Below are 57,671 nucleotides of genomic sequence, written 5' to 3'. Positions count from 1 at the left end.
TTGGTGGTAGAGAAAATATCAGTACCCCTTTTTCTCATGTCTATTTTAATAATGAAAAAGCAGGTTACTTGGCTACTAAATACCTGACTAAATTAGGTAAAAAGAGAATTTATTATCTAGGTCCAATACATGAACTTGAAAAACCTATTACCAGTATCCAAGAACTCCTTTCTCTAGAAGAAGAACCTAATAAAGGATTTTATGTTTCACTTAAACGACTAGAAGGTTATAAAAAGGCCTTATCTGAAGAAAATATTCCTTTTGATTTAGAATTAGTTAGCTTATGTGGCTATACTTGGCAAGATGGGTATGAGGCAGCTAGAGCTATTATTACTAAAATGTTAGATGTAGATGCTATTATTGCTGTTAATGATATGGTTGCTACAGGTATGCTTAAATTTTTAAAAGAACAAGGGATTCGTATACCTGAAGACTTATCTATTATTGGATATGATAACCGAAGCATAGCTGAAATCTCTGAGCCACCTTTAACAACCATTGATCAAAACGCCTATGAATTGGGCCGCGAGTGTGTGCTAAGTGCTATGAAACAGCTTCAAGAACATAAGATAGAAAGTAGATCCTTAGATATCAATTTAGTTATTAGACATTCTACAGCTGCTACTAATTTATAGCCCACTTTATATGTCTGTAATATACGATCAAAAACCCCGTCTCATCAGGCTTTGATGCCTTTTGAAGACGGGGTTAATCATTCTATGATATATCCACTTTAATTCTTTTTGTTTTTATAACAGAATCATATTAATATCATGAAATTGGGAGGAGCTTAATAATGCGTTTCTCCCCACCTTCTATGCGTAGTAATAATGTGTCCTCTATTAAACCTATCTCTTTTTTAGCGAGTACATCATATGCAATATAGCTTCCCAATAGGTTTGCTGCACTTAGAGGAATAGCCACACTTACTTGTTCATTTTTTTTATTTAAGCAACTTAAATAAGTCCCCATCTCATCTCTACTTCTTGTAAGCAGTAACTCTTCTGTATCATATAAAATATGAGTGAGTACTAACTGCTCCTTTTCTTTTAGTATTTCCTGTTTCACTTTCTTTGGCATTACTAAAAGCTTATTAACTACATTAATCATCTCCATTAATAGCCCCCCAATCTAGTTTAGTTTCTGTTTGTTTTAAAATTAAGTATTTAACATATATTAATACAAAATTTTAATCAAGTAAATACATTTTTTATGTATTGTGTAGATGAGGTTTTTTTTATTACTTTAAACAGAGATTTTACTTAATAATTTTGCTTTCATCACATCATATTCTTCTTCAGAAATAGCGTTCTTTTCTTTTAAAGTACCTAACTGAACTAATTCTTCTGTTACAGACATAAAGTTTCCTTTGCTTCCTGTACCGTTTTCCTTTTTACCATGTCTTATACTACTTACTAATGAAGCAATGGCATATGGAATACCATAGATCATTGCTATAATTCCCCAACCTATGGCTGCTTCATAGTCCTCAATATTATTGCTGAACCCCACTAAACACAAGAAGCTAAAACTAAAAACTACGATAGCTATGATAGACATTACTTTTACTGTTCTCATTTCCTACCTCCATTTATGTATATATTATATATTATACCATCCCGAGTTTAAATATTCAAAATTTTTTAAATTAATAATTATGCAACCTTCATTTGTTTTTAGTTAAGGCTATATTAGACATTTGTGTTGTTATTGTTTAAAATCCTCTAATTCTGGTATAAATTGATTAAAATAAACCATCCGAATTGTAGCAAGTAGATTTGTGCAGTTCAGATGGTTTATTTTTAACTTATTAGTTTACAGCATTAATATTTGTACAAAAGCTCAATTGTGTCTAGTTTTTAGACATAACAGCTTTTTTGTCTATATACAAACAAAAAAACATAAATTAAGATAGAGACAAGTATGAAGGAAGTGAGATAAGATTCGCCAACTAAAGATAGCAAAGACAACATTAAGATGTATATGTAGGATGGGTAATATTGTTCTTTTGATTTATGAAACAATAAAAACATTAGGTTATTTTACAAAACATAGGTTTCAAACAGAAATTTTAGAATACCCCCTAAGGTAAATGATTTGGCATTTAGAAATAATGGCTTGTTAAATCTATGATGATACAGAATACAGTAAAAATCATAAGGAGAGATGATATATGAACAAAAAAATAGCAAAGATAGGTGTAGCTTCATTATTAGCAGCTGGAGCAGGAATGACAGTAATCGCAAAGAATAAAAAAGAAAAACAAGTAGCCAACGAAAGACAAGAAGCCAAAGAAAAAAGAGCCAAAGAGCTTGCAGAATATCGTAATACAGAGGTTGGTAAGAATATAAAGAATAGCAAAGGAATTTATTATTCTAAAGGTAACTATGAAGCATTTGCTCGACCAGAGAAACCTGCCGGAGTAGATGACAAATCTGCTTATATTGTAGGTAGTGGACTTGGTGCATTAGCGGCAGCTTGCTTTCTTGTAAGAGATGGGCAAATGAAAGGTGAAAATATTCACATTTTAGAGGCTATGGACATTGCAGGGGGTGCTTGTGATGGTATCAACGATCCAATGAGAGGGTATGTAATGCGTGGTGGTAGAGAAATGGAAGACCATTTCGAATGTTTATGGGATTTATTCCGAAGCATTCCATCTATTGAGACACCAGGCGTGTCTGTACTTGATGAATATTATTGGTTAAATAAACATGATCCAAATTACTCACTATGCCGTGCAACACACAAGAGGGGTGAAGATGCCCATACTGATGGGAAATTCAATTTAAGCCAAAAAGGCTGCATGCAAATTATGAAATTATTCTTCACAAAAGATGAAGATCTTTACGATAAGACCATCGAAGATGTATTTGATGAAGAAGTCTTTGATTCTACCTTCTGGTTATATTGGAGAACAATGTTTGCTTTTGAAAATTGGCATAGTGCACTTGAGATGAAACTTTACTTCCAGAGATTTATCCATCATATTGGCGGCTTACCTGATTTCTCTGCATTAAAATTCACAAAATACAATCAATATGAGTCTTTGATCCTACCAATGCAAAAATATTTAGAAGCAGCAGGTGTGAAGTTCCAATTCAATACTGAAGTAACGAATGTATTATTTGATTTTGTTGGTGATAAGAAAATTGCCAAAAAGATTCAATGTAAGGTTAACGGGGAAGAACAATCAATTATCCTTACAGAAAATGATCTTGTATTTGTAACCAATGGAAGTTGTACAGAAGGAACAATCTATGGGGATCAAAACCATGCACCAGTTGGCAATGCAGAAGTTCGTACAAGTGGCTGTTGGAGTTTATGGAAAAACATTGCAGCCCAAGATGAGGCTTTTGGACATCCAGAAAAATTCTGCTCTGATATTGAAAAAACCAACTGGGAATCTGCAACAGTTACAACTTCTGATGATAGAATCATATCTTATATTGAAAAAATATGTAAGAGAGATCCAAGAAGTGGACGTGTTGTTACTGGTGGTATCGTGAGTTGTCAAGATTCTAGCTGGTTACTGAGCTGGACAATCAATAGACAAGGACAATTTAAAGAACAGGAGAAAGATGAAATTTGTGTATGGGTATACAGCTTATTTACAGATGTTCCAGGGGACTACATTAAGAAACCAATGAAAGAATGTACTGGTAAAGAAATTACAGCAGAATGGTTATACCATATGGGTGTTCCAGTAGATGAGATTGATGACCTTGCTGAAAATCATGCAATCTGTGTACCAACAATGATGCCATATATTACAGCATTCTTTATGCCAAGAACAAAAGGGGACAGACCAGATGTTATTCCAGACGGTTGTGTAAACTTTGCATTCTTAGGTCAGTTTGCTGAAACACCAAGAGATACTATTTTTACAACGGAGTATTCTGTTCGTACTGCCATGGAAGCTGTTTACGGTTTACTTGGGGTTGACCGTGGCGTTCCAGAAGTTTGGGGTAGCGTATACGATATTAGAGAGCTGCTTGATAGTAGCGTAAAATTAATGGATGGTAAGTCTCCTCTTGAAATTGAACTTCCAGGACCACTTAATGCATTAAAGAGACCATTGCTTAAGAAACTAAAAGGAACTGTGATTGAGAAAGTTTTAAAAGATCACGGCATAATCAGAGACGGAATGATATAAAAATAGGATTAGTATCAAATAGAAATCATCATAGAGAGCTGAAAAATGCTCTCTATTTTTATGTGTCTACCGTGAGGTGAAGTCTGAAGGAAGCCGGAGGAAGACTTCTAGTCTGACGTACAGAAATCACATTAGGAATAATAAAGACAAAAAAGGGATTGTCATAAAATCAATCTATTCTACAAAATATAATTCATACTCAATGCATTATATTTTGTATTTCCTGTGATTTTTACGACAACCCCTTTTTTATATATCATGCAAAATTATTTTTGATCAATCTTAAGTAGTGTTTGAAGTAGTACATTAGCCCCTTTTAAGCATGCCTCAACTGGGGTGAATTCTTTTTCACAATGACTATGCCCTTTTACACTAGGTACAAAAATCATAGTAGTTGGAATAACATCTGCAATAAATTGAGCATCATGACCTGGTCCACTATACATTCTCATAGCTGAGTAGCCATACTCCTGAACACTTTTTTCTACAAAGTCTACATACTCAGGATAATAAGCAACTGTTTTACGAGACCATGCCTCTTCGTAGCTTACTTCACATTTTTCTATCACCTCAGGAATAGCCTTAATAATAGCTAATACCTGTTTAATGACTTCAGGGTCTTGATGTCTTGCATCTAAGGTAAACTTCACTTCATCTGGGATAATGGTATGGATATTAGGATGAGCAGAGATCTTACCTGTTGTATAAACAAGCTTACTATCTAATTGAACTAATTCATCATGTAAGTATTGAATAGTCTTGGTGGCTGCATATAAGGCATCTTTTCTATATTTCATCGGTGTTGTTCCTGCATGATCTGCTTGACCGATAAAGGTAAATTCATAGTTAATCATACCGCAAACCCCTTCAACAACTCCTATATCTTTTTTCTCTGCTTCTAGTACAGGCCCTTGTTCAATATGCAGCTCCACCAAAGCCATATTTTCTTCTGGCTTCATCCTATTTGCTTCTTCTCCTAAGTAACCACTGGCTTCTAAGGCTTCTTTAAAGGTAGTTCCCTCTTTATCTTTAGAAGCCAGCATCTTATCCTTATCAAATTTACCAGTAATAACCCCTGAAGACATCATAGCTGGTTCGAATCTTGCCCCTTCTTCATTGGTCCATACCACTACAGTAATAGGATGACGATGAGGAATCTTTTCTGTCACAATGGTTTCAGCTACTTCTAAAGCTGTTAAAACACCTAAGATACCATCATAATTTCCACCTTGTTTAACAGAATCCATGTGTGACCCAGACATAATAGCTGGAAGTCCTTCCTCCCCTTTAAGTGTGGCATAAATATTGGCCATATCATCTGTTTTAATAGTCATTCCAAGCGCCTTACATCTCTTACAAAATTCCTCTCTAGCTTCAAGAGCTGCTGGTGATAAAGAAAACCTAGTAATGCCTCCCTTACCTGTATCTCCAAATTTACTAAAAGTCACTATTTTATCCTCTAATCTCTCTTTGCTACATGTCTTCATAACCTTTCCTCCTCATCTTGATCATCTTCTATTGCTACATACTATTTCTTAACAACTCGTTTTCCTGTCTCAATAGCATTTACTGGACACACCACCTTACAAAGATGACATCCTACACATTTGCTTGCTATTAATATAGGTTTACCACTACCTGGTTCTTGCTCAAGTGCTTGATGCCCACCATCATAGCAAGACAAATAACACCTGCCACAGCCAACACATTTGCTTTTATTAAACTTGGGATAACATATACTATCCCTATCTAGCTCATCACCTGGCACAATATGTTCTATGGCTTTTCCTACTATCTTACTAATAGAATGATACCCTTCATTTATTAAATAAAATTTCATCCCCTCTATAAGATCTTCAATTATTCTATAACCATATTGCATAACCGCTGTTGTTACCTGTAAGTTTTCACAGCCTAAAGCTAAAAACTCGGCTGCATCTTTCCAGGTTTCAATGCCTCCCATACCACTTATAGGCGTCTTCCTTAAACCTTCATGACTTTTCATCTCATAGATAAAACGCAGGGCAATGGGTTTCACGGCTTTTCCAGAATAACCACCCACACTTGTTTTACCTCGTACCTCTGGCCCTGAACAAAAGCTTTCTAAATCTACATTCATAATGCTCTTAATTGTATTAATAGCTGCAATCCCTGTTGCCCCTGCCTCCATAGCTGCTAAAGCTGGTATTTCCATATGACCAAGGTTTGGTGTCATCTTGGCTAAAATAGGTAAATGGGTTCCTTTTCTAGTCGCTTTTGTATAAGTAGCTACTAACTCAGGATTTTGGCCTACATCGGATCCAAGACCATCTGTGGCCATATGAGGGCAAGAAAAGTTACATTCAATAATATCAGCTCCAGCTTCAGTAACGACCCTTGCTAAGTAGGTCCATTCCTCTTCATTGGTTCCCATAATAGAAGCAACAATGACCTTAGTTGGATAGTTCTTTTTTAATTCCTTCAAAAAAGTTAAGTTCTCTTCTAAGGTATGGTCTGAGATTTGTTCAATATTTTTAAAGCCTACAAAAGGCACTGATTCCTTAGTTAGTGCATCAAAGCGAGGCGAAACCTCTTTAGGTACAAACTGACCTATCGTTTTAAAAGCTACACCTGCCCACCCCATTTCAAAAGCCTTAGCTACCATCTCATAGTTACTACCTACTACAGATGAAGATAAGAAAAACGGATTTTCACAAGGTACACCACAAAAGGTTATAGATAAATCTACTTCTTTTTCAGGTGTTTTAGGATAGGTAGCTGCCTTTATCATGATGTCATCTATTGGAACAGTTTTACTCATTTTAGACTTAACGCAAGCTTCTAAACACGCTTTGTTATCACAGCTTTCACAAGCCATCTCTAAGGTGAGCTTTTCAGCCGCTCCTGACGTATTTTCAAAACGAAGGGAACGAATGATTTTGTCTACCTCCACCCCATGTGGGCAAGCCTTTGTGCAGGCCGCTTCGTTGCATAGTAAACAACCACTCACTTCTTCCTTAAGTGAAATCTCTCTATATAATGGATTCATCGCTTTCCCTCCTTGTATTTATTTTCTAGGTTCTCTTTTTACAAACTCTCCAAAACCTGGTGTGCCTACAAAATCTCCATTGTCATAAACTAACTTGCCACGTACATAGGTTTGAACCGGATACCCATGTATCTTTTTTCCTTCCCAAATGGTATGGTCATAATCTGAATGCATGTTGCTTACAGAAATGGTTACATCTTTATAAGGATCATAAATAACAATGTCTGCATCTTTTCCTACTGCTAAGGAACCCTTTTGTTTGCATCCAAAAAGTTTAGCTGGATTTGTAGAACACAACTCTACTGCCCTATTGAAAGTAATCTTACCTTCATTAGCTGCTGATAGCATATAAGGATAAAGATTTTCAACACCTGCACAACCATTGGGGATTTTAGTAAAGTCATCTTTTCCCCAATCCTTCTCATAGCTTTGGAAAGGGCAATGATCAGTTGCTACTGTATCAATAGCACCCTGTCTAATCGCCTTCCATAGTGCTTCTTTGCTTTCTTCCCCTTTCATGGGTGGTGAACAAACGAAGTTTCTACCATCTTCTCTTTTATAAACATCACAGGTGAACTCTAGATACTGTGGGCAGGTTTCGATATAAATATCATGGCCCTCTCTTTTGGCAGCTACTGCAGCTTCTAATCCTTCTTTGTCTGCCATATGCACTAGATATAAGGACGCTTCTACTGATTTTGCCCAGTGAACTGCTCTTTTGTCTGCTTCTGCTTCCACAAATTCTGGTCTACTCATATAGTGATACCAAGCTGAAGTCTTACCTTCCTTTAAAAGCTGAGCTGTATATAGGTCTATTAAATCTGGATTTTCTGCATGAATGTTGGTCATGGCACCTACTTCTTTTGCTTTTAATAAAACCTTGACTAAGGTGCCATCATCTACCATCATGCCTTCCTTTTTGTATACTAAAAAACATTTAAAACTCGTAATCCCGTAATTGACAGCTGCTTCAAATTCATCTAAAATCGCCCCATCATTTAAGTCGGTAATACAGCAGTGAAAAGCATAATCTACGCAAGCTTCTACATCACATATAGCTTTTCTAGCTTCTACTGTTTCAATAATGCCAAAACCTTTTCTTTGCATTGGATAATCAAATACAGTGGTAACCCCTCCACAAGCTGCTGCCCTTGTTCCTGCTAAGTAACTGTCTGCTGAAACTGTTCCCCCAAAAGGCATAGCTAAATGGGTGTGTGCATCAATAGCGCCAGGTAATACCAGCTTGCCAGCAGCATCTACTACCTTTTCAGCTACTACAGGAAGATTCATTCCAACACATACTATTTTCCCATCGTTTACTGCAATATCTCCAACAAAGGTTTCAGCAGCTGTTATAATTGTTCCATTTTTAATTAATAAGTCCATTTTTCTTCCTCCTCCACTTTTAATAGAAATTTGTCGGTGGCTTTACTAGGCCATTTGGGCGGAACTGAGAGAGGGTGACTATCCTACGTGGATCCGCTCCGCATTTTCAGTAGGCACTAAGCTCACTTTTTTGGATGAACGCCCGCAAACTCGGTTCCCTCAAACACGTGGGCTAAGTACCATCCAAAACGTTCGCTAAGTGCCTACTGAAAATACTCCGAAGTCACCCCGCTAGGACAGCCACCCTCTCTCAGTTCTACCAACAATAACGCGTAAAGCTACTATCCTGCAGTGTTTCCAAGAAAAAAGATAAATTACTATCGTTACGCCTTCTTTCCGGCTGCCTCAATGCCTATTGCTTATGAGGTCAATAATGCTTGTAAGAAATGAGAGGAGAGGGCTATCTGGAAGGGTGACTTGGGAAAGTTTTTTAGAGGCACTTGGCGAGTGTTTTTGATGGTTTTTAGTGCGAGTGTTTGACCAGCGGGAGTTTTCGCACGTTCATCAAAATAAGCTAGCCTAGTGCCTCTAAAAACTTGAACCGGAACACTGGAAGATAGCCCTCTCCTCTCATTTCCGCCCAGTAGCATTTCTCATAAACACCAAGGCAACTTTCTATTTATTTAATTTGTATACAAGTACTAGCCCTGAACGTTGATAGATTTGAGCAATTTCAAGTAAGTTCATACCACCAGCATTAGCTGCTGTTAAGTTAGATACCCAAGTTACACCAAAGTCTACTTGCCCTGTGTAAACAGCTGTGGTTTCCCCAATATCTCCACCACCAGGTACAATGGTCACATTTAAGCCAGCTTCTGTATAGTATCCTTTATCTAAAGCTACATAGTATCCCATGAATTGTGCTTGTGGTAACCATTTAAGTTGGATGGCTACATCTGTTTTTTCAAGAGGTGCAAATTTGCCATCTGCTGATGCCGTAACTGCTTCCCAATAAGAAGTATCTCTAATATCATCTAAGGTTAATTTTTGAAGTGCATCTGCTGCTGTACTATCACTTAATTGAATATATTTTTTAGCTAACTCAAGAGTTTGAGCCATAGCTTCTTCATTCATCTCTCCATAATTCGTTACTGTCTCACCTTTTGTATTGGTTTGAACCAGTTTTTTAACTTCTGTAGCCATGTAAGCTTGATGTTCTGCGGAAACGGAAGAACCGTATTTATAAACAATTTCTGCTGCTTCTTCTGGATGTTCCGCAGCATATTCCCAACCTCTTAAAGAAGCATAGATAAACGCTTTAACTGTATTAGGATTTTTCTCTGCAAAATCTTTCGTGCAGAATAAGTTATCTTCGAGCATTGCTACGCCTTCATCATTCATATCGATGGTTTTAACAGTATCCCCATATTTATAAGCACCGTCATAGTCATTTTTAACTAAGCCTAATTCGTTATAGGTCATAGCTGAGGCAAGTAAAATAGAATCATCATCAAAACCATCCATATCAAAAGCTTGGCTTAAATAAGTAATAGGCTGACCATATTTAGCTAGAAGTGCTTGAATTTCATATTCGTTTCCAAGTCCCCAGTTGCCAACCTTACCTTGGCTAGCAGCATCCTTAATAATCTCTTCTGCTGATTGATCTGCATTATAATAAGGACCACTTGCTGCTGGACTAGCAGCCTCACCACTTGGGCTTTCTGTAGCAGTAGCTCCACTCGCTACTGGAGAAGGACTAGCCTCACCATCTGTCTTACTACTACAACCTACACTAGCTACTATAAGAGCTCCACTTACCATTATTACTGTGATTAATTTTGACCATTTTTTATTCATACTGTTATCCTCCCTTTTAATCTCTAAATTTTTATTATTCAAACCATCTTACTTCTATATATAAGCTTAAGGTCATTATCTTCGTCCCTTAAGCAGGATATTTTCGGCTACCATTAAGATGCCGTAAAGTATAATCGCCATCAAACATGCCACTACAATATACGCCCAAGCTGTAGCATACTGGGCAAGTACGATACTTTCTCTAATCTGCCTACCAACCCCAATAATGTATTCTGCAAAGTACTCACTCACCAATGCACTAATAATACAACCTGGAACACTAATTCTTAGAGCTGTAAAAACATAAGGTATACTATTAGGTATTCTGAGCTTTAGAAAAATAGTTTTCTTACTAGCTGCATAAGAAGTCATTAAATCCTCTGAAAAAGGTTTTAACTCAGTAAATCCCCGATAGGCATTAATGCTCATTGCCACGGTGCAAGTAATCATCACCACCAGCATCTTAGCAAACATACTTCTAATATTCGGATCTTTACTAAAATCCTTTGTTAGATTAGTCAAAATAGGTGCAATGGCAATGATAGGAATAGCATTAAAAGCTGATATAATGGTAAGTCCACCCATACCCCATTTAGGAAATAAAGTAGCAATAATAGCAATGAGATAACCTAATAATGAACCTAGTATTAAACCACCTAAAGCTACCATAGCTGTTGCCTGTACATTGAGCCAAATGCTTCCCATGTTATCAATAATGATACTGATAATACGAGTAGGTAGAGGAAGCGTGAAGGTATCTGCACCTATAAGCTTATGCAGCAGCTGTGTCTGCCAAAGAATAATGATAAATATTCCAAATAATAAAGGATATAAAACCGATGTTAATTTTTCTTTACTCATATGCCCCCTCCTTTACCTCTTTTTAGGTCTACCTGGTGCTACTAATCGTTCAATAAGTCCCATTAAGTAGTAACTGGAAATCCCGATAATAGCGCTGAAAAATACAATCTGCCAAAAAACATAAATACTCATGGCATGCTTTAGTGATTGTGAAAGCATACATCCAAGTCCACCACCGCCTTGCAGGGTGTCTACTAAGATAGATGCTGTAATTGCCATAGGTGCTGAGATTTTTAGTCCTGTAAAGAAATATGGAATACAAGAAGGAATCATCAGCTTCTTGTAAATTTCATACTTGCTAGCCGCTAAGGCATACATCAATTCATGCTTTTCTCTCTCCACAGACTTAAAGCCTGCTAAAGTATTCGTACATACTGGATAAAAAGTTAAAATAGCTGCAATAATAATTCGACTTTTATTGATATCTTTTGTCACAGCCAATACAATGGGTGCCATTCCTAAAATAGGAATCATTTGAATCAGCATCAAATAAGGAAAAGCTACCTTTTCTACTACCCCTGATAAATTCATTAGGAGTGCTAAAACAAATCCGCAAGCTGCCCCAATTAAAAAACCTACACCCGCTCTTAGTAAAGTTTCACCAGCACTAGTCATCACTAGCTGAAAAGCTGTTTGACTGCTGCTCACTAACTTGCTGCTAAAGACAGATTCGATGATTTGATAAATGTGAGGAAGCACATTTTCAGGGGTTCTCTTAGTTTGCTCGATAATAGTAGCGCCTATCTCCCATATACCAATAAGGCCTAAAAGCCATACGAAGACTACGGCTTGTTTTGATAAAAGTACTTTTTTAATAGCTTTCATGCCTATACCCCCTCAAAACTATTTCTTACCTTAGCCACGAGTTTAGTAAATTCTGCTGTATCCTTAATAGAAAGATCTCTCGGCCTTTCTAAATTAATATCTACTACAGCTGATACCCTACCTGGATGAGGTGATAAAACAACAACCCTGTCTGAAAGGAAAACAGCTTCCTGAATGTTATGAGTAACGAAAATAATCGTTTTGTTAGTTTTACGCCATATTCTTAAAAGGTCTTGATGAAGCTTTTCTCTAGTGAACTCGTCAAGTGCTGAAAACGGTTCATCCATAAGTAGAATTTCTGGTCTAATCGCTAAAGCTCTTGCAATTCCTACTCTTTGCTGCATACCCCCACTAAGTTCATGAGGATAATGTTTACCAAATTCATTAAGGCCAACTAAATCTAACATTTTAGTAACTCTAGCTGTTCTATCTTTCTTAGGCATTCCTAGAAGTTCCATAGGCATACATACATTTCTTCTTACGGTACGCCAGTCATATAAAACAGGGTTTTGAAAAACAATACCATATTTCTTTTGGAGTCTAATACTTCTAGGCGTTTCTCCTCTAACGGTTATGCTTCCTTCTGTAGGCTGCAATAAATCAGCAATGATACGGAGCAAGGTGGTTTTCCCACACCCTGAAGGACCTAATAAAGAAATAAACTCACCTTGATTAATCTCTAGATTGATATTACTTAATGCTGTAACAGGCTCTCCTCCATTTTTATCCTCAAATCTTACTGATAAGTTTTCTATTTTAATCTCAGTTTTAACTTCTCTTGGTTTGGAATAGTCTCTCTCTTCAAATTCAGTATCTAATTCTTTTAATGCACTCATTTGACTCCCTCCTTATTCATAAAATGATTGAAAATAAAAAGCGGCGCAAAACAATAACATGTTTTGCGCCTTTGCAAAGAAAATATAATATTTATTTAAAGTTTTAATCTCTTCTTATTGATTAGAAACTAAGCAATCTCTTTATCATCGTTTCTACTTATATAGCTTATAGTAAATCTGCTTTAGATCCTCTACATCTACTACTTTAATAGTATTTGAAGGACTACCACTAGCCATTGCATCATTTGCCATTTTTTCGATGTGTATTTCAAAATCTGCTTTTGAAATACCATATCCTTCAAGACTAGGAATTTCACATCTACTACAAAGCTCTGCTAATGCTTCTAAAAATTTACCACTTGCTATTTCATCAGTCATCGTATCATCAGCTACACCAATGATTCTTCCTAACGTTCCAAAGCGTTCATAAGCACCATCCACCACATAACTCAGGCATTCTCCTATCAGCATTGCATTAGAAATTCCATGTGGTACATGGAAAAGTGCACCAATTGGTCTACTCATACCATGTACTAGGGTAACAGATGCATTATTAATACATACTCCAGCTTCAAAGGCCGCAATAGCCATTTCTTCTCTTGCTTTAGCATGATTACCATCATTATATGCAATAGGTAAGTATTCAAATATACGTTTCACAGCAGATAGTGCATATAAATCCGTTAGCGTATTACTTTTTCTTGAAGTATAAGCTTCTACTGCATGAGTTAAAGCATCCATTCCCGTTGCTGCTGTAATATGCCTTGGTGATGAATAAGTTAAACTAGGGTCAATTACTGCTAGCTGAGGTAAAAGTGCATTGCCTTTTAGAAGCATCTTAATATTTTTCTTAGTGTCTGTGATAATGGTAAACTTAGTCGTTTCTGACCCTGTACCCGCTGTTGTTGGAATCAGTACCATTGGTGGAAATGTGCCACTTATTTCTTTCCCCATATAGTCTGAAACCTTGCCTCTTAGCACACTCATAGCTGCAATAGCCTTTGCACTATCTAGTGGGCTTCCACCACCTATACCAATACAAAAATCACAGCCATTATCCTTATATAAATTGACTCCTGCTTCTATCATTTCATCTGTAGGTTCTCCTGTAATATCGTTAAAGACAGTATATCCAATCCCCCACTGATGCAAATAATCTGTTAAAAGTTTTAAGGTGCCTAACTTAGTAATCATCTTACCAGTTACAATAAACGCTCTTTTTCCATAGCTTTTAATCGTTGTTTCACAAGAAGCTAATGCCCCCTCACCTATGACTACTTTTCCTGGTAATGTAAACTCATATGCCATTTATTCTACCCCTTTCAAGAAACACTGAAATCAAGAAATCTTCCTATCTACATTGTCTAATACTTCATCTAATTTTGCAAGTTCCTCTATAAGTTGCTCTTTGGTAATGATTAATGGTGGGGCAATTAAAATCATATTTTCATGGGAATAAGTCATAAACCCTTTTTCTTTTAGCATGCCAATAATTTTCCCCACGACGCCTTCAGGATCTCTACCATAAGGTACTAATGGCTCTTTTGTCACCTTATCTTTGACTAACTCCACAGCTGAGAAAAGGCCTATATAACGTACATCTCCCACTGATGGATGTGCTGCTTTCATTTCTTCTAGCTTTTCTCCTAATACCTTTCCAACTGCTACTACATTATCTAGAATATGAGCTTCTTCATAGTATTCAACGCATGCTATACCAGCTGCACAAGCTAGAGGATGACCGCTATACGTTAAACCACAAGAAAGTAAATGATCATCAAAGTAAGCTGCTATTTCTTTACTTACGACGCAGCCTCCAAGTGGTATATAACCACAGGTAACACCTTTGGCAAAGGTAACAATGTCCGGTTTGACATCAAAGTTCTCAAAACCAAATAATTTACCTGTTCTTCCCCAACCTGTCATTACCTCGTCACAAATCATTAAAATACCATATTGATCACAAAGGGCTCTTACACCTGGCATATAGCCTTTAGGTGGAATAATAACGCCATTAGAACCTGTTACTGTTTCCATAACAATAGCTGCTATTCTATCTGGCCCTTCATACTGAATTTGCTCTTCTAATTTTCTTATGTAATAAGCTGTAGCTGCTTCCTCTGATTCAAAACGAATAGCTTCTCTATAAAGATACGGATCGAAAAATTTCACAAAGCCTGGAACACCTGGCTCTAATGGATATCTCCTTGGTTCACCTGTTAAGTTGCCAGCCCCAAAAGAAGAACCATGATAACTTCTATAGCGACTAAATATTTTATTTTTTCCTGTAAACATCCTTGCCATTTTAACGGCATTCTCATTAGCATCTGCCCCAGCATTAGTGAAAAATACTTTGCCCATATTATCTGGCATCAGCTCTACAATTTTCTTTGCCAGCTTTGCTCTGGATTCTGCTCCATAAGAAGGAGAAATGAAACAATACTGATCAACCTGCTTTTTAATGGCATCTCCTATGGCTTTATTCCCAAAACCTAAATTCATATTAACTAACTGAGACGACATATCTGTATAGCGATTGCCTTGATCATCCCAAAAGTAAATGCCTTCGCCTTTAACTACCGGAATAGGGTTTAATCCTCTTTGTTTACTCCAAGATTGTAAGTTATAACTTGTTAATGTGCTTTTAATTTCTTCTCCTGTCATATCCTCTTCCTCCCTCAATCTTTTCTTAATCTATCTAAGTATTATCATAGGCTACTTCTTAGATAAAACGACAAAGGGGCCTATCCTATACGGATAAGCCCCTTTGCTTCCTTGTATCTTATGGCTATTATAGCTCCCTCCATTTTTCTTCGCAATTGCCATCTGCCCATTTTTGATTGTGCAATTGCACATCATCCTATTTTTTATTTTTTAGGGACTCCACTTTTAGAGTACATATAGATAAGTGTAAAAACAAATAAATAAAGTTTAAAACCAGAGTCTTAAAGCCTTAGTTTCCTATCACAAGGGTGCACCGGCTAAGACTTTTAGGAGCTCCTCACTCTTCGTTTTAACTTTTATACTTACACCCATAGTCTCTTTACGTGCAAGTCGTACTGAGGAGCTACTGCTATGTGATTTTAGAGCTGCAAGGTAAGTTGTAAAGGTTAAAATGAAGTGCTGGCAAACAAAAAAGCCACCTTTAAGTTCACAAACTAAAAGGTGGCTTCTTTGTTTATATTTCTTTAAAATCTCTACCTTTAAATATCCTTATAGGATTTCCTCTTATAAGCCTATTTTGTTCTAGCCAGGCTAGTTGCTTTTCTTTTTGATTTGCATCTTCATTAATCTGTGCTAGTAAGTCAAGTAGCCTATTCATGGCAATTTGCTTATTCATATGCTGGCTCCTTGCCTCTGTTGATACTACTGCTATACCTGTAGGCATATGAATAGCTCTTACACCTGTTTCCACTTTATTGACGTGCTGTCCGCCTTTTCCCCCACTTCTAAATGTTTCAAACCGAATAATTTCCTCTGTTGATACTTTCTTTACTTCTTCTAAAATACTGACATCAATATACCAATTTTTTCGTTTGCAGTTAGCCCTATAGGGGCTTTCACAAATCCACAACACAGAACCTTGCTTCAAGTCTGCTGCCTCATCTAGCTCACAAGTTATATAAGTAAAGCATCCTTTCGCTTTACCCTGATGGGCCTCTACTAACTTTAGATTTGAATACTCTTCCTTTAATTTTTCAAAATACATGCCAACTGCTAGTTCACATTCACAAGGACCTTTACCTGAACTTATTTGCACTTTCATAAGTCACCTACCCTTTATATGTGATAAGCGGTCTTAATGTAGCCACCACTTCAATTAAACCAAATTTCATCAGACTGTCTATAACTTGCTCAATATTTTTATAAGCTTCTGGCGCTTCTTGAAACAAGAGATTCGTATCATGACATACTACCTTACTCTTTAACTCTGTGCATCTAATGCTATCTCTATCATATTTATTATTGATTCTAGATTTACATAAGCTTCTAGCCCATTTTCTTCCCGCTCCATGAGACAATGAATCTAGGGATAAACTCGTGTCTTCTTTTGGCATACAAATATAACTAAGGCTTCCTCTAGACCCTGGAATAACAATAGGTCCTACCTTAGAAGAAGTCGTTCCTTTTCTATGAATAAATCCTTCACTGGTTTCTTCTAAGAAATTATGATAGCAATCTATCACCGTTACAATTTCATCGTTAACACCTAAATGCCCTAATAGCTTTTTAGCAACTAGTTCTCTATTGCGCCTTGCCCATATCAAAGCTTTTTCATGTTCTTCCAGATAAGTGACTGCTTCATCTGAATTTTTCAAAATGCCTTCTGGCTTTAAATGTGCACGTAAGATCTTTTCTCCATAGCCTCTTGAACCGCTATGCACTAATAGAAATACTTTATCTTTTTCTAAGCCTAGCTGCTCATATAAATCCTTATTGACCACCTCATGAATACACTGGAATTCTGCAAAATGATTACCATTTCCTATAGTTCCCAATTCTAAAATAGGGCTTTCTTCTTCATAGGGATTCATAATCCACAAATCAGAAAGTTGACGAATATTACTTAGGCGTGTTACCCATTTGTCTTGTTTATACTTCTTCAACTTAACGGCTGTCTCAAAAAGTCCCATACCACAACCTATATCATTCCCAATCAAATGAGGATAAAAGCGATTTTGGCTAAGGAGTGCTATTCCAATAGGTGATTTCCCCGCATGCAAGTCTGGTAATCCTACTACCCTTATGACGTCTTCTAATTGACTTACACCTACTAATTGATCTTTCGCTGTCTGTTCTATCCAATTCTTCTCATTACTTATTAATACTATCTTTTCATTTCCCATTCATATTCTCCTTAATAAACATAGCTTTTTCTAAATTTGAACACAAAAAAAGTACGCAAACACACTGCGCACTTTTAATCTCTTTTATTAGAAAAAGTGTATCGTTGTTTGATATAAAAAATTATTGATTTGTCACCTTTTTCATATTTTCCAACATAACGACCACTCCTCTGTTTATCAAGATAAATATTTTATATTTTCAGACTTATTATATCACTTATAGGATGCAAGTCAAGTTTTTAATTCACCTTTATTATTACTCATGTGTTTAATTATAACCTTATTTTCTTAATCTCTTAGGCTCATCACGACTTCTTCCAACACCTCAAAATATTTCTCAAAGGTCTTCCTGCAGCACATAGGGTCTGAAATAGTAACTCCCTCTGCTCTTAGTCCAATAAGTGAAAAGCCCATTGCCATACGATGGTCATCATAAGTTTCAACTCTTGCTGCTGTTGGCTCTCCTGGATAAATGGTTATCCCATCCTCATCTTCCTCACAACGAATTCCCATTTTACGAAGTTCAGTAGTTATAGCTTGTATACGATTGCTCTCTTGATATTTGATATGACCAATTCCTTTTATAACTGTAGGTGAGTCTGCAAAAGGTGCAAGTGCGGCTAATGTAATCGCTTGATCTGAACAAGCATGCATATCCGCTGTAATGCCTTTATATTTTCCATCTGCTGGACCTTTTACACAGATTCCCTCTGGTGTTTCCTCTATAGTACATCCCATTTCTTCTAAGAAGCTGATAAATTGGATGTCCCCTTGTAATGAATCAAAAAAGACATTTTCCACTACCACCTCTATGCCTAAAAGCGCTGCCATACCATAGAAATAACAAGCTGCAGATACATCTGGTTCTATCTGATACTGCTTTGCTTCATAGGTTTGTCCCTTTGAAATAAAATATTGATGTGCCTGTGATTCTCTAACCTCTAGGCCAAATTGTTTCATCATCTTAATTGTCATATCAATATAAGCCATACCATGTGTGCCTTCTAAAGAAATCGTTACATCTTCCTTAAAGCAGGTAGAAGCAATAAGAAGCGCACTTAAAAACTGACTGCTTTTTTCAATATTCACACTCATTTGATCTTTAGTCACAGGTTTACCTCTTAAGGTAAATGGGAAACAACCTTCTTCTAGTTCATAGTCCACTTCTGTTCCCAAACCTTCTAGCGTATGAAGCAATGGTGCCATAGGACGTTTTCTCATCTGCTCTGAGGCATCTAATTTGTATACTCCATCCGACACCCCTAAAAAAGCTGTTAAAAAACGTGCTGCTGTTCCTGCACTTCCTACATAGATTGCTGCCTCACGCTTTGGCACTTTTCCCTTTAAGCCATGTACTTTAATCATACATGCTGCTTCATCTACTTCTGTTTCAAACCCTAACTCTTGCACACATTGCAGAAAATGACGTGAATCATCACTAAAAAGTGTGCCTTTTAATTCACTGATTCCATCTGCTAATGTAGCAATAAGCAGTGCCCTATTGGTAATACTTTTAGATCCTGGTACACTCACCTTAACTTTTTTATTTGTATTTATTTTATTAAAAAGTGTTTTTACCTCATATACTTCCTGCTTCCACATCTACTTAATTCCTTCCTGTTTTATAATTCCTTTCTACTATTTCACAACACCAATATAATTTTCTGATTATTATAACATAGTTTTCCTTTTCCACCTAGTCCTCTCATTAGTAAAAGCTTAACACATTCTAAGTATTGTTCATAGAAAAAGCCTATAAAATATCATTAATATAAAACCCCAAATATAATTTCACACGATCTTCCAAATCCATGGGGTCAAGCCCCGTAATCTTAGCAACCTTTTTAAGCTGATTAGTGACTGTATTACGATGAACGTACTGCTTCTCAGAGACAAGCTGAGGACTTCCGTTATTTTCGAGATAAATCTTTAAAAAGCTCATTATATCTGTCTGATTCTCCTTATCATAGGCCTCAATTTTACCCACACACTCCTTATAAAAATCTCTTAATACTTCTTTATCTTCCACAGATAAAAGGAGCTTATACACACCTAGTTTATCATAGTAAACCTCTTGCCTTTGTTGTTTTTTTGCCATTCGCAAGGCTTCTAAGGCCCTATTAAAATTACATTGTTGATTTCTAATATTTCTCGTATTAGAGCTTACCCCCATATAAAATTGCCACTTAGGTACTTCTTTGTCTGTGATGCTTAAATATTTTTCTATAAAATTCTCTACTTCATAAACACTATAATCCACTAATGCTAAAATCAAATCTCCATTATAAGAAAACGCCACATAAAGCTCATGAATGCTTCTAGCAATACTTTCTGCATATCTCTTTAATCGTTCTATCTTTACTTCGCCATCCTCTTTACTATCTGCCACTACTGAAATCGCAACAAAAGAGAACCGTCCCTCTCTTTGATAACCATAGCGTTCCATATGGGTAATTTGGGTTTCTAAATCCCCAATACCAAAGATAATATTCTTAATGGTGGTTGACATGCTCATTTCAACATCATCATTTTTCATAATACGATGGCAAAAATCTCTAGTCATATCAACCATTCGTGTCTGCCAAGGAATTGTAAAAAGAGGCATCTGCACTTCATCACAAAATTCAATAACCGACCTAGGTACTTCTTTTGTATGAGGGCCAATATTAATAACAAAAGCTGCTGTGCCCACTGCATAAAGCTTTTTAGCAAAATTAAGAAACCATTCTTCTCCTGTGTTTAATATACCAGCAGTAAAGATAAGCTCTTGGCCATGTAAAAATTTACTGACATCTTCATCTTCAATAATATGTACCCACTGTACAAGACGATCTAATCCTTGCTTCCCTGCAATCAATTTCATCTGATAAAGAATAGTAGCATTTTTAAACAACTTTCTTACAGTAATAGCCATGTGTCCCCCTCCTTTTGACCTCTAGCTAACAAACCCCTTTTTTCATATAAAAAGGGGCACACTGATTTTCCAGTATGCCCCTTTGCACATTATCTCTTATTTTAGTCGTCATTTTTTATTTTTTCAAGTCATTTATTAAAGCAACTTATTTTATTGAGTAATACTCTAATCTCTGTTTCAATCATTTCATAATCGACTATACTTCTAATAGATTAACCTTAAAAGGTGAAGCTGGCAAGTTTTCTTTATTATATAGATTAGCATTCTCAGGGTTGTCTTCCCATGCATATCTTACTTCTACAGGTTGTTTGATGCACTCATGCCAAACTATTACTTCATTATCTTTTATACTTGATCTTGCAGGAATGAAACGCTTGCCATCTGGGGATATAGTAAATCCTTCTAATTTTCCACCTTTAGCTAGTAGCCCACTGCCTATATGTTCAAAGGTAAGTATCACTTGATCTGCCGATACTCTAGCTCGTTTAAATATGGGGCCGCTGCAAACAATAGGTTCATTATAAACTAAACTTCTTGCTATCAGTGCTAGTCGTTCACCTACGTCCTTTTTGTTTAAAGGATGTAAATCATTCCATTCACCAATATCAATAGTGACTGCCATTCCTGTATGGGCTACTTCTAATGTTTTAAGCTGCGCATCTCGAATTTCAGCCCAAGTACTGTAGCAATATTCACATCCTATATTTTTAAAATTAGGAAGTTGCACATATATAAAAGGTAATTTTTCATTTTGCCACACTCTCCGCCAGTCCTTAATAAGCAGTTCAAATAATTGCTTGTATTTCTTAGGTAACCTACTCGCATTGGATTCTCCTTGATACCATATAACCCCTTTAGGCACAAGATTTTTTAAAGGCGCAATCATCCCATTATGTACCCCTATTGGTTCAAATTGTATAAAAATTTGTGGTGCTAATGCTTCTATTGCTGTGCCAGTACCTACTTTATATAACCACTTACCTTTTAAATCAACACTTTCATTTGCTGTTTCTATTTGATAAGGCTTATCTGGAGTGAATCCTCCTTCTCCCCGCCAACAGACCACCCGTATAGCAAGTATATTCTCTCCTTCTTTTAAAATCCCTGGGGGATATCATATATTCTAGGCGGATATTGATAACCTGTTTCTCCTATCTTTTGCCCATTGATATATACCGTATCGCTATCAATAATAGTGCCTAGCAAAATCCTAGCTTGTTTTTTTATCATACTTGCCGGTATATTAACCTTTTTTCTAAACCAAACGACACCTGCATCTAAATACATCTCCTCATTTTTCCAAATAGTAGGAAGCTGTATAGTTGCCCAATCCTTATCTTCATAATCAACTTCAAACCATCGAGATTCTTTACTACGCATACCTCTGTCAAGATTATCAAGCCTTTGAAGCCATTGGTTAATTCTTTCCTCATCCTTATCTAGTACTTGTCTTATATAATCTTTATTCTTGTACTTAGCTATCTGCTCTATATATTCCGGCATTGCCTTAAGTCCTTCTTCACTAATCCACGCTTCTGCAGGTGTTCCTCCAACAGCAGTGTGTATTAAACCTATTGGGACTTGATATTTTTCAAACAGCTTTTTCGCAAAAAAGTAGCCAGTAGCCGTAAAATCCTGTACATTTCTTTTCGTTAAAGGTTGCCAATAACCCTCAATGAGTTCCTCTTGTGGGGCCTCGAAATCATATGCCATGGGAACTTTAAACATTCTAATTAATGGATTTACATAACTATTAATTTCATCTCTATAGCGTTCCATCACCCTACTTACTGGCAATTCCATATTGGATTGACCTCCACAAATCCATAAATCACCCATTAGGATATTCTGTATAATAATCGTCTTATCTGCTTTAATCTCCATGTTATAAGGCCCACCATCTGGTAATGGCTTCAAACATACTTCCCACTTTCCTTCTCTATTTCCTTCTGTCTCATAAATAGTATTGACAAACTTAACAGTTACTTTCTTTCCTTCGCCAATATATCCCCAAATTTTATTAGGCTGTTCTCTTTGTAAAATCATTCCATCGCCAATTAATTTAGGTAATCTCAATTCGTTGCTATTAGCCACTTTATTCATCCCCCTAAATCCTCTATCAATTTGCTTTATTTTCTACCTGACCTATTTTCGTTTCTCACGTACTGTAAATTTATACTGAGTCTCTGATTGATAAATACTATCAGGCCTAAGTATACATGGCTCCTTAAAAACTTCCTCATATCCAATAGCACATTTTTGTGTTTCAAAACATACACCATACCTTATGGCTTGCTCTGCTATTTCCAATTTTTCATTAGGGGGATTATTCATGGTATACATTACGACGCAAGGTTCTGTTGTTGTTATTTCCATACACCTTTCTGAAATAGGGTCATATAACTCTACTACTTTCTCTTCTCCTTGATTCAATAACCATAGATGATCATAGCCTTTTCCATATCTAAGCTGCACTGCATCATTATGAATATCCCTACCTATTGGTTTTGCCTTTCTAAAGTCAAATGAATATTCCTCATCTACAGATAAAAATTCACCTGTTGGAATAGATTCGTTATCTAATTCAAATATACTATCACTATCTATCCACACTTCTTGTTCCAATATTGAACGTTTCCCATTTCCAGACAAATTAAAATAAGCATGATTTGTGAGGTTAACTATGGTTAATTGATCTGTCACTGCTTCGTATTGTATGGAAAGTTCATTATCATTATTTAGTATATAGGTTACTTTCACCTCTACATTTCCAGGAAAGCCTTCTTCCCCATCTTTACTTTTGCAGCACAATTGAAGTCTTATTTCATCATCCTTGCATTGTACCATTGCATCCCAAAACTTATGATGGAATCCTTCTGGTCCTCCATGTAGCATATTGCCATTCTCATTTTTGGTTAATGAATAAACTTTTTTATCCAACGTTATTTTTCCTTGATGAATACGTCCTGCCATTCTGCCTATTGTAGCTCCTATGTATCCTGGATTTTCCTCATATACATTAATGTCTTGCCATTCCAGCACAACATTTTCAAAGTTTTCCTCTTTATCTGGTACGATAACCTTAGTTAATGTTGCCCCTAAATTAAGCACTTCTACTTTCATTCCTACATCATTAGTCATCAAATACTTGATGATACGATTTCCTTTTTTTGATATCGTTATACTTGTATCACATTTCATTATTTATTTCATCTCACTCTCATTCTTAGATACAACGAAGGTAGCTACGCTCTCTTCTAAACCGCTTATTGTTATTAGCAGTTCATTAGCTAAACTTGCAAACTGCTCTACTATCGAATGTTGCTCCTCACTTAGTGCATTGACTTCCTCTACAGCAGCAGCATTTCCTTCATTAACACAAGCAATATTCTCCATTTTTTTAATCATCTCATCCTTATACTGCGTCATTAACTCTATTCTAGAATTTACTTGCTCTAGACCTACACTTATTTCTTTTAAATCATTAATCATAAGATTTAAAGACTCATAAGTTTTATTGACAGCTACAGATTGCTCTTCTAATAATTGATTTGATTTAACTACTAAATGAGTAGTTTGAGCTACCTTACCTTCAATTCCCTTTAATGCGTCTTTTACATGATTAGAGGAATCTTTTGACTGAGTCGCCAGATTTCTTACTTCATCCGCTACCACAGCAAAACCTCTACCTACATTTCCGGCTCTTGCTGCTTCAATACTGGCATTTAAAGCGAGTAAATTAGTCCGCTCACTAATATCATCTAAAAAGGTCATTATTTCTCCAATAGTCTTCGTTAATGTACTTAGTTCCATAATACTTTGACTAATCTCAGCTGACACACCATGAGTAGAAGTCACTGTTGTATTAAGAAACGTCATGTTACTGCTTGCATCTTCAATAATTTGTCTTGTACCTTGAGTATGCTGCAATAAAACATTTGTATTTTCGATGACTACTTGAATACTACTTGCCAGTTGTTCCATTACCGATACACTATTACTAATATCCTCTGTTTGGCTATTTGAGCCCTCTGCTATATTACCAATGGAACTTGTCAGTTGCGAAATACCTTCTATTGAAGTAGTACTACTTCTTTTAAGAATGCCTGCAGCCTCCACACTATGTTCAACAGTATTCTTCGCTTGCTTTAGCAATTGTTGTATATTGGCTATCATATGATTAAAGCTATTTCCTAGTTCTGAAATCTCATCATTACCTTTAATCTTAGCGAATACTGTTAAATCTCCTTCTTCTGCTTTTTTCATAAGCCCCTTTAATTGCATTACTGAATTGACAATTCCCTTTGAAATAGTACTTCCAATAGCAATGGCTACTAGCCCAATAATGATTACCATAAGCCATATTAGATTAACGACCTTATCAATTCTATTCGTTAACATTTTCTGTGGAATCTCAGCTACTATCACCCAGCCATTATTAGTTTTTGCACTCGCCACTAAATTCCCATTTACTTCTTCAGACCATTCTTCCGCTTCTAAATCAATGTGAGCTACAACTTGTTCCTTTATAGATTCATCAACATTGGAGCAAATCACCTGGCCATCTACATTTAAAATGCTTACATTAGACCCCTCAAATAAATTGATATTATTTACCTTTTCCTCTAATATGTCATACTTCGCCTTTACCACTAAGAGGCCTACTCTTTTTGCAGTCTTTATATTAATAACTTCTTTGTAAGCAAAAACTTCCTTCTCATTATTAGTATCAATAATCTCCCAGTTCACTTCTTCTGTGGTATCTCTACCTACAAAGCGCTCTACATCTTCTTCCTTCAACTTAATTCCAGACAAAATCTTTGTTCCATCATCCATTAATAAAGCAATATCTTCTATGTTCTCATCCAGGGATACACTATAGTTAATTTGCGTTACTATACTTTTTATAATATTGTGCTTTTCTAAATCATTAGCATTATTCTTAGGTTTTATTGCTATTTTTGCGTACTCACCAATCAAATTATTAGTCGAAGCATTTAAGTCATTAATAATAATTCTAGTCATACCACTTTCTATACTTTCTGTATAATAACTTGTATTGGCCCCTGTCTGCTTAACCATCTCTATGGCCATTTGGCTCGTTATATCTCTAACTGTAACCTTTGATTGACTGGCTGAAAATAAATTAACAGCAACTAATGGAACTACTGTACAAAGAATATATGAGCTAATCAATTTTCTCTTAATAGAACCTCTTTTCTCTACTGTTTTTTTATCTTTTACTTTCTTTTTATTTAGATTTTTTTTAGCCATTAAGTGTAAGTTCTTCATATGTATTCCCCCTATTTTTAATCCGTCATTTCTTACCTTAAGCAAATCTAACAATCAAATTTTACTTATCATTACCTTTATATTCAAACCAACCAAAATCCGCATAATTTTTACTCATTTTTCCATTACTACTTGCATACATACCTATACAAGTTCCAACAAAACCTCCTGCTTTATCAGTACTTAATATGCTTGCATCCACACCTGTTACCAACTCATACATCTGTTTAGAATTACTGCCATAATAAAAGTTGAAATTTTGCCCTCTCCCTACTATCTTCATACATATTGGTGAATCACTAAATTGACTTTCAGCTATTAACTTATCTTTTCCTGCTTCACATTTTATAAGCCTAATAACCGTATCACTTTGCTGCATACCATACTCATATCTAAAGTGATATCTTTCATTTTGAATAAGCACAAGGCCTGCAACTTCATTTATAGTATCCGGAGTAAATTCTAATAATGTACTGACTATAAAATCTTGATGCTGCTGCCTTAAACATATAAGACTTGGATGAACCAATTCTTTTATGCTCTCTGGTCTTAACTTAATTCTAAGATACCCCTCCCTAGCTCCTAAGCTACAAAAGTCTTCTTTTGGTCCTCTAAGAGAAATCCATTTATCACTTAATTCACTTCCTATAAAATGAGTACATGCATCTTCGGGCATCACCTCAAACCAAGGTAAGTCTGGTGCCTTACTCATTTCCTCTACAATGCCTTTTCCCTCGTTAACAATAGGCCATCCATTTTCCCAAATAACATTTACCAAAAAGGTCTCTCTCCCAAGATTCCTATAGTGGCCCCCATAAGGCCTAGATCCTAGCAAAACCATCCACCATGTACCATCCTGAATCTGTACTAAATCTCCATGTCCTACATTAACAATGGGATAATGCCTACCTAAGTGCCTATGTGTCAAAATTGGATTTGCAGGATTTCCTTCGTAGGGTCCTATAATCTGTTTACTTCTAGCTATTGTTATAGAATGCTCATGACCTGTTCCACCTTCTGCTATCATTAAATAATAGTATTCATCTTTTTTATAAAGATGAGGTCCTTCTGGCCATACGGCATTATGAAAAGCGCCTTGCCATAAAACATACTTTTCGCCTATTAGCCTTCCTTGTTTTATATCTAATTCCTGTAACCAAATCTCATTATCTCCATAATACCTGGAAACTTCTTTTGACTTTTCCCTTGTTCCTACATAATAAACTCTTCCATCCTCATCAAAAAATAGACTTGGATCTATTCCTTCTGCTTCTAGCACAATAGGATCTGACCAAGGTCCTTCCGGTCTTGTGGCCGTAACATAAAAATTTCCTTCACCTGATATGTTCGTTGTAATCATATAAAAAATACCTTCATGATATCTTAGCGTTGGCGCATAAATGCCACCTGAGTGCTCGGCTCCTTCTAAATGTAATTGACTACTTCTTTCAAGCACATGCCCAATCTGTTTCCAATTCACTAAATCTTTACTATGGAAAATAGGCACTCCTGGATAATAAGCAAAACTTGATGTCACAAGATAATAGTCCTCATTAACCCTACATATAGATGGGTCAGGGTAAAATCCTGGTAAAATAGGATTAGAAAAGTTTCTCATGCTATTGCTCCTTTACGTTCATAAATTAACAATTCTTCATCTTTCATCCTTCATTTTCCTTGAATTTTCTATTTATAAAAAAAGGACAGTATTGATATCTACTGCCCTTCTTATTTAGCTGATTACCATATTCTATAGTTACCACTTAAGGCTAGAAAGGCAAATGCATATAAACAATTATCGTAATACCTTCTGTCACCAGTTCGGAGTGGCGTTTCCCAAAACCTTTGAACACATAACTCACTATATTTTCCCTTGGTAGCTAAAGAACCCATGGCATTAGTAGCTATAATTGCCACTGGATGTAAAGCAGGCTGATCTATAATTGTGCCGTCAATTTCATAAACACACTCTGCATTATCTTTCACTGTATCACAGAAGAATTTTTGAATTTTTTCTGCGCATTCACTTTCCCATTCGCTTTTTCCAAACCAAGCATAATCAAGCCCAATATTAGCAATTACACGATAGGCGTCACTATAATAATATCCATGCCCTTCCTCGTATCTTGGTCTTCCATCATAATTACTATATTCAGGTGCTAATCCTGTTTCAGGATGACAAGCTTTTTTTAGAAATTCTCTACTAGCTCTAGCTGCTTCCTTCCAAAAGTCTCTATCTTCTTCATTAGCCCATAAAGCAAATAGTTCATAAAAATGTGGTAGATGATAAGATGGATCTGTAAAATCAAGTTCTGGGACAAACTTAATCAGCTTATTGGTAGGCTCCCACATAGGGTTTCCTCTCCCATCTTCACCCTTATGGACACATTCATGAAGAAGGTTCTGCGCTTCTTTCGTGTAGTTAAATATACCTACTCCATCCCCCCATCTATGTGCTGCAAAAAATAGGGCCATTGCAAAATACTCTTCACCATCTGGAGCTGAACCTTCAGAATTTCTTTTTCCTCCTGGAGAAACAGACCACGCAAAATAACCTTTATTGTCTCCTTCACTATGCCACATATAAGTTTTTGTCCATTTCCACAGACAATTAAATTCTTTTTGCATATTTCTTTGTACACAGATCATCATTCCATAAGACATACCTTCTGTACGTACATCTATATTTCCAGTATCCAAGATATATCCCATATCATCTTCTACCAAATGATAGAGCCTCTCGTCCTCTGAGCCATAAAAAATAGTATTAATAATTTGATTAAGCCTATCTTCTATTAATTCTTTATCGTAGCCTAATGCTTCAAATAAATTAGGATAGTTGTCTTTTTTAATATATTCCATTATTCTTTTACTCCTCCGATGGTTAAACCTGTTACAAAATATCTTTGTAAGAATGGATATAAACATACAATTGGAAGGGCTGTTATAACTGTGGTTGCTGCACGCATAGTTAATGGAGATACTGTATTACCTGCATTCTTCATTGCTTCAGCATTACTTCCTTGATTCATTACAGAAGAAAGAAGCTTCATTAACTCATACTGCAATGTTGTAAGATTAGTTGCTGTACGATTATAAAGCATTGCATCAAACCATGAGTTCCATTGATATACTGCAATAAATAATGCAACTGTTGCAAGTACTGGCTTACACAATGGTAAAATAATCTTCATAAAAATTGTGAAATGTCCTGCTCCATCTACTTGTGCTGACTCAACTAGACTATCAGGTAGTCCATTCATAAATGTTCTAATAACAATCATGTTAAAAGCGCTTACCATACCTGGTATAATATAAACCCAGAAATTATTGGTCAATCCAAGATTTTTATATAAAACGAATGTTGGAATTAATCCTCCATTTACATACATGGTTAAGACATATATAAATGAGAGTTGTTTTTTGAAAATAAATTCTTTTCTACTTAAGATATATGCTAATAAAGACGTAACAAATAATTGAGATACTGTTGCGATGACTGTTCTTAATACAGATATTTTAGTTGCAGTAGGTAATAATTCATTATTAAATACTGTCTTATAATTTTGCAACGACCATTGTCTTGGCAAAAGATAAATGCCACCTCTTAATGCATCTGTTCCATCGTTAAAAGAGTATGCTATTGTATTGACTATGGGATAAAGTATGATTAATGTAAACAATGCTAAAATAATCATATTAACTACATCAAAAACTTTATCTCCTATTTTTTGCTTTTTTAATGATTGCGTCCTCATCTCAATTCCTCCTCTAGAATAATCTTTCTTCGCCAGCAGCCTTAGCAAATCTATTAGCTAGGAAAATTAAGACAATACTAACTACGCTCTTAAAGATACCCGCTGCTGTCGCTAATGAATAATCTGCTAAACTAATACCATATCTAAGAACATAAATATCAATAGTTTGAGAAACCTTTTGAACTAAACCATTTGTTAATAGATATTGCATATCAAATCCGGCATTTAAGATATTTCCAATGTTTATAATTAAAAGGATGAATATTGTTGATTTAATACCTGGTAAGGTTACATGTAGGATTTTTCTGAAACGACCAGCGCCATCAATAGCTGCTGCTTCATAAAGCTCAGGATTAATAGCTGTAATTGCAGCCAAGTAGATGATACTACCCCATCCTGTTTCCTTCCATACATTAGTTATACCTACAATTCCCCAATAGTATTTAGGTTCTGATAAAAAGTTAATGGGCTTATCTATAATATGTAATTTTAGTAATAGCTGATTGAGAATACCTGTATCCATTGAAAGTACTTGAAATACAAGCCCTACTACAATAACCCAAGACAAAAAGTGTGGTAAGTAAGAAACTGTTTGTATAAATTTCTTAGCTTTTACATTTCTTAATTCATTTAATAAAAGTGCAAATCCTATGGAAAAAACAAAACCTAATACTAAATTAATCAAGCTCATAGCTAACGTATTTCTAATAACCCCTAAAAATACGTCATTTGAGAATAATTGTTTAAATTTAGCAAACCCTACCCATGTTTGATCAAAAAATCCCTTGGCTGGCTTATAATTTTGGAATGCCATAACCCACCCAGCTAATGGTGCATAGTTGAAAATAATAACATAGATTAAAAAAGGTAGTGATAAAAGAATCAATTGCTTTTGTTTCTTTATTTCACTCCAAGATATTCTCTGTTTCGCTTCTACTGTCTTTTGTGCTTTTGGCTTGCCTATCCCTTTATTTAATTGAACCTGAGCCTGCCTACTCATACTTCCTCCTCCTTTAGTGTCAACTCATAAGTTTATATTCTCTATTGCAAGCAAAAAGGGGACTCTTAATTAATATCACCTATAAAGAGCCCCCCTGTTCTTATTTTTTTACCATTTGATTTTTCTATTTACCTTGTGCAACGTCAACTCTTCTTCTTACTTCAGCTGTGAGTGCATCTTCATAGACTTTCATATCAACTCTCTCACCAAGAACTGACATATATTGATCCCATGCACCTTGGAAGTCGTCTGACATAATTACTTTTGGTAGCCATTCATGTTTTACTTCATCCATATTTACTTTAGCTAAACCGTAATCTGTATCAGCTGTCCAAGTGTTTGAATAAGACCACATTGGGTACCAATCAGAGTTTTCTCCAGCTTCATTTACGAATTCTGCAAATGTTTTATATCCATATGCATCCATAACTTTTTTCTTAGCCTCTGATTGACCATCATAGTACTCACCTGGTTGGTAGTTTGGTGCATATGCATTAATACCATCTAAATTCATACCAACATAATGTGGGAAGTAAGAATAACCTGAGTTACATAATTCATTTATAAGATATTCTTTATCTAAAGCTTTCGCTCTTTGTTCTTCTGTTCTATAAAATACCCCATCATCACCTACCATGTAGTCGATACCTTCTTCGCCCCACCATACTAATGTTTGTATTTCTTGTGAAAGCATATCTTCAATCATTTGGAATGCACCTTCAGGATCTTTACAGCTAGTTGTAATACTTAAACCATTTGATACGTCAAGTGAATAACCACTGTGCCATTTTGGTTCTGTGCCCTCGTCCATTACAAGTGGTAATGGCACATAAGCGTTATCATAAAGTCCTTGTGTTTCAATAGATTGTTCTGCAGTTTGGAAGTTCCAGTATTGATCAACTAAACCTAATACACGTCCTGTAGAAATCTTAGCAATATATTGATCGTAATTTAATGTGAAACATTCTGGGTCAATTATACCCTTCTTGTACTCTTCATTTAACTTATTAAAATATCTTTTTGCAATATCAGTAGTATTATAGTTGTATGCTGTTAAGGTTTCTGGGTCTACAATACAGCATCCATCATTTGGATAACCTGCTAAGAACATTGGAGGATTTTCCAAGCTGTAGTAACGCCAGTCATCACAAATCATTTCAAATCCGATATTTTCTAGTCCGCCTTCCATAGTTGGATTAGCTTCCTTATATTTTGCAATTAAATCAAAATACTCATCAACTGTTTTGATTGTTGGGTATCCTGCCCACTCTAATACACGAATTTGAATCCAGAATGCTTCATCATTGTGATAGGTTTGAGTATCTTTTCCATTAACTACACCAAACTGAGGAATTAAATAAATATGACCGTCTTCTGATCTTACCTTGTTCCAATCACTCTCAGATAAATAATTTTTAATGTTTGGATATTTATCCCAGTACTCATCAATTGGAAGAAGTGCTCCTGCATCAATTAACAACGACGTACCATCTGAGCCTACAACGAAGTCAGTATAGTCGCCACCAGCAACCATTGTTCCGATACTTTCTTTTGCTGTTTGACCTGTTAACCAAGTAATCTTAGCTTTTGCGCCAATTTTTTCAGCAATTTTATTGTATACTCTGTTGTCGGTTGGTATTTCTGTTCCAGGCATTGCTATGTACATTGAGAATTCTTTAATGTCCTTTGCCTCTGTCGTTGTATTCTCACCAGATGCACTTGCTGTAACCTCTTTTGCTGTCTCGGTAGGTTGATTTGTACCATCATTGCCGCATCCTACGCCTAATGAAGCTATCATTCCCATTGCTCCAAGCAGTGCTACAAAAGATTTTAACTTTTTCATATTATCCCTCCACTCGAATTTTAAAATATACCATCTTTCAAGTCGTTACCTGCTGAATATTATTTTCTGATATATCCTCTACTTCTTTACAAGTTAATGTTACCAATTTATCTTGCTCCCCTCAACCCAACAAACTATATAAGAAATATATACAAACTATATATTTTTATATTTTATATCCTGATATAGTTGTGTATTTTTAACCATTATTTAAATGCAAACTCATTCACCCGTTATCATTTCATATACTATTTACTATTATTCTATTCAATCTTTTATATGTAACATTTAAAAACTATATAAATATGTATTAATCTAATTTATCAAACTATTAACAGTCTTCTTTTGTTTTTTTCAAAAACTGTTTACGATATTGCAAAGGCGTTTTTCCTTTTAAGCGTACAAATTTATTAATAAAGTAATCTAGATTGTTATATCCTACTATTTGAGCAATATTACAAACCTTATCATTAGTTCTGATAAGAAGTTCCCCCGCTTTTTCTATTCTGTAATTATTTAAATAATCTTTGAATGAAATACCATGGTTTTTCTTAAAAATTTGTCCTAAGTAAGCACTATTAATATAATATTTTTCGCTCAATGACTTTAAACTTAAATTTTGCATATAATGCATTTCTATTTCTCTTTCTACTTCTTTTAACACACCATGTGAATTGGTTTGTCTTAATTGTGCTAAATAATTTGCAAAATCTTTTACAAAAGCCTTAAAATGTTTTGCACTTCCTCTAACTGCAGATTCTTCAAAAGCACATTGACTAATATAATGTAACACTTCTTCTTGATCTACATCTGGGTCTAATTCTTTAGCTAAATAAATAAACCTACAAAGTAAGTAATCAATATTTATATTGATAATCTTTGGATTGATATTATGTACCTGGAAATTTAAATAGATTTTTTCTACACATTCATCAATTTTATCTACTACATTTTCTTCAGTATAATGAATGAGCTCATCCATATACTCTTTTTTGACACCATAGGTATTAGACTTTACCGCTGACGTCTCATCATAATAAGCAATGGCTTTATCATTTTTGTAGTTTTGAAACGATTTAGCAATAATAGCTGACTTAAAAGACTCACTAATTTGATCAATACGGTTAACCTTTTGTCCAATATAGACATTAAACTTATACTTTTGATTAGACTTCATATACTCTTGTAAATCTACAATATATTCTTTCTCACTCATCTTTTTTTGAGCAGAAAAATTTCTAGTATATATAAACCCAATACCATAAATTTCATTACGCTTGTCTACATCTAAAAAGGCATACTTTTCATATGGTGCGATATAGCATTTTAACGTCTCACAAAATTCCTTAAGTGCTTTTCTTCTTTCATCCTTACTCAACCTTTCAAACTTTTCATCATTCAAGCTGATTTCTATACTCATATATCTTAGATTAGTACAATATGGTAATTTATCTTCTACATATGAAATATCACTTTGACCATATATGCCAGAACACAATGCATTTAAATGACGTTCTAACGCGATTTGTTCAGTATATTTCTTATCCTTTGCACTTTTAATTTCTTTGTTATATGCCTCTTTAAACTCTAATAATACCCTTATCAATTCTTCTTTTTGTATTGGCTTCAAAATATAATCCACTACATTATACCTAATAGCTTGTTTAGCATATTCAAACTCATAATAACCACTTAAAATAATAATTTTTAAGTCCTTAGATTTATAATTTCTTATATGTTCTACTAACTCTATTCCATCTACTTCTGGCATCTTTATATCTGTAATGATTAAGTCGTAATTATTGTCTTCTAAAAGGCTTATTGCTTCCTTCCCATTTGTTGCTTCTCCTGTGATCTTAAATCCATATTCCTCCCAATCAATCAAAATCTTTAGCCCTTGACGAATAAATGGTTCATCATCAACAATTAATACATTAATCATCTTTTTTCCCCCTCTATTTCTATTTTCCCTAATGGCATTTGAATCATAATATCTGTCCCCTGCCCTAGTTCACTATCTATATCAAACACAAGCGTGTTCTCACAATACAAATTCATTCTTATAAGCGCATTTAGCATCCCTGTACTCTTACATTCACTTAGTTTATTTATATTGGGGTCTTTTAATACTTCCCTTAGTAGTCGGAGTTTTTCCTCGGACATTCCACATCCAGAATCACTAATTTCTATAAATACATTTTCCTCATCCTTTGTTATAGCAACAGAGATTATTCCTGATTTTGATATTCCCTCTATTCCATGTATGCACGCATTTTCCACAAAGGTTAAAATACTTAGCTTTGGAATCTTAATCTTCTCACATCCTTCCATAACATAAAAACTGAAAGATATCTTATCACCAAATCTATACTTCTGTATGTTTGCATATTGCTGAACGAAAACTATCTCTTCTTCTATACAGATATAATCATTATTCCACGACAAGGATTTTCTCAGAATTTGAGATAATGCTTCTATTACATCAGCTGTCTCATTTTCTTCTTTTAGCAAACTTCTCATTCGTATACTTTCTAATGTATTAAACATAAAGTGTGGATTAACTTGACTTTGTAAAGCTTTTAATTCAGCACCTTTTCTAGATAATTCTGATGCCTGTTTTTCTGCATTTTTTTTAAAAACAACCTCTATTAGTTCCTTTATTTTAAGCACCATTACATTGTAGCTTTTAATAAGATCCCCAATCTCATCCTCCCCTACACTTCCTTCTATTAATTGAAATTCTTCTTGCTTTACCTTCTCAAAATAAAGTTCCATCAATTTTATTCTTCCACTAAACGACTTGGAAATAAGAGTAATAATAATAGTTGGTAACAGTAAATTAATCATAATTAAGTACCACACCATCTGTTCAGATTCTTTAATCATTTTACCTATTCCAATCTTCATGGGCATGATATAAATTGTCCATTCATCTGAAGCTACTCTAAAGTTATCTTGATAGGTAGCTTGATTAATATCTAGTTCACTTTGAGGTAAAAATGCCTTTCTTTCATTTTCAGCTATCTGATTAGAAAATAATACGTACTCTTTATTACATATGTATATATCTCCGTCTATTTTTTCATTTAAAATCTCATTTTTAATAGCCGTATACTGCAAATCAATCTTAACAAACTTTTCCATTACTCCTGTGTCAAAATAATCTAGTTTTTGAATAAGGCTAATAGTACGAGGCGCACTTTGTATACCTAAGTACTTCTTTTTTTCATCATAATAGGTTGCTAAATAAATATCCTTTCCGCTATGCACGAATTCTTTATACCATTCCGTACCTAAGATAGTATCAATCCTCCAAAAGCTTCCCCCATTGATAATAGTAGCATTATCCGTATACAAAATAATTTGATTAATCTTTTGGGAGTTATAGTAATACCTCAGTACATTATTTTGAAGTGTTGTTTTATAATCACTAAAATACTCTAAATTAGAAGTATAATCTCTTATTAAAAATTGATTAATCACTTTATCTGTACATAAATTACTGGCTATAGAAATACATCCCTCTACTTCTGATTGAATATTATATTTTATACGATCCATTACATTTTGCATGCGGATTGCTTCTTGATTACGTACATTACTTTTTATAGCAGATATTACTACCCAATTTGTGACAATGACAGGTATTAAAACACAAAAAACATAAATGATAGCTAGCTTATTTCTTATCTTTAAATTATTTATAACATTTCTATATTTCATTAACTGCCTCCCCCTTTATGTCTTTTGTTAGTAAAAATAAATAAATTTTTTATATTAAATATATACTATTATATAATTTTCATTAACTATATTCAATTTAATTAACATAATATTCTTTATCTTTAGCATTATGTCTAAGTCCCTTTTATGTAAAATATCCAATTTTATATTTAAAATTCAAGGCACTTTTACCTATAGCATTTTTAATATAAAAAAAGGTAGCTTTCTCAACTACCTTTTTTATTTATACTAAAGAATTTCATCAAATAATTCTTTTTTCTTAATTTCTTCTTTCTTTCTATTAACAAAAAGGATTTTCTGTAGGATACCTTACACCCTTAGGTTGGTTATATCCTATTTCATCCATATCTACTCCGATATATTTAAATACCTCATATAAAGTTTTTCCGAACTTACCAAAAGCAACTGCTCCATGATGAGGATAATTCTTTTCAATGAGAACATGACGATAGAATCTTCCCATTTCTAGAATAGCAAAGATACCAATAGCACCAAAAGAACGAGTTGCAACAGGTAATACCTCTCCTTCAGCAATATAAGCTCTTAGCTTTGCATCTGAGGTACTTTGTAATCTGAAGAATGTAATATCTCCCGGAATAATATCTCCCTCAAGTGTTCCTTGTGTTACTTCTTCTGGTAGACTTCTTGCCATAATCATTTGATATTTCATAGCACAGAATGAAAGTTTCTTAGTGCTTGTATTTCCACAATGGAAGCCCATAAATGTATCTTTTAGTGTGTATTCAAATCGACCTTTGATGTCCTCTTCGTAAATATCAGATGGTACTGTATTGTTAATATCTAATAAAGTTACTGCATCTTCGCTAATGACTGTTCCAATAAATTCACTTACTGCTCCATAAATGTCTACTTCACAGGACACTGGGATTCCCATACCTGTTAAACGACTATTCACATAGCATGGTACAAATCCAAATTGTGTTTGGAATGCTGGCCAACATTTACCTGCAATAGCTACATATTTTCTAATCCCCTTATGTTCTTCAATCCAATCTAATAATGTTAATTCATATTGAGCTAGCTTAGGTAAAATTTCAGGTTTTAAATTGCCATCCCCTAATTCTGCTGCCATATCCTTAGCAACTTCTGCAATACGTGGGTCTCCGTCATGTTTTTTAAATGCTTCAAATAGGTCAAGTTCTGAGTTTTCTTCAATCTCAATCCCTAAGTTATAAAGTTGTTTGATAGGTGCATTACAAGCCAAGAAATTTTGTGGCCTAGGTCCGAAAGAGATTACCTTTAAGTTATTAAGTCCCACAATAGCTCTGGCAATTGGTACAAATTCAGCTATCATCTCTGCTACTTCATTTGCTGTACCAACTGGATATTCTGGTATGTAGGCCTTAAGATTGCGAAGTTTTAAATTGTAGCTTGCATTTAGCATACCACAGAAAGCATCTCCACGACCTTGCACTAAATCTTTGCCAGTTTCTTCTGCTGCAGCCACATACATAACAGGTCCATCAAAATACTTCGCAATTAATGTTTCCTCTGTTTCTGGGCCAAAATTTCCCAGGTAGACTACTAAACCATCACATCCTGCTGCCTTTACTTCTGTTAATGCTTTTTCCATATCTTTTTCTGTCTCGACCACGGTAGGGCATTCATAAATTTCTCCTTTATATGCTGCTACCACTGCTTTCCTTCTATTTTCGGATAAAGACATAGGAAAACAATCTCTGCTTACTGCAATAATACCTAATTTTACTTCTGGTAGATTCTTCATCATGCTATTAATTCCTCCTGATATTTTTATTGTTTTTAAAAGTAGTTTAAAAAGTCGTCATAATATAATATTTTTACCTTTTAACCCAACAAAAGCACCTTCTTTTTCTAATCCTGCCTCAGAATGAGCTATAAGCCATTTATTACGTGCAAATAACAAGCGATCTTCTTTGATATTGTATTCTTTTTCAATAACTGTGTTAGTTCCTTTAGGTAATACAACAACACACTTAAATCCTTGTTCATTTATATTCTTAATTTCCATTTTCTCCTCCTTAAACATAATTAGTTTAGCGGATAAACTATACTTTATATATAACACTTATTTCTTGAAGCTGCAATATTATTTTTTATAACTTGTATTTTTAATTAATAATCTCATTATTTTCTCTATACTTCTTAGGGTTTTCATACTTTTAAACCTATGCTAATATAATCAATAAAACTAGGAGGACAATTTATGCCTATAGGTAGTCAGGAACTTATTCGTGATATTAATTCGCGTCTTATACTTACTCAACTTATAAATAATGGTCCTATGTCTCGTGCCGCCTTATCCAAAAATCTTGGCCTAACTAAAGCAACTATTTCAGCTATTGTTCAAGAGCTTATAGATAAATATCTTATTACTGAGTTGGGTAGTGATAATACTTCAAGAGGTAGAAAACCCATTTTACTTTCTTTCAATCCGTATTGTGGCCATAGTATTTCTATTGATTTAGAGTATGAAAAACTCACCTTGATGACCTGCTACTTAAATGGAGAGCAGTCTCAAATCCATCATTACAACAATAATAGATCTGACTCAGAAATAGTAAGCTATCTTATTTCCATTATTCAAGAGCAACTTGATATACTCCCCTCTACACCTTATGGCATTGTGGGGATTTGTATTGGTATTCATGGTGTCGTTAGTCAGAACCAAATTACATTTGCTCCATATAGTCCATATTGTGGTATTGACTTTTCCACTTTATTAGAAAAGCACTTTTCTGCTTCTGTTTATTTAGAGAATGAAGCTAATTTATCCATTATTGGTGAAAAAGCATTTTGTTATCACTACCCTAATATGGTAGGTATTAGCATCCATTCAGGAATAGGATTGGGGCTTATTATCAACCATGAACTCTTTTCTGGCTTTAATGGTAATGCCGGTGAATTCGGACATACCATTGTAGAAGTCGATGGAAAACCTTGTCCTTGTGGTAACTTAGGATGTTTTGAGCAATATACTTCTGAACGTTCTCTGCTATTAGATTTTACAGAAAAGAAGCATTTACCTACTGCTAGTATAGAAATGTTAATTGAGGCTTATCGTACACAAGATCCTATAGCAATCGAAATTATTCAAAGCTTTATTAAATATATGGCTATAGGTATTAATAATATTTTAAATGTGCTTAACCCCAATGTTATTGTCATCAACTGTGCTCTCACTACTGAATTTCCACTTTTACTTGAACAAATCTCAGCACTTTTAAAAAATAGAATGCATAACTTCTGTCATCTTGTTCCTTCAAAATTACAAGGGACTTCCGTTCTAATAGGTGGCGTTTGCATTTGTACCAAGCATTTCTTAGGCTTGCAGGATTTAGATTTTAAAATTAATTTTTCTCATGAAATACTTAAGGAGTAGGAACCATTGGTTCCTACTCCTTTTTTATTAAGAAAATATTCTTTTTTACCTAAATGACTATTTTTAGCATTCCTGCAGAAAAATAGTTATTATTAATAGTAATTTAGTTAAATTGATATAATTATTAGTGATTTTCTCTTTAATTAGTTGGTATGCCTTTGATTTTCTGAATGCTATGATTAAATATGTATAAGATTTTATTTATTTTTATTTGTGCAGAGTCAACTTGCACAATTTTTCATTGAAACAAATTTATCAAAGAAGGAGAATGAATATGAGTCTACTAAAAAAAAGGATAGCTTATCTCACAACTTCAACTTTACTTGCAAGTTCAGTGCTTGGAATAACACCTTGTCTCTTTGCTAGTTCAACGCCAAGCACTATCACCTACAATTTTGATGGAGGTACTGAGGGCTGGATAGCAAGAGGAGATGCGCAGGTTACTACAACCAGTTCCAGCCTCACAATTGATTCAACTAATCATTGTTTGTATGTAACAAACAGGACCTCTAATTGGCATGGTGTTTCAAAGGAACTAAAAGATACACTTAAAGCGGGTGAAACCTATACATTTAGTGTCTATGTAAAATATGATGAAGGTGCAGATACCGAATCACTTAGCTTAACTTTAGAAACAGGACTAGAGGAAAATGGTTATATCACTATCGCTAGTAATTCTGCTGTATCAAAGGGTGAATGGACCCAGCTAACAGGTGAAGTTACCGTACCAGAAGCTGCAACCAAAGCTAATGTTTATATGGAAGCAGTTAACGCTGATCTTAGTTTTTATGTAGATGAGCTTAAAATCACAGGTTCATTTGCTACTGATTCTCCAGAGGTTCCTAATGCTCCCCTTACTACTTGGGATTTTGAATCAGGACTAGGTGATTGGTCAGTCAGAGGTTCAGGCGAAGCAACAGCAGAAGTTTCTACTACTGCACCTCATGGCGGCAATCAGTGTACTTTTGTATCTGGTCGTACACAGGATTGGAATGGTATCCAAGTCAATCTAACAAATTCAGCTAAAAAAGGTGGCAAATACACCTTTGAAGCTTGGGTAAAATATGATGCAGCCGACGAAGGAACTGAGCAATTCGTTCTAGCATTACAATATGATGCTGAAAGTGAATCTAGCACTCAGTATAAATGGATTACTAATGCTGATGTCAAAAATGGTGAGTGGACTAAATTGCAAGGTGAATATACCTTACCTAAAGACTTTACTGACATTTCTCTTTACATACAAGTTAATGGTAGTACAATTGATTTTTATGCGGATGATATTACAATGCAAGGTGAGCCCGAACTAGATATAGAAATTCAAAAAGATATTCCTTCTTTGAAAGAAGTGTATAGTGATTATTTTAAATTCGGTACAGCTATTGCTTCTAATAACTTAAATGACCTAGAACAAGAGCTAGTACTTAAACACTTTAATAGCATCACTCATGAAAATGCTTTAAAACCAGAATCAATTTTAGACCATGCTGCCACTATAGCGTATATGAATGCTAATGGTGATCAAACACATCCTCAAGTTACCTTAAGTTCCGATGCTAAAGCGACTTTAGATTTTGCTAGGGATAATCATATTCCTGTAAGAGCCCACGTTCTTGTATGGCATTCACAAACGCCAAACTGGCTATTTACAGAGAATTACTCAACAGAAAAAGATGCTCCTGTTGTTTCTAAAGAAGTGATGAAACAAAGGTTAGAAAACTATACTAATGCTTATTTCAAATTATTATCAGAAGAATATCCTGATGTTGATTTTTATGCTATTGATGTAGTCAATGAAGCTGTCAACCCAGACCGCCCAGATGGTTTACGTGCTCCTGCCACAGTAGCTACTACTTCTGGTGATGATGATAATGATGAAAACGCTAATAACTCTATGTGGATGACAACCATTGGTGCTGAATTCATTGAAGATGCTTTTACTTATGCAAGGGCTGCAGCTGACCAATATATGCCAAATGTAAAACTTGCATATAATGACTATAATGAGTGTGATCCTAAAAAAACTGAAATTATATATAGCCTTTGTAAGGATCTTTACGATAAAGGCCTCTTAGATGTTGTTGGTATGCAGGGACATTACAATATGTCTTCACCAAGTACCTCCCAATTTGAAAATGCACTGCTTAAATATGCTTCAATTGGTGATAATATTGAAATTCAAATTACCGAATTAGATATCACTCAAGATGATACTTCTGAAGAAGGATTAATTAAGCAAGCTTATCGCTATAAAGGATTCCTTGATATTATGAAAAAACTAGATTCTGAAGGTGCTGCAAATATCACTTCCTGTGTTGTGTGGGGTGTAAAAGATGATGAATCTTGGAGAAGTGAAAGACTCCCTCTTCTTTTTGATGCTGACTATCAAGCTAAACCTTCATTCTGGGCAATCACAGATTCAAGCAAACTTCCTGTTCTTGCTCAAGAAGTAAAAGCCTATAGCCTAGGCAACAAGGATTATACTCATGCTTTTCTAATTCAAAAAGGTACTGCTTTAGAAACAACTAGTGGTACTCAAATTGCTTCCTATAAGGTGGCTTGGGATGCAAATAATATTTATGTTAATGTCATTCCTACTGAAAAAGGTAAATCTGGCACTGTAAAAGTATTCGTTGACGACAATAGCATTTCAGCTAACCTTACTGATAATACCGTCATTCAAATTCCTTTATCAGAGGCAGTTTCTGAGGGTGGTACTTTAAGCTTTGATCTCTTTGTCCAAGTTGGAGACGAAAAAGCTACTTGGAACAATCTAGCTTATGATGGTACCTCTACACCAAATCAATCTAATTTTGGAAAACTATTACTTAGCAAGGCTCCTCATTTCGCTTCTGCCATCAAAGGCACACCTATTATTGATGGAAAAATTGATGAACTTTGGAGCAAAGCTGAAACCATCAATGTTGACACCTTCTCTGTCGGCACCTCTGGCGCTACTGCCACTGCCAAGGCTCTTTGGGATGAGAATTATGTTTATGTCTTAATGGAAGTTAAAGACAGCTTATTAAGCAAAGCAAGTGCTAATACCTACGAACAGGATTCAGTTGAAATCTTTATTGATGAAGATAATGCCAAATCCACTTCTTATGAATTAGGAGACATTCAATACCGTGTCAACTTCGATAATGAACGTTCTATCAACGGTGCTTCTGATGCAGACAGCTTTATTACAGCAACCCAAATTATTGATGGTGGTTATATTGTGGAAGCTGCTCTTCCTTCTCGCATTGCTGCCTTCACTAAGAATCAAGTTATTGGGTTTGATTTTCAAATTAATGATGATGCTGATGGCAATGGCAAGAGAGATAATGTCTCTAACTGGAATGATTTAACTGGCAATGGTTGGTCAAGTACAGCTGGCTATGGTGTTTTACAATTAGTCAAACCTACTACTACAGATGATTCAGGTTCTGGGTCTGGTTCTGGATCTGGGTCTGGTACCGGGTCAAGCTCTACTTCTACCTCAACTACATCCATTAACAAAACTCCTGACCAAATCATCGCGTCTGCTTTATCCGCCAATACAGCACTTGAATTATCTATTGGCACTACTCCTATTACTATTAGTCAAAATTCAATTGAACAGTTGTCTACTCAAGAAAAGGCCTTAGTATTGAAATCTGGAAAAGTAACAGCAACACTAACACCTGCCTTTATCAATACTAATCTCTCTAATGCTAATAAGATTTTATCTTCATTAGAAATATCTATGCTACCAGTATCAGATACATTATTTACCTCACTCAAAAATCAATTAGCAAAAGATGATAACTTGTCTATAGTTGGTACTTCAGCTAACACGAGTGTTATAAATATTAAAGGACATAGTAGCCTTTCAACATTTACTGAACCATTACTCCTTAGTGTCGATTTAGAGAATGCAACCATTACTGATTCTTCTCACTTAACTTTAGCAAGAGTTAGTGAGAATACTGATGGTACTTTCACATTCACTCAACTAGGCGGAGACTACCAGTTAAATAATCATACCCTTACCGGATATGTTACTGAGCCAGGTACTTATATTGTTATTGAAAAGAAAAACCTTATTAAGTTAAACTTAATAATTGGCAAAACTACAATAAACTCCAACCAGTCTACTAATATTACCAATGATACTGCTCCTAAAATTGTAAATGGTACAACTATGGTACCTCTCCGTTTTGTGGCAGAACAACTTGGTGCAAACGTTAAATGGAATGCAGTAAATAAAGAAATAACCTTATTACTTGACAATCAAAAAGTAATCTTAAATATGGGCAAAGGTCAAACCTCTTCTAACCCAGAAGCAATACTTGAAAACGGTAGAACTTTAGTTCCTCTTAGATATGTTTCTGAAAATCTTGGCGCTAATGTCCTATGGATTCCAAGTAGTAAAACCATTGAAATTGTAAAATAATCCTCTCAATTCCCCCTATCGTAATATATAATAAAATAAGCTTACTGAAGGAATCCTCCCTTTCCAGTAAGCTTATTTTTAATAAGTACACTTCTTATTACATAATTCCATAGCACAACTAATGGTTCCTATACACTCTAAACTAGTAATAACCAATGGCATTAAAATGCTACTCACATTTTTAATACACTTTATATATCACTCACTCTATCCTTCCTCTCATTCTTTAAAATAGAATAATAGAGTCTATCTTTGTAGTGTCCCTCTATAAAGAAGAAGTCCCGTAAGGCTCCCTCATATCTAAATCCACATTTCTTAATCACTCTTTCAGAAGCTTCATTTCCTTGTCGATGACAAATTTGCACCTTATGTAGATTAATTTTCTCGAAGCCGTAGTCAATAACAGCCTGAGTAGCTTCAGTTGCTAATCCTCTTTTTTGAAACTGTCTTCCTATACAGTACTCAATCTCAGCAAAATGATTTTGACTATTCACCATAAAAAAGGCTATTTGACCAATACATTCTTTGCTCTCTTTAAGAATAATCGCCCAGCGATAAATATCCTGTTTTTCATAAGCTTCTATATATTTCTTTAGAAGTCCAGTAATCTCCTCCTTTGTTTCATAAACAGGCTCTCCATACATACCTTGTACTTTCGGGTCACTTACCCAATTCTTCTGCATTGCCTCACTGTCTTCATATGTAAATCTTCTTAATGTCAAACGTTCAGTATTTATTATCTCTGTACCACAATGTGTTAACATATATTCTTTCCTCTCTATACTTTATTTTTGATTTGTTAAATTCTTCTTATATTCTCGACTTATCATATTCCTACTTTTATAATTTGTACAACAAATCATATATAATATCAATTCATATTACCAATCCCTATGCAGAATAGTATGATAACTAAAAGCTATACAACAAAAAGCACCTTTTCGGGTGCCTTTCTTTTCTCATATACTCACATTTTACTACAGACACACATTATCAAGAACTAAACATTATCTCATCCCTATTTTAAAAATTTTCTGTTATTTATACAAATAGCCTAGTATACTTTTTAATTAATGTCAATTTAAATCATAGATTTGTATACATCTTTTAATATATTTCAACATTGCTTGTATGGCATTAAATTTGTTAATTTAATTTTAAACGCAAAAAAACACCCTTTCGGGTGCTCTCTTCTCACCTCTCAAATATAAGCACAAAGTTCGTGCTTATCATGTATTAGTGCAAATTACGCACTAATCAAGAAGAAATACTACAACCATTTAACCTGCTACCATAGGCATTAAGAATCTCTAAGCTTTGCTATAAGTAGTCATGCAACTACCCATAGTTTATACGGCATTAGCGTTTGTTTCCAAACGTTATCCCCTACATAGGACAGGTTATCCACGCGTTACTCACCCGTTGGGCACTAATCTTGGAGAGCAAGCTCTCTCAGTTAGTTCGACTTGCATGTGCTAAGCACGAAGCTAACGTTCATCCTGAGCCAAGATCAAACTCTCATATGAAATTTGATAATAAGCTTAGTTGTTTTGGCTTGAGCTTTATGCTCATTTACTTGTACATAATAACTTTAACCTAGGCACCGCGTTTTGAAGCTGTACTCATTTACTTCTTACAAAGCTTAATGAATCGACTGGTTTTATGATTACTATTTTGTTTGCAAAGTTCATTATTTACATTACCCTCAGCAATAAGCATTTTGTTATCATGTGATACTTGACAATTGTCAACTATTTTAGAGCTATTTTTATGCATAAATTTCTTTAATTTAAGAATAAAACCATATTATTTCACTGGTTTTTGAATGAGCAATCCTTCACCCTTTACAAACTCAGTAGGTGCAATGCCTGTATACTTTTTAAACACCTGACAAAAATGCTTATACTCATTAAACCCCGTCATATCAGATATTTCATATACTTTATGTGTTCCTTCATTAAGCAGTTCTATAGCTTTTTGTAGTCTACACTTATGTAATATTTCTAAAAACGTCTGAGAAGTTTCTTCTTTAAGCTTTCGACTTAAATAGCTACTACTAACTCCTAGTTCTTCAGCTATGCCTTCTATGGTTAACTTATGATTATAATTTGTTTTGATGATACTTAAGGTTTTCTCCACATAAGGATTACTTGCCTCTTGGCGCTCGATATAAATTTCAAGATTACTCAGTTGTATCTCACTTTTATCTTTTGTCTTCTCCAACCAATTACTATAGGTACGTTGCTCGTATATTTCTCTTCGCATTTTTTCAACAATATTCTTTAATGCCTCTTCATCTACTGGCTTCAATAAGTATCCATATACTTTGAGGTTTATTGCCTTCTGGGCATATTCAAACTCCGAATAGCTGGTCAGAATAATACTCTTAAAGTCTCCTATGCTTTTAGCTGCCTCTAACATTTGAATCCCCGTCATTTTAGGCATAATGATATCTGTAAAAACAATATCTGGTCTAAGTTCTTGTATTTTTTCTAATCCCTCCTGCCCATTCCTAGCCTCACCCACAATGATGCACCCCATACTTGTCCAATCTAAAGTATGTATAAGGCCTTTCCTAATCATATCCTCATCTTCCACAATTAAAACCTTCAGCATCCCGCTCCCTCCTTTTATTGATTGGTAATATTATTTTTACAACCGTACCTTGGCCTACTTCACTTTTTATATCTATACCGTAAGCCTTACCATACATTAATTGTATGCGTCTGTGTACATTGTATATCCCAATATGAATGGATGGATTACTCTCCTTTTTGAGTAGCTCTTGTAACTCCTGCAACACTTCTAATTGCATGCCTACGCCATCATCATAAATAACAATTACCAAATCATCCGCCAAAAAACTTATTTTCATCCTAACCATCAGTTTCTCCTTATCTCCAAAACCATATTTAATTGCATTTTCTATAATAGGTTGAAAAATAAGTTTTGGGATAATACAGTCTTCCGTTCCTCTTTCCATATAAACGGTGTAGTTAAACCTTTCATGGAAACGATATTTTTGAATCAGCAAATAGCTCTTCGTATATTCTAAGTCTTCAGCGATTGTTACATCTAAAATAGTGTTGTTAATGCTATACCTTAATATAGAAGATAAGCTAACAATCATTTTGTTTACAGCTTCTGGTTCTAGTTTTGTCATATATCGAATATGCTCAAGGGTATTAAATAAGAAATGAGGATTAAACTGAGATTCTAGTTGCTTAATTTCTGCAATGCTTGTTTGCCTAATTTTTTCTTCATTACTGACAATAAGGTCCTTAATACTAGCCAGCATCAAATTATATGATTCACCTATTATTTCAAATTCATCATAGGACTTAATATGTAAAGTTACATCTAAATTACCTGCCTGTACTTCTTGAAATGCCTCTACCACTTTGTCAATAATCTTAGTTTTTTCTTTAGTGATTTTTTTTGCTACTTTTAACATCACGATACTTAAAAAAGCTAAAATACCAGTAAAAAAGATGCCTGCCCAAATAAAAACATTATATAAGTTTCCGATGGCCGTAAATGTATAAATGTTTAATTCTCCTTGGATAATGCTACTTGCTTGTTTATAATATCTCTCTCCCTCTATGGTAATATAGCTATTTTCTGTTTTAAATTCATCTTTTATCTTATCTAAAGAATTAGTAAAACCTGAACAACTAGCTAAAAACAATTTATCATATTCATCCGTCACCATAATGTGGGTAATAGACGTCCCTGATGTTTTTACAAATTCATCTCCATATAATACAAATATCAAATATCCCTTAATAATATGATCTTCTACAATTGCCTTTCCTATGAGAAGCTTTGTACGGCTTAAATTATCTTTATAGATTTTATTACACTCTAAAATTGCCTGCCTAGGATAAGCGTTCATTCTTTTAGTAATCCCCCAAGATATCTGGCTATCCTTTGGGATAAACGCAGGTATTTCTCTAGTGCTCCCTGCTAGCATTTGAAAGTTTTTATCTAAAACATAAAAATCCACTTCTTCTTCTATACTATTAGTAATATGGTACAGTTCTTGATAAGCATCACTTTTATACTTGGGGTCCTTAAGTTTTTGATAAAAGCGGGTATTCTCCGTAAGCTCAACTGCTTTACTTATAAAATCATTAACAACCCATTCTAATTTCTCTTGCATTCGCGTATTCTTATCTTCTGTCTGAAAAATGATGGTATGATGCCAAATAGCAAATACCACACCATAAGTAATTAAGGCAATTACTGCAATAGGAATAAGGGCATAAACAACAAATATACGATAAATAGCTTCCTTAAAATATCGTGGTCTTTGTTGTTTCATGCCCTCACCTCATTTCTTTACATAAGTTTTCGACTCAAACAAACATTTTTTAATATTTTATTTTATTATACATTTTTCATCATAATATGTCATGTATTAAATATTAACATCTTTACTTCCTGATAATTTAAAGAAAATGAGAAGTGAAATAACAGTTGTTACAGTTAGTATGGTTGATAGAGCTGCTGCGGTACCATAACTCGCCCTAATAACCTCCGTATAAATTGCTACTGACATGGTTCTTGTATTACCTGTATAGAGAATAATGGATGCGCTTAACTCATTAATAACTGTAATCCAGCTCAGAATTGCACCTGCTAAAACACCTGGAAGCATCATGACTGCTGTTATCTTAAAGAAAGTACGAACAGGAGAATAACCTAAACTAATAGATGCTTCTTCCATACTTGGACTAATTTGATATAAAATAGCTGCACTAGAACGTAGTGTATACGGCAACCTTCTAATAACAAAAGCCACAAGCATGATAATAACTGTTCCACTTAATAACAATGGCCTTTTATTAAAAGCTAGTAATAAAGTAATACCCAGTACAGAACCTGGAACAATGTAAGGGAACATTGTTACTGTATCAATAATACTCGTAAAAATATTCTTCCTACGTGTAGATAGATAAGCAATAAACATACCCAACAAGATAATAATGATAATGGCAATAATACCATAAATATAACTATTAGCAATTGCTTTTCCAGCATTCTTTAAGACTGATCGATAACTGTCTAAAGAAAAACCTGAAGCAAACATAGAGCCTTTTGTTTTTAAGAAAGATGTATAGATAACTGTAAGCTGAGGAATAATAGATAAGAATACTAAAATATAAATAAATGCATGCATTAAGAAACCACTTATCCCTTTAGCCTCTTTGGGCTGAATAGGACGTAATGAACTCATTGTGAATGATTTTTTATTAACCACATATTTCTGAGCCAAAAAAAGTAATGCTGTAATGAGTACCATAATGGATGCCATTGCTGCTGCAAAATTTGCTTGCCCACCTACTTCACTAATAAACTCCGAGTAAATAATGACTGGCATAACACTAAACCCTTCTCCAATTAACATAGGTGTTCCGAAGTCTGCTAAAGCATTCATAAAAACTAAAAGGGCACCTGCTAATACGGTTGGTAAAATCAGTGGAATGATAATGGTAATAACTTTTTTAACAGAATTACAACCAAGACTTTCTGCTGCTTCACTTAAAGAAACATCTATTTTTTTAAGTGCACCAGACACGTAAAGGTAAATAAAAGGATACAATTTCAAGGTAAATACCAGTAAAATTCCTCCAAACCCATAAACTGAGGGTAGTTCAATACCAAATGTGTTAAGAAAAAACTTAGTAATCACACCACTTCTACCACCTAATAAAATCCAAGAGTAAGCGCCAATAAATGGTGGTGATAGCATAGAGATAATAACCAATACTTCTATTAATCCTTTACCTTTAATCTTATAGCAAGTCATAAAGTAAGCAGTAGGTGCACCAATTAATATGGCTAAAAATGTTACGCTAACTGTTACCTTAAAACTGTTAATCATAGACTGATAATAATACTTTTTCTCAAAGAATTTAGCAAAATTACTTAAAGTAAAAGCACCGGTCTCAGCATCTTGAAAGCCACTTATAAATAATGAAAAGAGTGGATAGATCAAAAACAATGCAAATATCGCCATAATGACTAGTGTCATCGTGCTCCAGAAATCCCATCTGATTTTTGCTTTATTCATATGCACTCACATCCTTAATTAGACTTTGACTGCCATCGTCTGTAAAAATATTAATTTTAGACTTATTAGGAGCTAGAGTAATGGTTTCACCCACTTCATAAGTTCTCTCAGCATGCCCTATGTCTTGTGAATACTCAATAGAAGGCTGTCCTGGTACAATCATATCCTCCTCAAATGCTAATTCATAATTTACATATTTACCTAAAAAGGTTTTACTCTTAATAGTTGCACTAATACCTTTATCAGCAATAGCAAACTCTTCTGGACGCACTGCAATAATCACATTAGCTTTATCTCTAGTTTCTTCAACCAAAGTATCCATCTTCATCTCATACCCATTTCTAAACTTCACAAAAACACCTTCATTAGTTACTGTTAATACACCCTTAAATAAATTAGAATGTCCTATAAAAGTAGCTACAAAAATATTAGTTGGTCTGGTATATATTTTATATGGTTCACCTACTTGTTGAATCACTCCTTCTTTCATAACTGCAATTCTATCAGAAACCGCTAAAGCTTCTTCTTGATCGTGGGTTACATAAACGGTTGTAATGCCTACCTCCTTTTGTACATCACGTATAGCACCTCGCATTTCCACTCTTAACTTCGCATCTAAATTAGATAGGGGCTCATCCATTAATAGCACACTAGGATGAATAACTATAGCACGTGCCAATGCCACACGTTGTTGTTGTCCACCTGAAAGCCTTTCTGGTAAACGATCTTGATATTCCTCTATCTTTACTACCTTTAAAATTTTATCTACTTTTTCCTTCATTTCTAGTTTATTTAATTTTCTCAATTTCAATCCATATTCTACATTCTGTCTTACTGTAAGATGCGGAAATATTGCATAGTTCTGAAATACCATACCAATATTTCGTTTATGTGCAGGAATATCATTAATAACTTCCTCTCCAAACTTAATAGCGCCACCTTCTATACTATTAAAACCAGCTATCATACGAAGTAACGTTGTCTTTCCACAGCCTGATGGACCTAGTAATGTAAAAAATTCGCCATTTTTAATTTTAATAGATAAATTCGGGATAACTGTCACATCACCATATTTTTTTACTACCTCTTGGGCACTGATTGAAACACTCATTGTATCCCCTCCTCGTTTATATTTAGTTGTAATAAAGCCCACATAGGATATCCCAATGTGGGCCATAATTTAACCTTGTCTACTAGAACTATTGAGCACTTGTAAAAATATCTTTAAATTTATCTAACCACTCTTGTTTTTTCTCTACTACAAGTTCTTCATCATCATAAATTAAATTAATATTTTCCAATTTTTCAAGCCCTGCTGGTGCTGGTACATCTTTTCTTACAGAGCGGCGATTAAGTTGCTCAATTATAATGGTTTGTGCATCTTTACCTGTTACAAAATCAATGAATTTCTTTGCATTTGCCATATTTTTAGCATCCTTAATAATATAAACACCATCTGGTTTAGAAATAACGCCCTCTTTCATATAAACGAGCTTAACGGGTGCACCGTCAGCTACATATTTAGCTCCACCTTCCTCAAATGTAAGCCCTACTGTATATTCTCCATCAGCTACACCCTTATATACTGCAGAAGAACCACTTAGCAATTTGCCATCTAAGTTTTCACATAATTTTTCTACATAATCCCACCCATCTTCAGGATTACCATTTCCCATTGCATAAAGCATATTAATCAAATGTTCATAAGAAGATGAAGATTTAGACGGATCACAATGTGCAATTTTCCCCTTTAACTCAGGATTTAATAAATCTTCATATCCTTCTATTTTAATATCACCTATAAGATCTGTATTTACCATAATAACGCTAGGAATATTAGTAAAACGAGTTAATGGTCCTTCAACATTCTTCATATTATCATAAACATATTCTTCATTAATGGATTGATAGTTTTCAAATAAGTCTTGTTGAGGCTTCATTGTAGAAAGTGAACCACCCCAGAAAATATCTCCAAGGGGATTACCTTGTTCAGATTCAACTCTCTTTAGAAGTTCTCCAGTACCAGCAGCTACTACTTCCACAGAAATACCTGTTTGTGTTTCAAATTCACTTACTAACGGTTCAATAAATTCAAGTGGATGTGGACAATAAATAACTAAGTCCTTGGTTTCTGGATCCGTTTGTTCCTGTTGTATAGCTTCTGTTGTAGCTTTCTGTTCAGGTTCACTACTTGTGGTTGGTGTACTGGTACTTCCACCACATCCTACCATTGAAACAGCCATCATAATACTTGTAACTAGCACCGCAAATTTCTTCATATTACTTCCCCCCTAAAATATTATTTATTGATTTTATTTTAAATTTTTTACCATTTTATCTCAATCCCAAAAAACCTTTAAAATATCCTTAAAACTGAACACATTAATCTCATAAATGGTAGTATGCAAAAAAAAGACATCTTTTCAGATGCCTTTTAACTTGCTTTTTGTTCTGTTTGCATGTTGCCTTCTTCTTTTGAAACTAAGTTGCTTATTATACCGTGTACAATTATTTACTATTTTTCCCTCTCAAATCAATCTTTACCCACTTGACATCTTCATGTGTTTCCTGAATTATTTTATTTAATGTATCATTCTTGTCTACAATAGATTTTTTATCTTGATGTATATCAATGTATGAAATCGTATTAGTTAAATGATTTAATGGTATATCCTCTCCTTGCTCCAGCACATTTGACTCAGGCATTTTTTCATCACAGTACATCTCATTACCTGGAATAGACTCCTTTTCAATTTGCTGACTTCCACTCTGGTTAGCCATTAATAACTCTAAGTCAGGTAAAATATTTAAAATTTGTTGTATACGTTTATCAAATATTTGTCTGTCCATTGGTTCATTGCAATAATCACTATAGACTTTCATTTGATATTCAAATAGACATTTTTTCATTGCATTTAAAAGCATTTCATTTACAGCACTATTGCTACCTTTATCAGATAAAATTTCTGTATATATAATGATAATTTCTTCATTATTAGTTAGTGTCTTATTTTGCAAAAGAATCGGTGTATTTAAAGTACTACAGACATACTGTTTATGAGTCTTTTCTAACTCTTCAATAGGAATAATAACTTTTATCTCTGGTGCCAAGGGATATTCATCATAATCACCTATGCATATAGGTTCATCACCTAATTCGACGCTTCCCATCCCCTCAAAACTTACCTTTACCCAATGTGTATGTCTTCTCTTCCTTAAATTATTTTTCATATCATTCATTCGTATCATCAATTTAGCTAACTTTTTATTGGTAATCTGCAAAGAGCCAATGGCTACTTCATTTGCTGACTTTATTACAGATATTCTCATTTTATTTATCTCCTTACTGCTCCATCATTCACTCTTTGTTATACAAAGTTTTCCATTTTATATCTTAAACTATAGTTGTTTTACAGTAAAGAAGTAATCCGGTCTAGATTCACTAAAAAACAGCCTCATTTACTAATTCAATAAAACGTTTAGTTACTGCAGCACCTTCGGCACATGATACAACTGATTTTGGTTCAAATAAGTTTGTGGCTTTATCGGCTTCTCTACCACTTACTTGATTTTTATCTGCAGCTAATACATTCACTTGCCCTACGCTCAAAGCCACTGCTGGTGTAGGCACTATAGTAAAAACGTGTTTCTTGATACTTTTCTCTTGCTCATATAACTTGGGATACTTAACTATTGACATAAAGCCCATTTACAAGAAATCATAGTTTTTTACAAAAAAAACACCCTTTCGGGTGCTCTCTTCTCATACTCTCAAAAACAAATACTACAACTATTTAACCTTCATTATCTAGGTCAAACCCTCGAACCGTTAGTATTGGTCACCTCAATGTATTACTACACTTACAGCTCCAACCTATCTACCTCATAGTCTCTAAGGGGTCTTACTCCTTTCGGATGGGAAATCTTATCTTGTGGTCTGCTTCACGCTTAGATGCCTTCAGCGTTTATCAGATCCAGACTTGGCTACTCTGCTATGCCATTGGTATGACAACAGATGCACCAGTGGTCCGTCCATCCCGGTCCTCTCGTACTAAGGACAGCTCCACTCAAATTTCCTGCGCCCACGACGGATAGGGACCGAACTGTCTCACGACGTTCTGAACCCAGCTCGCGTACCGCTTTAATGGGCGAACAGCCCAACCCTTGGAACCTGCTTCAGCTCCAGGATGCGATGAGCCGACATCGAGGTGCCAAACCTCCCCGTCGATGTGAACTCTTGGGGGAGATAAGCCTGTTATCCCCGGGGTAGCTTTTATCCGTTGAGCGATGGCAATCCCACTTTCATACCACCGGATCACTAAGTCCTACTTTCGTACCTGCTCCACCCGTCGGTGTCGCAGTCAAGCAACCTTATGCCTTTGCACTCTTCGAATGGTTTCCGACCATTCTGAGGTTACCTTTGAGCGCCTCCGTTACTCTTTAGGAGGCGACCGCCCCAGTCAAACTGTCCACCTGACATTGTCCCAGACCCGGGTAACGGGCCATGGTTAGAAGTTAAGTATTACAAGAGAGGTATCCCACCGGCGACTCCACCTAGACTGGCGTCCAGATTTCTCAGTCTCCCTCCTATCCTGTACATGTAATACCCAACCTCAGTATCAAGCTACAGTAAAGCTCCACGGGGTCTTTCCGTCCTGTCGCGGGTAACCAGCATCTTCACTGGTACTACAATTTCACCGGGTGCGCTGTCGAGACAGTGCCCAAATCATTACGCCTTTCGTGCGGGTCAGAACTTACCTGACAAGGAATTTCGCTACCTTAGGACCGTTATAGTTACGGCCGCCGTTTACTGGGGCTTAAGTTCAAAGCTTCGTCCTTAGACTAACCTCTCCCCTTAACCTTCCAGCACCGGGCAGGCGTCAGCCCTTATACATCACCTTTCGGTTTAGCAAAGACCTGTGTTTTTGTTAAACAGTTGCTTGGGCCTATTCTCTGCGGCCTACCTAAGTAGGCACCCCTTCTCCCTAAGTTACGGGGTCATTTTGCCGAGTTCCTTAACAACGCTTCTCCCGTCGGCCTTAGGATTCTCTCCTCATCCACCTGTGTCGGTTTACGGTACGGGTACCTATCACGCAATAGCAGCTTTTCTCGGCAGTGTGGATTCAGCAACTTCTCTACTTTTATTTCGATCCCCATCATACTTCATCCTCGCCTAACGGATTTGCCTATTAGGTGCGACTTTGTGCTTGGCCCAGGATACCATTCCTGGGTTTGCTTATCCTCCTGCGTCCCTGCAGTTCTGATAATAGGTAGTACTGGAATATGAACCAGTTGTCCATCGACTACGACTTTCGTCCTCGCCTTAGGTCCCGACTTACCCAGAGCAGATCAGCTTTACTCTGGAAACCTTGGATATTCGGCCTACAAGATTCTCACTTGTATCTCGCTACTCATTCCGGCATTCTCACTTGTAATTACTCCACAGCTCCTTACGGTACTGCTTCTGCGTCGTTACAACGCTCCTCTACCAATCCACTATTGTGAATTCCATAGCTTCGGTGGTGTGTTTTAGCCCGGACATTTTCGGCGCAAGATCTCTCGACTAGTGAGCTATTACGCACTCTTTGAATGAGTGGCTGCTTCTAAGCCAACATCCTAGTTGTCTTCGAAATCTCACATCCTTTTCCACTTAACACACACTTGGGGACCTTAGCTGATGGTCTGGACTGTTTTCCTTTTGACCACGTGTCTTATCACTCGTAGTCTGACTGCTGACGGTATCTTGATGGCATTCTTAGTTTGATATGCTTCGGTAAGCTTGTGGGCCCCCTAGGCAATTCAGTGCTTTACCTCCATTAGACTCCTATCAACGCTAGCCCTAAAGCTATTTCGAGGAGAACCAGCTATCTCCGGGTTCGATTGGAATTTCTCCGCTACCCACACGTCATCTCCACCTTTTTCAACAGATGTGAGTTCGGACCTCCATTACCTTTTACGGTAACTTCATCCTGCACATGGGTAGGTCACCCGGTTTCGGGTCTACTAACAATGACTATTTTGGCGCCCTATTCAGACTTGGTTTCCCTTCGGCTTCGTACCTCCTGGTACTTAACCTTGCCACAGCTAGTAACTCGCCGGACCGTTCTACAAAAAGTACGCGGTTGCGCATCATATGGCGCTTCCACTGCTTGTAAACATAGAGTTTCAGGTTCTCTTTCACTCCCCTCCCGGGGTTCTTTTCACCTTTCCTTCACAGTACTATGCGCTATCGGTCACCGAGGAGTATTTAGGCTTGGGGGTGGTCCCCCGGCTTCCCACAAGGTTTCTCGTGTCTCGTGGTACTCTGGATACTGCTAGGCTTCACTTGGATTTCGCTTACGGGATTATCACCCTCTTTGATGAGACTTTCCAGACTCTTCAGCTATCCGCATTCTTGCCATGACGCAGTCCTCAACCCCAGATTACAAGTAATCTGGTTTGGCCTGTTTCCCTTTCGCTCGCCGCTACTTAGGAAATCGATGTTTCTTTCTCCTCCTGAAGGTACTTAGATGTTTCAGTTCCCTTCGTTCCCTTCCTATAGTTATGTATTGGCTATAGGATGACAGAGGTTTGCTCTGCCAGGTTTCCCCATTCGGATATCTACGGATCAAGGTTTATTTGCAACTCCCCGTAGCTTTTCGCAGCTTATCACGTCCTTCATCGGCTCTCGGTGCCAAGGCATCCACTCTACGCTCTTAGTAGCTTGACCTATTTAGAGACAGTTGATGAAACAAGCGATCTTCTTGTTGAATTTACTGACTCTCACACCCGGAGGGTGTTTGTTTGTACAGCGTTCAACTTTATCGAAGCCTTATTCCACGACTTTCTCTGGTCGTTTCGTGCCTTGTTAATTATCATTTCTGATAAAAACAAAGAATGTTTTAAGTCATTTCTGACTATATCGGTTAAATTGTAGATTTTACACCCTGACAAACATTTTTGCACTAATGTGCGTGTACATTTATCGTTAGGCGCAAGTTATATTGCTATAACTTACAAATCTATAATTGTTGTAGTATTTGTTTTTCAAAGTACGATGATTACTTATTAAGTAATCTTTATTTTGTCGCTATTTATTGCTGACGACTTGTATAATATTACACCACTGCATTACATAAGTCAACACCTATTTCTATTTTTTTTAAATTACTTTATATATGTATTCATCTCTTAAGCTCGCCCTACTTTACTACTTAGCTATTTTTAATATTATCTAGTTATCTTTTATCAAAAATCTAATTATAAAAAATTTATCTTTATATCTTGTTCCACTAATAATACCGTTGTACTTTGCTAATCTATAATTCCTAATTACAATGCTAGATGGTTATTTTGTTTTTAGTATTTCTTCAATATAATAAGGTAAAAGCTTCATTTGATGATCACTGGGGACTTTATTAAATAAACAATCGAGGAGGTATCGCTCCCATTCATCATGTTTCATACCACCCTCTACATAAAAACTCTCCTTACATTCTGTCGGATTAGAATATACACGGTAGCTCC

Annotated in this window: 40 protein-coding genes, 1 rRNA gene and 1 pseudogene (2 of these 42 only partly in view); 4 read left to right on the top strand and 38 right to left on the bottom strand. The window is 35.3% G+C overall.

Translation table 11 applies throughout. The features are described from left to right. Positions 1-635, top strand: partial view of a LacI family DNA-binding transcriptional regulator gene (locus tag EKH84_RS05990; RefSeq protein ID WP_127065567.1) — the 3' portion only. The gene continues 430 nt to the left of window position 1, outside the view; only the last 635 of its 1,065 coding nucleotides appear in the window; its start codon lies off the left edge, out of view; it ends in the stop codon at positions 633-635. 136 nt (positions 636-771) lie between these two features. Here the strand turns inward: EKH84_RS05990 and EKH84_RS05985 are convergent, their stop codons facing one another. Further along, positions 772-1,116 carry a hypothetical protein gene (locus EKH84_RS05985; protein ID WP_127065566.1) on the bottom strand — a complete coding sequence of 115 codons (345 nt, stop codon included), beginning with the start codon at positions 1,114-1,116 and terminating at the stop codon, positions 772-774. A gap of 129 nt (positions 1,117-1,245) precedes the next feature. Next, a complete protein-coding gene (locus EKH84_RS05980) occupies positions 1,246-1,578 on the bottom strand; it encodes an SHOCT domain-containing protein (RefSeq protein WP_013655586.1) in 333 nt (110 codons plus the stop codon). Positions 1,579-2,173: 595 nt separating this feature from the next. Between EKH84_RS05980 and EKH84_RS05975 the strand changes: the two genes are divergently transcribed. Further along, a complete protein-coding gene (locus EKH84_RS05975; protein WP_127065565.1) occupies positions 2,174-4,156 on the top strand; it encodes an oleate hydratase in 1,983 nt (660 codons plus the stop codon). Between the two features lie 266 nt (positions 4,157-4,422). Here the strand turns inward: EKH84_RS05975 and EKH84_RS05970 are convergent, their stop codons facing one another. The 26 genes and pseudogenes from EKH84_RS05970 to EKH84_RS05845 all read right to left on the bottom strand — a co-directional run. Beyond that, entirely contained in the window at positions 4,423-5,643 is a 1,221-nt protein-coding gene (locus EKH84_RS05970; RefSeq protein WP_127065564.1) for a Zn-dependent hydrolase, read from the bottom strand. 41 nt (positions 5,644-5,684) lie between these two features. Beyond that, positions 5,685-7,184, bottom strand: a complete 1,500-nt coding sequence (gene preA, locus EKH84_RS05965; RefSeq protein WP_127065563.1) for an NAD-dependent dihydropyrimidine dehydrogenase subunit PreA — start codon at positions 7,182-7,184, stop codon at positions 5,685-5,687. Positions 7,185-7,202: 18 nt separating this feature from the next. Next, entirely contained in the window at positions 7,203-8,570 is a 1,368-nt protein-coding gene (hydA, locus tag EKH84_RS05960) for a dihydropyrimidinase (RefSeq protein WP_127065562.1), read from the bottom strand. A 615-nt stretch (positions 8,571-9,185) separates the two neighbouring features. Then, positions 9,186-10,367 (bottom strand): ABC transporter substrate-binding protein, encoded by a 1,182-nt coding sequence (locus EKH84_RS05955; RefSeq protein ID WP_013655581.1) that lies wholly within the window; start codon positions 10,365-10,367, stop codon positions 9,186-9,188. A 75-nt stretch (positions 10,368-10,442) separates the two neighbouring features. After that, positions 10,443-11,228, bottom strand: coding sequence for an ABC transporter permease (locus tag EKH84_RS05950; RefSeq protein ID WP_127065561.1), 786 nt, complete (start codon positions 11,226-11,228; stop codon positions 10,443-10,445). A 12-nt stretch (positions 11,229-11,240) separates the two neighbouring features. Continuing rightward, entirely contained in the window at positions 11,241-12,053 is an 813-nt protein-coding gene (locus EKH84_RS05945) for an ABC transporter permease (RefSeq protein ID WP_013655579.1), read from the bottom strand. Positions 12,054-12,055: 2 nt separating this feature from the next. Then, entirely contained in the window at positions 12,056-12,889 is an 834-nt protein-coding gene (locus EKH84_RS05940) for an ABC transporter ATP-binding protein (RefSeq protein ID WP_013655578.1), read from the bottom strand. 153 nt (positions 12,890-13,042) lie between these two features. Next, the gene (locus EKH84_RS05935) at positions 13,043-14,197 is read right to left on the bottom strand and encodes an iron-containing alcohol dehydrogenase (protein WP_013655577.1); all 1,155 of its coding nucleotides are present in this window, start codon (positions 14,195-14,197) and stop codon (positions 13,043-13,045) included. A 30-nt stretch (positions 14,198-14,227) separates the two neighbouring features. Beyond that, on the bottom strand, positions 14,228-15,553 hold the full coding sequence (locus EKH84_RS05930; RefSeq protein WP_127065560.1) for an aminotransferase class III-fold pyridoxal phosphate-dependent enzyme: 1,326 nt from the start codon (positions 15,551-15,553) through the stop codon (positions 14,228-14,230). A gap of 514 nt (positions 15,554-16,067) precedes the next feature. Continuing rightward, positions 16,068-16,655, bottom strand: coding sequence for a peptide chain release factor H (gene prfH / locus EKH84_RS05925; protein WP_127065559.1), 588 nt, complete (start codon positions 16,653-16,655; stop codon positions 16,068-16,070). Positions 16,656-16,662: 7 nt separating this feature from the next. After that, positions 16,663-17,736, bottom strand: a complete 1,074-nt coding sequence (locus EKH84_RS05920) for an RNA ligase RtcB family protein (protein WP_127065558.1) — start codon at positions 17,734-17,736, stop codon at positions 16,663-16,665. Between the two features lie 288 nt (positions 17,737-18,024). Continuing rightward, complete coding sequence (gene aroA / locus EKH84_RS05910; protein WP_190283501.1) at positions 18,025-19,338, bottom strand: 3-phosphoshikimate 1-carboxyvinyltransferase; 1,314 nt, start codon at positions 19,336-19,338, stop codon at positions 18,025-18,027. 151 nt (positions 19,339-19,489) lie between these two features. Next, entirely contained in the window at positions 19,490-20,650 is a 1,161-nt protein-coding gene (locus EKH84_RS05905) for a PucR family transcriptional regulator (RefSeq protein WP_127065557.1), read from the bottom strand. Between the two features lie 196 nt (positions 20,651-20,846). Beyond that, the gene (locus EKH84_RS22335) at positions 20,847-21,716 is read right to left on the bottom strand and encodes a sialate O-acetylesterase (protein ID WP_207669760.1); all 870 of its coding nucleotides are present in this window, start codon (positions 21,714-21,716) and stop codon (positions 20,847-20,849) included. Positions 21,717-21,745: 29 nt separating this feature from the next. Further along, positions 21,746-22,744 carry a sialate O-acetylesterase gene (locus EKH84_RS22330; protein WP_207669759.1) on the bottom strand — a complete coding sequence of 333 codons (999 nt, stop codon included), beginning with the start codon at positions 22,742-22,744 and terminating at the stop codon, positions 21,746-21,748. A gap of 51 nt (positions 22,745-22,795) precedes the next feature. Then, on the bottom strand, positions 22,796-23,851 hold the full coding sequence (locus EKH84_RS05895; protein ID WP_127065556.1) for an aldose epimerase family protein: 1,056 nt from the start codon (positions 23,849-23,851) through the stop codon (positions 22,796-22,798). 3 nt (positions 23,852-23,854) lie between these two features. Next, entirely contained in the window at positions 23,855-25,942 is a 2,088-nt protein-coding gene (locus EKH84_RS05890; protein WP_127065555.1) for a methyl-accepting chemotaxis protein, read from the bottom strand. Positions 25,943-26,003: 61 nt separating this feature from the next. Then, complete coding sequence (locus EKH84_RS05885) at positions 26,004-27,560, bottom strand: glycoside hydrolase family 43 protein (RefSeq protein ID WP_127065554.1); 1,557 nt, start codon at positions 27,558-27,560, stop codon at positions 26,004-26,006. Between the two features lie 122 nt (positions 27,561-27,682). Next, positions 27,683-28,804 (bottom strand): glycosyl hydrolase family 8, encoded by a 1,122-nt coding sequence (locus tag EKH84_RS05880; RefSeq protein ID WP_127065553.1) that lies wholly within the window; start codon positions 28,802-28,804, stop codon positions 27,683-27,685. Next, positions 28,804-29,700 carry a carbohydrate ABC transporter permease gene (locus tag EKH84_RS05875; RefSeq protein WP_127065552.1) on the bottom strand — a complete coding sequence of 299 codons (897 nt, stop codon included), beginning with the start codon at positions 29,698-29,700 and terminating at the stop codon, positions 28,804-28,806. Before EKH84_RS05875 ends, EKH84_RS05880 begins: the two co-directional genes overlap by 1 nt. Positions 29,701-29,713: 13 nt before the next feature. Further along, positions 29,714-30,700 carry an ABC transporter permease gene (locus EKH84_RS05870; protein ID WP_190283500.1) on the bottom strand — a complete coding sequence of 329 codons (987 nt, stop codon included), beginning with the start codon at positions 30,698-30,700 and terminating at the stop codon, positions 29,714-29,716. A 124-nt stretch (positions 30,701-30,824) separates the two neighbouring features. Beyond that, the gene (locus EKH84_RS05865) at positions 30,825-32,543 is read right to left on the bottom strand and encodes an extracellular solute-binding protein (RefSeq protein WP_127065551.1); all 1,719 of its coding nucleotides are present in this window, start codon (positions 32,541-32,543) and stop codon (positions 30,825-30,827) included. A 331-nt stretch (positions 32,544-32,874) separates the two neighbouring features. After that, positions 32,875-34,485 (bottom strand): response regulator transcription factor, encoded by a 1,611-nt coding sequence (locus tag EKH84_RS05860; RefSeq protein ID WP_127065550.1) that lies wholly within the window; start codon positions 34,483-34,485, stop codon positions 32,875-32,877. After that, entirely contained in the window at positions 34,482-36,266 is a 1,785-nt protein-coding gene (locus EKH84_RS05855) for a sensor histidine kinase (protein WP_013655560.1), read from the bottom strand. Before EKH84_RS05855 ends, EKH84_RS05860 begins: the two co-directional genes overlap by 4 nt. A gap of 301 nt (positions 36,267-36,567) precedes the next feature. Beyond that, entirely contained in the window at positions 36,568-38,034 is a 1,467-nt protein-coding gene (locus tag EKH84_RS05850) for an L-fucose/L-arabinose isomerase family protein (protein WP_127067990.1), read from the bottom strand. Positions 38,035-38,091: 57 nt separating this feature from the next. Continuing rightward, positions 38,092-38,286, bottom strand: a pseudogene (locus tag EKH84_RS05845) (DUF4867 family protein); the annotation flags it as partial. A gap of 207 nt (positions 38,287-38,493) precedes the next feature. Between EKH84_RS05845 and EKH84_RS05840 the strand changes: the two are divergent. Both EKH84_RS05840 and EKH84_RS05835 read left to right on the top strand, forming a co-directional pair. After that, complete coding sequence (locus EKH84_RS05840) at positions 38,494-39,669, top strand: ROK family transcriptional regulator (protein ID WP_127065549.1); 1,176 nt, start codon at positions 38,494-38,496, stop codon at positions 39,667-39,669. Positions 39,670-39,943: 274 nt separating this feature from the next. Next, positions 39,944-44,089, top strand: coding sequence for an endo-1,4-beta-xylanase (locus EKH84_RS05835; protein ID WP_190283499.1), 4,146 nt, complete (start codon positions 39,944-39,946; stop codon positions 44,087-44,089). A 191-nt stretch (positions 44,090-44,280) separates the two neighbouring features. On the opposite strand, the gene EKH84_RS05825 is transcribed toward EKH84_RS05835, so the two are convergent. The 10 genes from EKH84_RS05825 to EKH84_RS05780 all read right to left on the bottom strand — a co-directional run. After that, positions 44,281-44,853, bottom strand: a complete 573-nt coding sequence (locus EKH84_RS05825) for a GNAT family N-acetyltransferase (protein WP_127065547.1) — start codon at positions 44,851-44,853, stop codon at positions 44,281-44,283. A 1,042-nt stretch (positions 44,854-45,895) separates the two neighbouring features. Further along, positions 45,896-46,705 (bottom strand): response regulator transcription factor, encoded by an 810-nt coding sequence (locus EKH84_RS05820; RefSeq protein ID WP_013655554.1) that lies wholly within the window; start codon positions 46,703-46,705, stop codon positions 45,896-45,898. Beyond that, complete coding sequence (locus EKH84_RS05815; protein ID WP_127065546.1) at positions 46,677-48,413, bottom strand: sensor histidine kinase; 1,737 nt, start codon at positions 48,411-48,413, stop codon at positions 46,677-46,679. The genes EKH84_RS05820 and EKH84_RS05815 overlap by 29 nt, the downstream gene beginning before the upstream one ends. 96 nt (positions 48,414-48,509) lie before the next feature. After that, the gene (locus EKH84_RS05810; RefSeq protein ID WP_127065545.1) at positions 48,510-50,165 is read right to left on the bottom strand and encodes an ABC transporter permease; all 1,656 of its coding nucleotides are present in this window, start codon (positions 50,163-50,165) and stop codon (positions 48,510-48,512) included. Continuing rightward, positions 50,158-51,276, bottom strand: coding sequence for an ABC transporter ATP-binding protein (locus tag EKH84_RS05805; RefSeq protein ID WP_127065544.1), 1,119 nt, complete (start codon positions 51,274-51,276; stop codon positions 50,158-50,160). Before EKH84_RS05805 ends, EKH84_RS05810 begins: the two co-directional genes overlap by 8 nt. 88 nt (positions 51,277-51,364) lie before the next feature. Then, the gene (locus EKH84_RS05800) at positions 51,365-52,444 is read right to left on the bottom strand and encodes an ABC transporter substrate-binding protein (protein WP_127065543.1); all 1,080 of its coding nucleotides are present in this window, start codon (positions 52,442-52,444) and stop codon (positions 51,365-51,367) included. 229 nt (positions 52,445-52,673) lie between these two features. Next, complete coding sequence (locus EKH84_RS05795; protein WP_127065542.1) at positions 52,674-53,495, bottom strand: hypothetical protein; 822 nt, start codon at positions 53,493-53,495, stop codon at positions 52,674-52,676. A gap of 112 nt (positions 53,496-53,607) precedes the next feature. After that, the gene (locus EKH84_RS05790; protein ID WP_127065541.1) at positions 53,608-53,865 is read right to left on the bottom strand and encodes a hypothetical protein; all 258 of its coding nucleotides are present in this window, start codon (positions 53,863-53,865) and stop codon (positions 53,608-53,610) included. A gap of 109 nt (positions 53,866-53,974) precedes the next feature. Then, positions 53,975-56,874, bottom strand: a 23S ribosomal RNA gene (locus EKH84_RS05785). A 618-nt stretch (positions 56,875-57,492) separates the two neighbouring features. Continuing rightward, positions 57,493-57,671 carry the final stretch of a YkgJ family cysteine cluster protein gene (locus EKH84_RS05780; protein WP_190283498.1) on the bottom strand. Its footprint extends 514 nt past the window's final position, so the window shows 179 of its 693 coding nt (coding positions 515-693); its start codon lies beyond the right edge, outside the window; its stop codon occupies positions 57,493-57,495.

This window comes from Cellulosilyticum sp. WCF-2, assembly GCF_003990395.1.
Classification (GTDB): Bacteria; Bacillota; Clostridia; order Lachnospirales; family Cellulosilyticaceae; genus Cellulosilyticum; species Cellulosilyticum lentocellum.
Note: the sequence above shows the minus strand (reverse complement) of the source record. Positions and strands in the feature narration are given on the sequence as shown.

Excerpts from the sequence above, each read along its gene's own strand:
- EKH84_RS05850 (WP_127067990.1), bottom strand. The coding sequence starts at position 38,034 with ATGAAGAATCTACCAGAAGTAAAATTAGGTATTATTGCAGTAAGCAGA.
- EKH84_RS05880 (WP_127065553.1), bottom strand. The coding sequence starts at position 28,804 with ATGGAATATATTAAAAAAGACAACTATCCTAATTTATTTGAAGCATTA.
- EKH84_RS05825 (WP_127065547.1), bottom strand. The coding sequence starts at position 44,853 with ATGTTAACACATTGTGGTACAGAGATAATAAATACTGAACGTTTGACA.
- EKH84_RS05885 (WP_127065554.1), bottom strand. The coding sequence starts at position 27,560 with ATGAGAAACTTTTCTAATCCTATTTTACCAGGATTTTACCCTGACCCA.
- prfH (WP_127065559.1), bottom strand. The coding sequence starts at position 16,655 with ATGAAAGTGCAAATAAGTTCAGGTAAAGGTCCTTGTGAATGTGAACTA.
- EKH84_RS05955 (WP_013655581.1), bottom strand. The coding sequence starts at position 10,367 with ATGAATAAAAAATGGTCAAAATTAATCACAGTAATAATGGTAAGTGGA.
- EKH84_RS05970 (WP_127065564.1), bottom strand. The coding sequence starts at position 5,643 with ATGAAGACATGTAGCAAAGAGAGATTAGAGGATAAAATAGTGACTTTT.
- EKH84_RS05935 (WP_013655577.1), bottom strand. The coding sequence starts at position 14,197 with ATGGCATATGAGTTTACATTACCAGGAAAAGTAGTCATAGGTGAGGGG.
- EKH84_RS05930 (WP_127065560.1), bottom strand. The coding sequence starts at position 15,553 with ATGACAGGAGAAGAAATTAAAAGCACATTAACAAGTTATAACTTACAA.
- EKH84_RS05795 (WP_127065542.1), bottom strand. The coding sequence starts at position 53,495 with ATGAGAATATCTGTAATAAAGTCAGCAAATGAAGTAGCCATTGGCTCT.
- EKH84_RS05940 (WP_013655578.1), bottom strand. The coding sequence starts at position 12,889 with ATGAGTGCATTAAAAGAATTAGATACTGAATTTGAAGAGAGAGACTAT.
- EKH84_RS05975 (WP_127065565.1), top strand. The coding sequence starts at position 2,174 with ATGAACAAAAAAATAGCAAAGATAGGTGTAGCTTCATTATTAGCAGCT.
- EKH84_RS05980 (WP_013655586.1), bottom strand. The coding sequence starts at position 1,578 with ATGAGAACAGTAAAAGTAATGTCTATCATAGCTATCGTAGTTTTTAGT.
- EKH84_RS05895 (WP_127065556.1), bottom strand. The coding sequence starts at position 23,851 with ATGAAATGTGATACAAGTATAACGATATCAAAAAAAGGAAATCGTATC.
- preA (WP_127065563.1), bottom strand. The coding sequence starts at position 7,184 with ATGAATCCATTATATAGAGAGATTTCACTTAAGGAAGAAGTGAGTGGT.
- EKH84_RS05860 (WP_127065550.1), bottom strand. The coding sequence starts at position 34,485 with ATGATTAATGTATTAATTGTTGATGATGAACCATTTATTCGTCAAGGG.
- EKH84_RS05835 (WP_190283499.1), top strand. The coding sequence starts at position 39,944 with ATGAGTCTACTAAAAAAAAGGATAGCTTATCTCACAACTTCAACTTTA.
- EKH84_RS05820 (WP_013655554.1), bottom strand. The coding sequence starts at position 46,705 with ATGCTGAAGGTTTTAATTGTGGAAGATGAGGATATGATTAGGAAAGGC.
- hydA (WP_127065562.1), bottom strand. The coding sequence starts at position 8,570 with ATGGACTTATTAATTAAAAATGGAACAATTATAACAGCTGCTGAAACC.
- EKH84_RS05805 (WP_127065544.1), bottom strand. The coding sequence starts at position 51,276 with ATGAGTGTTTCAATCAGTGCCCAAGAGGTAGTAAAAAAATATGGTGAT.
- EKH84_RS05815 (WP_127065546.1), bottom strand. The coding sequence starts at position 48,413 with ATGAAACAACAAAGACCACGATATTTTAAGGAAGCTATTTATCGTATA.
- EKH84_RS05905 (WP_127065557.1), bottom strand. The coding sequence starts at position 20,650 with ATGGCTATTACTGTAAGAAAGTTGTTTAAAAATGCTACTATTCTTTAT.
- EKH84_RS05790 (WP_127065541.1), bottom strand. The coding sequence starts at position 53,865 with ATGTCAATAGTTAAGTATCCCAAGTTATATGAGCAAGAGAAAAGTATC.
- aroA (WP_190283501.1), bottom strand. The coding sequence starts at position 19,338 with ATGTGGAAGCAGGAAGTATATGAGGTAAAAACACTTTTTAATAAAATA.
- EKH84_RS05985 (WP_127065566.1), bottom strand. The coding sequence starts at position 1,116 with ATGGAGATGATTAATGTAGTTAATAAGCTTTTAGTAATGCCAAAGAAA.
- EKH84_RS05890 (WP_127065555.1), bottom strand. The coding sequence starts at position 25,942 with ATGAAGAACTTACACTTAATGGCTAAAAAAAATCTAAATAAAAAGAAA.
- EKH84_RS05810 (WP_127065545.1), bottom strand. The coding sequence starts at position 50,165 with ATGAATAAAGCAAAAATCAGATGGGATTTCTGGAGCACGATGACACTA.
- EKH84_RS05920 (WP_127065558.1), bottom strand. The coding sequence starts at position 17,736 with ATGGGAAATGAAAAGATAGTATTAATAAGTAATGAGAAGAATTGGATA.
- EKH84_RS05950 (WP_127065561.1), bottom strand. The coding sequence starts at position 11,228 with ATGAGTAAAGAAAAATTAACATCGGTTTTATATCCTTTATTATTTGGA.
- EKH84_RS05870 (WP_190283500.1), bottom strand. The coding sequence starts at position 30,700 with ATGAGTAGGCAGGCTCAGGTTCAATTAAATAAAGGGATAGGCAAGCCA.
- EKH84_RS05840 (WP_127065549.1), top strand. The coding sequence starts at position 38,494 with ATGCCTATAGGTAGTCAGGAACTTATTCGTGATATTAATTCGCGTCTT.
- EKH84_RS05945 (WP_013655579.1), bottom strand. The coding sequence starts at position 12,053 with ATGAAAGCTATTAAAAAAGTACTTTTATCAAAACAAGCCGTAGTCTTC.
- EKH84_RS05875 (WP_127065552.1), bottom strand. The coding sequence starts at position 29,700 with ATGAGGACGCAATCATTAAAAAAGCAAAAAATAGGAGATAAAGTTTTT.
- EKH84_RS05865 (WP_127065551.1), bottom strand. The coding sequence starts at position 32,543 with ATGAAAAAGTTAAAATCTTTTGTAGCACTGCTTGGAGCAATGGGAATG.
- EKH84_RS05855 (WP_013655560.1), bottom strand. The coding sequence starts at position 36,266 with ATGAAATATAGAAATGTTATAAATAATTTAAAGATAAGAAATAAGCTA.
- EKH84_RS05800 (WP_127065543.1), bottom strand. The coding sequence starts at position 52,444 with ATGAAGAAATTTGCGGTGCTAGTTACAAGTATTATGATGGCTGTTTCA.